Origin of the sequence: Enterobacter sp. BWH52 (genome assembly GCF_001037565.1) — a bacterium.
Classification (GTDB): Bacteria; Pseudomonadota; Gammaproteobacteria; order Enterobacterales; family Enterobacteriaceae; genus Enterobacter; species Enterobacter hormaechei_C.
In genome coordinates, this window is sequence record NZ_KQ089857.1 from 1 (window position 1) to 57,671 (window position 57,671).

The window sequence follows — 57,671 nt, forward strand, 5'->3', positions numbered from 1 at the left end:
TTAAGTCCGGTGTGTGGAATCGATATTCCCGGTGGGGTTGACGGGCGAGTTCTGCCACGCAAGTAGGAGGTGGGACCGTGGTCCCAGTTAAATCCGGTGTGTGGCATCGACATTCTGAGCGGGGTTGTCGGTGGGTTCTGACACGCAAGTAAGAGGTGGGACCATGGTCCCACTTAAGTCCGGTGTGTGGAATCGATATTCCCGGTGGGGTTGACGGGCGAGTTCTGCCACGCAAGTAGGAGGTGGGACCGTGGTCCCAGTTAATCTTGTGTGTGGAATCAGTATTCCGGGATGGGTTACCGTCTGAGTTCTGATATGCAGGTTGAGGGGTGAACCTTGGAACTAGTTAAGAAAAAGTAGCAGAAACTATATCTTAGATTGTGGTAACAATCAGGTTGGGAGAAGAAATCAGATCTTTTTAACGACCAGGGCTATAGTGCAGAGAATAACTGCTCCGGATGTATATATTCCGAAGCAGCATATAACGCATTAAGGATATTGGAAATTAATGATAACGCTCGCTTGTATCATTAAACAGTCTAAACTTTTTGTAAGTCGCGCAGTATGTTTTCTATCTTCTCAATACACCCGGCAGGCAAACGAGATTTATCAAGATTAAAAATCACCTTATCGCCTTTGTATAGGGCTGTCGCACCAGGTACAAATTGATGACGGGTATTAAGGTTAACTTTTTTCCCTGATGGCTCTTTCAGAACATCCATCAGTAAACCAATAACTTCCTCGGATTCAAAGATAACTCCCGCTTTCTTTTGCTCATGAAGCTGTTGTGTCCGTTGCAACAATAAAGCTTCTTTTCCCGAAAATGTTTTGTATAGCAACTCCCCAGAGCGGGCGGAAAGTTCACCAGGATGAGTAAACAGGGCAACCACTGATTTTGGCAAATGGGCCGTGTTGATGCAACGCGTAATGATTTTACGGGAAATATTCTCAGCTTCAGCCAGAGCAGAGATATTGCCGTTAAAATCATTTTCCAACCGCTGTGCATAGCGCTTGCCCCGTTCATAAGCACTGACTGGGCGGTAATCATTACCTAACCTAGATAACGACACCATCTGTTCGTCATCGAGATCGCCCACGAGAACGCGATAATCCGATGATGTCATTATGGCGGCCTTACGCCTACGACTGCCATCTGCAATCTCAATTACACCTTCTACCCGTCGTCCGAACGCAGGCGTCTGCTGACCACTCAGGAGAAAAGAGGGGATCAGATCATCAAGCGCGTCTTCGGTCAGTAGTTCCTGGTCACGTTCATTACCTGACCAGACTCTTGATGCCGTTTCAACACTCTCGCCCGGGATGGCTTCTAGAACAAATTTCACTTCCCGGCCACAAACCGGAAGCAGAATGGTATTCCCGCGGGCCATAGCTCCCACCCGTGCAATTAATGAATCAACCATCGGTGCCGCGGGTGCCGCTGACGGTTCAGTTTCGGGGCGGATATCTTTTACGGTATGTTTTGGAATGACTGGTGCACGTTTCATTATCTGATCTCCCAGCGAGGTTTAATCAGACGATCAAAAATTTCATTACAGACAGGCTCCCAGATAGAAAGTGCATTTCGCCAGGCTCCTGTAGATGAGCGCTGATCGATAGCCTGCTCAAACACCGTTCTCATACGGATCTGACCTTTACCGACTTCGTCGGTCTCGCGAACAACGTTTTTCAGTACCATGCTTCCCCAGGCATCGCGGATCTGTTCTTCCATCCAGGGTGACTGTGAGCCATTGTTATTGCTGTACTTGGTCAGAAGAATTCTGACGTCTGGTTCAAAACCCTGCAGGTCCACGTTTTTTAACAGATCGCGCAGCATGTCAAAAAACTGAAGTGCAGAGGTGTAATCAAATAACTCTGCTGGCGTTGGCACGATGAGTACATCAGCAGCACAGACGACATTGATGGTACCAATACCGAGGTTCGGTGCACTGTCGATAACAATGACATCATAATCATGAGCCACCGTTTCGATGGCCAGACGAAGCATCATATGAGGTTCTGTCGGCAGTTTCCCGTTGTCAAACCTTCCCATGAGCTCTGTCTCAATACGATGCAGGGCCAAGCATGACGGAATGATGTCGAGACCCGGCCAGCAGGTGGGTTTGACAGCATAGGCTGCATCATCGCGCTCACCAAGATAAAATGGTAGCAGTGTGTCTTCGGCATGGATATGCAAATCAGGGACCCAGCCGTGGTACATGGAGGCTGTGCCCTGTGGATCGTTCCCTTCGACAAGCAGTACCCGCAGCCCTTTCAGCGCCAGATCCTGTGCCAGGTGGACAGATACCGATGTCTTATAGACACCCCCTTTATGTGCTGCTACCGCGATGACGGGCGGAACGCTGTCATCAGGACGGCGCAGACGGGTGCCAAATACATCCCGCATATGGTTAATTTGTTCAATGGTGTAGCCCACCCGCTGCTCCACACGTCCACGCATTTCCATATCAGGATGGGGAAGGCGTCCTGCTTTTTCTGCATCACGGATTGCCTGAGAAGAAACGCCAATTAGATCGGCGGCTTCACCCACACGCCAGCGACGGGTAATTTTCCTGGCTTCCGGACTATCATCGTTAAACTGTGCAATCGCGATAGCTTTCGTCATTTCATGACCGGCCGTAATGCACTGGTCAAGCGTTTCCATCAGTCCCATTCTCTGTTCCTTGTTATCATCTTTGCATTAATCTATTAAATCTTGGTGAAAGGCGCAAAGCAACATTAAAATTGCAAACCATCTTAAAAATTGCAAAGCTGATCAAAATGTAACCGCAATCAGTTTAGCATCCACCTGAAGGTTACCGCATGCTTCAGTCAATATCATCCGCTCGCCGCAGAAAGCATGCGCACGCAGGCGCAAGCGTCGAGGAAGCGGAATTACTGCGTACTAACAGGATATGGCTGACGCTCTGAAGCTAACGAAGATCCACCGGATGGATCTGAATGATGAGGAATTGACTAAAGTATGCAGATTATTGACTGCGGTATGAAGCAGAACAGGAATAGAGAAGGGCAATGAAATGTATTTTTCTGCATATCACAGTCAAGATAATTGACTTTAAGGGTGTTGTATTACCGGGTTGTTGTACCAGGATTCATATTGTGTCATGTCAGTCGTCCATATGTACGGGATGATGGCAGTTATTCCATATTTCGATCCAGTAATTGATCCTTAAGGAGATCATGGTGAGATCAAAAAGAGATCCCCGGATCGTGCAGCGCCCCGCTACGCCTGAGCCCGGAGGCTGTCTTCATTAACTGTGGTGTGTGGTATGTTGACTGTTGTGTGCAGGATCACCTATTGCGGTATGCAATTGTATTAACTGGGGTATGTATTTCCGTTGACTGTGATATGCGTATATACTTTCCTTTGTGGATAACCGCGGGTTAATAAAATGGCTATGGAAAATAATGAGTTACCCCTGAATCTTCAGGAGGTCAACAAGACAACGGGCGAAGTTGTTAAGCTGGATGTCAACAGCGCCAGTACTGTTCAGCCTGTTGCACTCATGAGGCTTGGTCTGTTCGTTCCTACACTGAAATCGACCTCCAGGAGTAAGACGAACCGCAAAAACGTCACGGATGCGACTGAGGAGCTCGTACAGCTGTCTATTGCCCGGAGTGAAGGGTATACCGATGTCAGGATCACCGGATCGCGACTCGATATGGATACGGACTTCAAAGTCTGGCTTGGGATCATCCGTTCAATGTATGATTTTGGCGTCAAGGATGACACGCTCAAGCTGTCTTTTGTTGAGTTCGTTAAAATGTGTGGCTTTGACTCCCGGCGCTCTAACAAGAAAATGCGCGACAGGATCAGCAACTCCCTGTTCAAGCTGGCATCCGTAACCCTCAAGTTTCAGAGTGAAACGAAAGGGTGGACTACGCACCTAGTTCAGTCTGCCTATTACGACATCACTGCTGATGTCGTGGAGATCAGGGCAGAGCCCAAGCTATTTGAGCTTTATCAGATGGATAGACGGGTCCTGTTGCGTCTGAAGGCCATCGATGCCCTGCAGCGTAAGGAGTCCGCTCAGGCACTCTATACCTACATCGAAAGCCTGCCGCAGAATCCGGCCCCAATCTCCATGAAGCGTATGCGAGACAGACTCAACCTGACGTCTAACATCTACACGCAGAACCACACGGTGCGCAAAGCTATGGTGCAGTTGAAGGATATCGGCTATCTCGATTACACCGAATTCAAACGCGGCCGGGCCACCTACTTCAGCGTGCATTACCGTAATCCGAAACTGATCAGTAGCAAAGTCGTTGTTCCTCGTGAGCCGGAAGAGGAAGTACCTGAGCAGAACTATGACGAAGTGATTAAAGCCCTGAAGGCTGCAGGTATTGATCCTCAGAAACTGGCAAAAGCGCTCGGCAGCGTGAAACCGGAAAATGACTGAGGTATGCCGTTTTAGGGTTTGTTGACTGTGGTATGCGTTCTGCATACCACAGTCAATTTATACTGATTCATCATCCCATTTAGTTTTTGCCTGCCTTGACTGCGATATGCGGATACGCCTACCGGGGTATTGATATTGACTGCGGTGTGTGGAAGAGCGGGCAGTCTGCTGAACATCTTCACTGCGATATGTGTCCCTTCATCACTCAGTCAACATTGTGCGTCAGGCCGGATGCCCTGTGCCCAGTACTTTCACAAAGGGTCTTAACCCGTCGAGATCAAAGGTGAATCGCCACGGGTTTAACAGACACCTCAGAGTCATTTAAGATGACTTAAAGAGAGGTGCCCAATGAGCGGGGTAATGCTGCCAACTTACTGATTTAGTGTATGATGGTGATTTTAAGGTGCTTGCGTGGCTTCCATTTCCATCAGATGTCCCACTTGTTCAGCTACCGAAGGCGTCGTGCGTAACGGTAAAAGCACTGCCGGACATCAGCGCTATCTCTGCTCTCACTGCCGTAAAACATGGCAAATCAGCTTCACTTACACCGCCTCTCAACCCGGTACACATCAGAAAATCATTGATATGGCTATGAATGGGGTTGGGTGCCGTGCCAGTGCCCGCATTATGGGCGTTGGCCTCAACACGATTTTACGGCACTTAAAAAACTCAGGCCGGAGCCGGTAACATCGCGCATACAACCGGGCAGTGACGTCATTGTCTGCGCGGAAATGGACGAACAGTGGGGCTACGTCGGGGCTAAATCACGTCAGCGCTGGTTATTTTACGCCTATGACAGGATGCGCAGGACGGTGGTGGCACACGTCTTTGGTGAGCGTACTCTGGCCACACTGGAGCGTCTTCTGGAGCTGCTGTCGGTCTTTGATGTGGTGGTATGGATGACGGATGGCTGGCCGCTTTATGAATCACGCCTGAAGGGAAAGCTGCACGTTATCAGCAAGCGTTACACTCAGCGCATTGAGCGACATAACCTGAATCTGAGACAACATCTGGCAAGGCTGGGACGGAAGTCACTGTCGTTCTCAAAATCGCTGGAGCTGCATGACAAGGTCATCGGGCATTATCTGAACATAAAACACTATCAGTAAGTTGGAGTCATTACCGCATTCATGATATGAAAACCACAATGATGTTATTTAAAAATCCGGTTAAAATACAGACTCACATAGCGTAGAAGAACATGGTATTCCCGATACGCTTTCGTAAATAGTGTCCGTATCTTTTAAGGATAAATATGATATTTGCACGGCAATCAAATGAACCCGCTCATAACGAACCCTCTTTTATCAGAGATTTCCACTATCTGACAGCTTTAATACAGCATCTGGGGGCGCATGAACGCTGGAACAGCAGAACTCCCAGAAATATAGCTGATAGTCTCGGCATGGATATGCAGGAGGTAGAGCGGGTGCTTGCTTCTTACCCGGCGTTTTTCAGACGCTCTTCCAACCTCAGTTCTCAGGGCGAGCCTCTGTATATGATCCATCTCCGCTATGCCAGAAGAAGGAAGAATAATGAAACTGACGCCCGTGAATCTCCTCCTGTCAGTGCGGCTGAGATGGGTATTATGCTGGATCTCGTGACAAAGATGATTGCCGTGGAAGAACAGAACAAAAGGCTCAGCTTCGAGATTAAAACCAATAATCTTAAAATATGGTCTGCACTGGGGCTGGCCTTTCTTTCTTCCGCCACGGCGATTGCCACAGCATTACTGAAATAGGAGAATATGGATGAAACTGGAATCTTTTCGTGTTCGAAACTTCCGCTCTGTGTTTGACAGTGGGGTGATAACCACTGAGAAACTGACAGCAATTCTGGGGCGGAATGAAAGCGGCAAAACAAATTTGTTACTTGCTCTTAAAAGCCTTAATCCGGCAGAAGGTTTCGACAAACTCAATGATATAAAAGATTTCCCAAGGAATAGAAAACTGAGTGAATGTACTCCTGACACACCCGTTGTAGATACCACCTGGAAATTAACCGAGACAGAACTGGCGGAACTCAGTGCATTTTATCCACGTGCACGAAATATTACTTATGTTGACATCAGTAGACGATACAATGGAAAACTCAGGTACATCAGTTTTAGTGGACTTGAAAAATTCGCATATGATGTACAAAAAATAAAAAAAGAAGTCCGTAAAATAACGGCTCAAATTGATTTGTTTTTCGATAACCCCGAAAATAAAACAGAACAAACCCAGCCTGATATACAGGCTATCAGAGATATATGCAATGCCTTACTTCCAATTCCGGACGATCCAATTGGCTGGTCAGAACAGGCCAAGGGTAAACCTCAGGAGCTGAGAAAATTTCTGGTTAAGTATGACATCGAGCTTAAGTCGGAATCAGATGATGCTCTAGATGAACTGGAGGATACTCTTAACGAGATAAGCAATGATTCTACCCGAGCTCAACGGGCACGAGAATGGATCCTTACAAAAATCCCTGTCTTTGTGATGGTAGATGAATATCCTGAACTGAACGGTCACCATCAAATGGCTGAATATAATAATCGTAAACAGCAGGGTAAATTAACTAATGCCGATATCAATTTTGAGAAACTTTGCAAGGTGGCAGGGATTGACCCTGCCGAGCTGACGGCAAACAGAAATAATTCAGAGGTTCGAAATCAGCTTGTAAACAGAGCGGGAGCTGTCGTTACGACAGAAATCCGAAGGCTATGGCAGGATAAACCTCTTAAAATCCGTTTTAATGTTGACAGTGATTATTTTGATACATATGTTTCGGATTCAAATAATGCCTACGATGTTGAGGTGAACCTGGACGAAAGAAGCCGGGGATTTAAGTGGTTCTTCTCATTCTATATAACATTTTTTGCTGATACCAAGGGCGGCTCAGCAGAAAATGCTATTATTTTACTGGATGAGCCAGGGCTTTACTTGCATGCTAAATCTCAAGCTGATCTTCTTAATCACCTGACCAATGATTTTGATAACCAGATTATCTATACCACTCACTCTCCATTCCTTGTACCAATTAAAAACATTTCCGATATAAAAACTGTGTCAATTGCAGAGGATAAGGGTACGACGGTGACCAACGATCCCAGCGGGGATTCCACAACTTTATTCCCGTTGCAGGCCGCGCTGGGTTATGACATCGCACAGTCGTTATTTATTGGTTCCCATAATTTGATTGTTGAGGGCGTTACTGATTTCTGGTACCTCAGTACAATTTCAGATGTGCTGACGTCTGTCGGCAGAAAAGGCTTGAACAGCAAAATCACCATAACCCCTGCCGGCGGGGCACAGCGCGTATCCTACATGGTTTCTCTTCTGTCCTCTCAGAATCTTAATGTTGTTGTGCTTCTGGATGATGAGAAGCAAAGCCGGGAGACTTCAACTGAGCTTCAGCAGCAGGGCATGCTTACTAGAAAGAACGTAATATTTGTTTCTGATGCGTTGGAGTCTAAGCGTGACGAGTGCGATATCGAAGATCTCTTCAATCGTGAGACTTTCCTTCAGATGGTTGATGAAAGCTATGATCTGAAACCAGCTACTCTCAAACTGAATGATAAAATACCGCGGATTGTCAAACAGATTGAAAGTGCCTTCTCGGCAGACAAGAAACATTTTGTGAAAGCCAAACCCGCCCGCGCATTCATGAATCGTATGAAAGATGGCGATAATCAGATATTGTCCAAAGAAGAACTGGACCGTTTTGAAAAGCTGTTTGATCTGATAAACAAAAGAATGAATGCCCGCAATTAAATTTTAATCCTTAAGCAGTAAGTAAAAGGCCCGGTAAATCGGGCCTATATATTTTCAACTCTTGAATGAATTCATTAAGGTAGTTATCGTGATAAATCTGAATGTTTATGTATTGCGCCTAAGATGTAATTTTTACTTCTATCTTTCATAGTTGTTTAAATTTCTGTTCCTACGTCATCAGGAACTAACAACCCATTATGGTCTTTGTACCGCTTAATCTCAGAGAAAGTTGCATCGGAAATTGATTTATCAGGTAAACAGTACCCGTTATGGTAATCTTCGATATAGTCATAGTAGTCATCAATATCGCGTTGATCTATACCTAAAAACTCAGGGCCTTTTATCCGATCTTCAAGAAACTCACGTTGTAGTGAAGTGATACTTCCATCTCGCACGCCAAAATTAATCCAGCGCAAACAAACTGTTCGTGTAGGTGTTCCATAGTAATCCCTCAGAAGTGTTATGACGTGAGAATATTGCCCACGTAATAAAGGATCAATAATTTGGCTTTTTAAGTTTCCTTTTATAGCCTTAACCTGAATTCCAGCAATGTTGTGTGTGCCATGTATTAATGCTGTTTCTATTACCCCACTTTGGGGGTTTTTTCTAACAAAACGGATATCAGAACTACTGTGAGGTGCATATAAATGGGGATGCAGTTGATGAGTGCTAATAAATCCAGTCCCTATGGCTTTGTATTGATCGTATACACTCGATAAAGCCAACCTTGACCTTTGTGTACACCATGTAAATGCGGCTTGCCCCATTTTTTTATTATCATTGAGTTTACTTACCAAGTAAGCTTCAAAGACAAAACCAGCAAAGGATGGTAGTGTTAACTTAGACCTGAAAGTAACTTTTCCATTTACCTCCTCAAGATGTCCAGTTTCGATGCCATCAGCATATAGCTGGTTTCTGAATCGTTGCGCTAAAATTTTTCTACGCATTTCTGGAGTAATACTCCGATGATTAGGATCAATTATATCAAGTGGTACTTCAACTAAGGTAACTAACTCTTTCTCATCAATAATTATATTATCTGCCACAAAAGAAATCCTTAATATTTATTTTTAAGATGACATTCAAGTTGTTGAAGAAAGCAATAGTGAAATTTTTTTTATTCTAGGTCACGTTCAGCATTAACACCCCTTAAGCTTGCAAAGCTAGATTCGAACGGAAGGGCTGCTTAACCAGCTTCTTATATAAGATATGATAATTAATCTAGGAATGCCACTTTCATGACCACCGGTAATCATATATTGTCTGCGTCGTTTTGGCTATGACGACTATTTCAGTCACTCTTACACCCAATATGAGTGTGAAGGTGGATATCAACTACTTCTGGCTTTATCTTTTTTCGGATCTCGGGAGAGGAAGAGAGGAATTTTTGCAGCATGGACACAAAAAACGAGTAATTGTTGCGATGAGAGGATTATTGCGCCATGCGCAAATATAAATGACTTTATGCGCCATGAGGTTAAATATATTGTACCTGCCGTCCGGCTGAACCCCGGGGCAGGGGAGCAGCCGGGAAGGAAAGCGTCACGGTTCTGCTTTCCGGGAGAGGGTCTTTCGTTTTTTCTTCAGGTACATCACTTCGTCACATTTGCCGATCATTTCCGCCAGCGTCGCGTACTGGTCTGCGTTATTGATCAGTTCGCCAAAGGAATAATTGATGTTGTAGGGCTTACCCGAGGTGTCATTGTAATGATCCAAACTGGCACTCAGCGCTTGCAGAAAAGAACTCGTGTTCCCGTTTCGCCGGATCAGGGCGGCAAACTCATCCCCGCCGAGGCGGCCTGCTATTTCGCCCGGTTCGAGGTGCTGATGTAAAAAGCCGGCAAAAACCTTCAGCACCTCGTCTCCCTCTGCGTGTCCCCAGAGATCGTTCACCGGTTTGAACCTGTCCAGATCGAAATAGATGAGGCTGAACGACGCATCCTGCCGGTTCATCGCGCGGAAGAGTTTTTCGCCGGCGCGGTAAAACCCGCGCCGGTTGGGAATGCCCGTCAGGCTGTCCGTCATGGCCATACTGATGGCCTCGAATTCGTCTTCCACGATACAGGCCAGATCCCGGAGGGACGCAATGTCATCATCCGTGAAGGCGCGGGGAACGGTGTGGATCAGGCACAGCGTGCCGGCCACCGTGCCGTCGGGCAGGCTCACCGGCTGGCCGGCGTAGAACCGGATGTGGGGCTCACCGGTGACCAGGGGATTGTCACGGAACCGCTCATCAGCAGCTGCGTCGTGAACAATGAAGGGCCCCTCCTGCAGAATGGCATGCCCGCAGAACGAGATGTTACGCGGGGTTTCGCGCACGCCGACGCCCTGGCAGGCGAGGAGCCACTGGCGCTCGCGATCCAGCAGGCTTATCAGGGCCACCGGGACCTGAAAGGCTTTGCGGGCCAGCCGCGTCAGGCGTTCAAAACGCTCATCATCACGGGTATCAAGAAGGCCGGTAATATACAGGGACTTCAGCCCCTGTTCTTCATTCTCCGGTATACCGGGTGCCTGCATGTAATCTCCTGGTATGTACAAAGTATATATGCAGATGAAAAGGTGTTTGGATCTGACTGAGTGTAATTATAGTTCACGACTTATCTGCCAGCGGCTGAACTTCAGGTACAGGAATTCACGTTTATCACTCGTACTAGACTCTCCGGAGGACCAGGGGGAATGACCGGGTCTGTTACGGTGAGGGAATCTGTAAACCTCAGGATTTTTGCCGGGACAGTACGTATAACTGCTATCTTGATTAGTAAATGTTAAAATTTGTAGGTGTCCACCCGTTAAACAAAATGATTAATATTTAAAAATACTCTTTGAACACCCGTGCCGTAATAATGAAGTACATTAAAAACGTTATCCGGTCATGTGAAACTGAGACCGTCTCTTCGTCATGTAAAATGCCGTACTTTCTTTGTCGTGAAGAATGACCGGGTTAAGTCCATAAGGTTGAGAGGAAGTCTGCTGATGTGATACGCTCAAGGCGAGATTTATCTCAGTGAGAACTCACTGCAACAAAAAGTTTTTGGACAACAAAACACAAAGTTGTTTTGGACTGTAGGAGTCCAAGAGACAATGACATTACATACAACGCCGTGTAACGGATTTTACATTATTACAAAGCCTGTGTTACAAGAGAGTTATGGACATGATTGAAAAAATATGTGAAGTAATTGATGGTGAATACGTCTGTGATATAGATATTAGCGTTGAAGAATGGAAGATTTTATTAATGGATAAAAAAGTTTTTGATGACAAAAGTATTGCAGCGTTAAAAAAATGGTTCATTGAGCCAGACCATTCCTGTACATGTTTCGATATCGGCAAGAAGTACGACCTGCACAGTATGAGTGCTAATGGTGTAATCAATGGGTTGGGTGGAAGAGTTCAGAAGCAGCTTGGCCGATTCGAGGTTAAAGGAGTCGGAAAGATTGCTTCCGGGACAAAATTCATTACAGTTATGAAAAGTAGAGAAATTAAAGGAAACCCAAAGCGAAATTTATGGACTATCCGTGAAGAACTTGTTCAGGCAATAAAAGAACTAGATTTTTTTAGTACGAACGAAAGCTCAAGCATTGATTTTTACTCAGATAATGATTTGATCACTGCTCTAGAAGAAAGTAATCACTTTGACGTTACTCAGACATTTGAGTATAGCGAAAAAGCGAAGCCTAAGAAAGCTGCAATAGAAGTCAAAAATGGACTCTCATACCCAAGAAGTAAATCTGTTTCAAAAAATGCGCTTAACAAAGCTGATTATAAATGTGAAATTAATTGCGACCATCCAACGTTCAGAAGGCGAAACTCTCCCCTAAATTACACAGAACCTCATCACATTGTCCCGATGTCAAAGCAAGACTATTTTGAGAATTCACTGGATGTGGAAGAGAATATCATATCACTATGTTGCAACTGCCATAAACAAATTCATCTTGGCAAGGGGTTTGAAGATATGTTGAGGAAAATATATGCCGAGCGGAAAGATGTATTAAAAAAAGCGGGAATCGAGATATTATTAGAGGATTTGATTCTTTTTTACAAGATGGAAGGTAATTAAGCTTCGAGAAGATGCATGCTTATTTTTATTTTTATTTTTAGCAATGAATGTGAAATACTGCTTGACTATCAATCCTGTCATGTGGTTCAGATTTATGGGGGAGGATTTTAATATTTTACCAGCATGGCATGTCGATCAATCGGTTAAGTATAGCGCCAGGTGACCAGACGGATTTTCCCTCTCAGGCGGGAGTCGTTATCCATCGTCCAGTACCTGATTAAAAGTAGGAATAATTACAAAAAATTAAATTGTATGACTATTATTCCGTTCAGAAAAGAAAGCCACATTAAAAACCCGAAATTATTCGGGTTTTTAATTAGTTAAGTACTATATGTTTTCGTGTCCGGGGGTACCCTAAGAGGGTGCGCAAGACAACACTCCAGTGTTCATTATTTATGACTGTCAAGCCATTTATTCATCTGCTCAATTTCACCTTTTTGAGCTTTAATAATGTCCTGTGCAAGTTTTCTCATTTCGGGATCTTTTCCATACTTCAGCTCGGTTTCAGCCATTGCTATTGCCCCTTCATGGTGTGCAACCATGCCTTTTGCAAAGGCCTTGTCGGGATCTGGCTCATTAACGGCGGCCATCATTTTGTCATGCATATCTTTCATCCCCGCCATGTATTCCTGTGACGATGCTGATGAGGTCATATCTGACATGTTCATTTCAGAATGTTCAGCAGAAATTGCAGGCAGGGATAACATCAGTATTACAAATAGGGAATTTTTGATTTTCATACAATAGTTCCTTGTAAGGTAGTTACCGGTTAATTGTAGCTGAGTCAGATAAAAAAGCCCCCTGATGGGGGCCAAAATGTAGCCACATATACGGTCAAGGAATAATCTATCAAGGAAAGGTTAAAAGCACGGATACTACAGTCGCATTCAGCCTGCATTGCTCATACGGCGGTGCGCTTCGGCCATGGCCTGATGTGGGCCGGACTGACCGTTAGTCATGAATTCGTGGGCAACCGCTGCTCTTTCATGCTCATCCATCGCAGCGTAAGACGTTGACGAAACGGGCGTGGATACAGTGTTATTTCTCGTCATCTTCTGATGACTTTCCACCATTTTCTGGTGCGCATCCGCCGATCCGTTCGTCATGGTTTCATGAGCAATAATGGCCTGTTCATGCTGGTCCATACCGGCCATACGAGGAGCAGTCCCCTGGATCCCGACAGGAGCCGCAGCAGACAACATCTGGTGAGCAGGAGCCTGTGCATTGTTGACGCGTTCATGAATATTCACGGTTGCAGTGGCCCAGGCCGACGAAATTAAACCAAAGCCCAGCAAGGATGCTAATACGATATTTTTCATGATAAATCTCCATTTCTGAATTAGTGATGTCCGGGGAAGTACAACCGGTGTTTTCAGTTCCATAATTGAAACAGGTTCGGCAGTGTTTATTTCTCCGGGAGAGGACTGGATATTCATTTCCTGGCGTACTCTGACGACGGGTATTGATGAAGCAATCCAGCCTTCCTGATAAGTTGCACTAATTATATCGAATGGCTTCTGTTTGCTGCATGACAGGCTAATGACATCTTTGTCATTTAAATCTTTATTCTCAGTATTGGGTTTCCGGAAGCATTTTCTCAAGTCTGGGCACGGATAAGATAAAACGAGTTGAGCGTACGTCCGATTCCACCTGCACTCTTCCGTGATGTGCTTCCACGATGGACTTCACAATCGCAAGGCCGATGCCGCTGCCTTCTCCTTTTCGTTGTCTGGACGGATCCACCCGATAAAAACGGTCAAACAGCCTTGATAAATGCTCTTCAGGGATTGGTTTCCCCGGATTTTCAATCACAAGGTCAAAAAAGCTCTCCTGCTCTCTTATTGAGACGGTGATTGCCTGTCCCTCTGGGGTATAACGCAGGGCATTGGATAACAGATTATTGATCGCTCTTCTGAACATTTGTGGCTCTCCCTCAACCAGGCAGGGCATCCCGTTAAATTTGAGCGTGATATTTCGTTCTTCGGCCCAGGCTTCGAAAAACTCGAAGACTTTCATGACTTCTGCTCTGAGGTCAAACCGAACCCTGTCAGGTATCAGCTGATTATTGTCCGCCTGCGCCAGGAACAGCATGTCGCTGACCATTTTTGTCATCCGGTTATACTCTTCAAGGCTGGAATAGAGGACATCCTCAAGTTCCTTCTGGGTTCGATCCTGACTCAGAGCGATTTCAGTCTGCGTCACCAGATTGGTGATGGGGGTTCTGATCTCGTGCGCGATATCGGCAGAGAAATTGGCCTGGCGGGTAAAAACATCCTCAATCTTTCCAATCATATGATTGAACGAGATAACCAGCTGCTCCAGCTCAATGGGAACGCGTGTCGGTTCCAGCCGCGCATCAAGATTCTCGGAGGTGATGTTTTTAATGGCATTGCTGACATTACGAAGTGGCAGGTGCCCCTGACGGACAGCAATGCGAATGATCAGAACAATTAGCAGACTTATCACGACAGCGATCGCAATCAGATTTTTTTTCAGCGCATCGAGGTAATGGAGATGGAAATTAATGGAGAGGCCAGTCAGCATGACATAGTTCTGCTGTTTGCCCTGAAATATCGCCTGACCAGAGGAGGCAATAATTCTGTATGTTTCCATCTTCATTCCGGACCCGGTATCCATCGGTCTCGCAGGATCCTCCACCGTCCAGAGAAAGACATCACGTGCACGGCTATGCTCGCTAAAATCGGCTGAACTCACAGCAGAGCGTAAAGCAGCCCCCTGCACAGAGCTGTACAGCACCTCTCCCCGGGGATTAAGTAGCAAAAGAGCAACGTTACGGTAGCTGGCGATCGATTCCTTTATTTTGCTTATTTTCTTTTCATCCGGATCAACCGGAGACTGCAGGATACGGTTTAGTGTGGTGCTGATTTGGTGCAGATCGCTGACATCCTGCTCGGCAAAATGCTTATCAACAGAATGCAGCATAAACCAGGTGAAGGCGATAAACGCCAGTATTGTGGACAGGCTGATAAAAAAGGTCAGCCGCAGAGCGAGTGAGAAAGGTCGTCTGGACGGTTTGCTATGCATCCGGGATCTCCAGCATGTAGCCCACGCCCCGCACTGTCTGGATCAGTTTTGTCTCGTAATCGTTGTCTATTTTAGCGCGGAGTCGCTTTACTGCGACATCAATCGCGTTAGTGTCGCTGTCAAAATTCATGTCCCAGACCTGAGAGGCAATCAGGGAGCGGGGAAGAACTTCTCCCTGATGGCGAATGAAGAATTCCAGCAGGCTGAACTCTTTACTGGTGAGCACAATGCGGTTCCCGGCGCGGCTGACTTTTCTGGATACGAGATCAATAGAGAGGTCAGCCACCTTAAACTGGCTTTCCGTGATCATCGTGTTTCCCCGCCTCAGAAGAGTTCTCACCCGGGCGAGCAGTTCGGCAAACGCAAAGGGTTTAACCAGATAATCGTCCGCACCCAGCTCCAGTCCTTTGACCCTGTGTTCGATCGTGCCCAGGGCCGTCAGCAGTAAGACCGGCATACCCTTTCCGGCAGTGCGCAGCATACGGATGATATCCCAGCCGTTCACATCAGGTAGCATGATATCCAGAATGACTAAATCATACTCGGCGGTCATGGCGAGATGATATCCGGTAAGACCATTATCAGCGTGATCCACTACGAACCCTGCTTCTGTAAGCCCTTTGCTGAGATATTCACCTGTTTTAATTTCGTCTTCGACGATCAATATTTTCATCTTGCTCCCCGGCTGGCTGCTAATGTCATTCTATTGCGCCCACGATCGTTATCAACGGATTACAGCAAAAATGACAACATTGTCATTATCCTGTCACCCGGCAAACAGAGAGCGTTCGGTAAAGTATCCCTATCAATACTCTGGACTTCGATTGAACCATTTACCAGGTCTGCCTGTACGAGAAGCGTTATGTTCAAATTAAAATTACTTAGCATCAGTACCATATTCATCCTGGCAGGTTGTGTTTCTCTGGCACCTGAATATCAGCGTCCGCCAGCTCCGGTTCCCCAGCAGTTTTCATTGTCTAAAAACAGTCTGACGCCTGCGGTAAACAGCTATCAGGATACGGGCTGGCGAAACTTTTTTGTCGATCCCCAGGTCAGCAGGCTGATCGGTGAAGCCCTGAATAATAACCGTGATTTGAGAATGGCTGCCCTGAAGGTTGAAGAGGCCCGGGCCCAGTTCAACGTCACGGATGCAGATCGTTATCCCCAACTGAATGCCTCATCCGGGATTACATACAGCGGTGGTCTGAAAGGTGACAAGCCGACCACGCAGGAGTACGACGCGGGTCTGGAGCTCAGCTATGAGCTCGATTTTTTTGGCAAACTTAAGAACATGAGTGAGGCTGATCGCCAGAACTACTTTGCCAGCGAAGAAGCCCGTCGTGCCGTACACATCCTGCTGGTCTCCAACGTTTCACAGAGCTATTTCAGCCAGCAACTGGCGTACGAACAACTCCGTATTGCGCGGGAAACGCTGAAAAATTATGAACAGTCTTATGCATTCGTTGAGCAACAACTGGTGACCGGGAGTACGAACGTTCTGGCGCTTGAACAAGCCAGGGGGCAAATCGAAAGTACCCGCGCCGAAATAGCCAAACGAGAAGGCGATCTGGCTCAGGCAAACAATGCCCTGCAACTGGTGCTTGGAACGTACCGCGCAGTTCCGTCAGAAAAAGGGATGAAAGGTGGGGAGATCGCACCAGTAAAATTGCCACCAGATCTGTCGTCACAAATATTGCTGCAGCGTCCGGATATTATGGAAGCGGAATACCAGTTGAAAGCGGCTGATGCCAATATTGGCGCAGCGCGAGCGGCTTTTTTCCCGTCCATTACCCTGACCAGTGGTCTCTCCTCAAGCAGTACGGAGCTGTCCAGCCTCTTTACGTCAGGAAGTGGAATGTGGAATTTTATTCCTAAAATTGAAATTCCTATATTTAATGCTGGCAGGAACAAAGCCAATCTGAAGCTGGCTGAAATTCGCCAGCAACAGTCGGTGGTTAATTACGAACAAAAAATTCAGTCAGCCTTTAAGGATGTTTCCGACACGCTTGCGCTGCGCGACAGCCTTAGCCAGCAACTTGAGTCACAGCAGCGTTATCTTGATTCACTACAGATAACTCTACAGCGTGCCAGAGGATTGTATGCAAGTGGTGCTGTCAGTTACATCGAAGTGCTGGATGCAGAACGTTCCCTCTTCGCGACGCAGCAAACCATTCTCGATCTTACCTATTCCCGACAGGTTAACGAAATTAATCTGTTTACCGCGCTGGGTGGCGGTTGGGTAGAGTAAATTTATTCAATTAATCAGGAAATTAAAAATGCGTAATTCACTTAAAGCCGTTTTATTTGGTGCCTTCTCTGTCATGTTTTCTGCCGGTCTTCATGCTGAAACACATCAGCATGGCGATATGAATGCTGCCAGTGATGCTTCGGTACAGCAGGTTATCAAGGGCACCGGTATCGTTAAAGAAATTGATATGAATAGTAAAAAGATCACCATTTCGCACGAAGCAATCCCGGCGGTGGGCTGGCCTGCAATGACCATGCGCTTCACTTTTGTTAATGCAGACGACGCTATCAATGCCCTGAAAACCGGCAACCATGTCGATTTCTCGTTTATTCAGCAGGGCAATATCTCCTTACTCAAAAGCATTAACGTTACGCAATCCTGATTGACACTCCGGAGCGAATACATCCAGTGCGCCTGAACATTCATTATGGGATTACTGTGAATGAATGATCGGGCGCATATGCCAGGTGTTTTGATTTTTCAGCGAGAAATTGTATGGCTTCTTTAAAGATAAAATATGCTGCAATAATTATCAGCAGCCTCATAGCAGGAGGGCTGATATCGGTTACTGCCTGGCAGTATTTAAACTCATCACAAAAAACAGTACAAACAGAACAAAAGGCACAGGAGAAAAAGGTACTTTTCTGGTATGACCCGATGAAACCGGATACTAAATTTGATAAACCCGGAAAATCTCCCTTTATGGATATGGATCTGGTGCCGAAATATGCTGATGAAAGTGGCGATAAAAGCAGTGGCGGGATCCGTATCGATCCAACTCAGGTTCAGAATCTGGGTTTAAAAACGCAAAAAGTCACGCGAGGAATGCTGAATTATTCTCAGACAATCCCGGCTAATGTCAGTTACAACGAATATCAGTTTGTCATTGTGCAGGCGCGTTCTGATGGTTTCGTTGAAAAAGTGTATCCCCTGACGATTGGCGATCATGTGAAGAAAGGCACTCCGCTTATCGATATCACCATTCCTGAATGGGTTGAGGCACAAAGTGAGTTTCTGCTGTTATCCGGTACAGGCGGTACGCCAACCCAGATAAAAGGGGTTCTGGAGCGACTTCGTCTGGCTGGTATGCCGGAAGAAGATATTCAAAGGCTGCGTTCAACCCGCACAATCCAGACCCGTTTTACCATTAAAGCACCTATTGATGGTGTCATTACTGCATTTGACCTGCGCACCGGCATGAATATTTCCAAAGATAAGGTGGTGGCTCAGATTCAGGGGATGGACCCGGTCTGGATCAGCGCTGCAGTGCCAGAATCTATCGCCTATCTGCTGAAAGATACGTCGCAGTTTGAAATTTCGGTACCGGCTTATCCGGATAAAACATTCCATGTCGAAAAATGGAACATTCTTCCCAGCGTGGATCAGACAACCCGCACGCTTCAGGTCCGCCTCCAGGTTTCTAACAAGGATGAGTTTCTCAAGCCAGGCATGAATGCCTATCTCAAACTGAATACCCAAAGCCAGGAGATGCTGCTGATACCAAGCCAGGCCGTTATCGATACCGGCAAAGAACAGCGCGTGATTACTGTTGATGATGAAGGCAAGTTTGTGCCGAAACAGATCCACGTTCTGCATGAATCACAGCAACAGTCCGGCATTGGCTCCGGCCTGAATGAAGGCGATACCGTGGTGGTCAGTGGCCTGTTCCTCATTGACTCCGAAGCCAATATTACGGGCGCGCTGGAACGTATGCGCCACCCTGAAAAAACAGAAAACAGTATGCCAGCAATGTCTGAGCAGCCTGTAAATATGCATTCAGGGCACTGAGGAGACGACGATGATTGAATGGATTATCCGGCGCTCTGTCGCCAACCGTTTCCTGGTCATGATGGGCGCACTGTTTCTCAGCATCTGGGGCACATGGACGATAATTAACACGCCGGTCGATGCGCTGCCTGACCTGTCAGATGTGCAGGTCATTATTAAAACCAGCTATCCCGGACAGGCCCCGCAGATTGTAGAAAACCAGGTCACCTATCCGCTTACCACCACCATGCTGTCCGTACCTGGCGCAAAAACCGTGCGTGGCTTTTCACAGTTCGGTGATTCGTATGTGTATGTCATTTTTGAAGACGGCACCGATCTGTACTGGGCCCGTTCGCGCGTGCTGGAATACCTGAATCAGGTTCAGGGCAAACTGCCTGCGGGTGTGAGCTCTGAAATCGGCCCGGACGCCACGGGAGTGGGCTGGATATTTGAATATGCCCTGGTCGATCGCAGCGGAAAACACGACCTTTCAGAACTGCGTTCTTTGCAGGACTGGTTTCTGAAATTTGAACTGAAGACCATCCCGAACGTGGCTGAGGTAGCCTCGGTCGGTGGCGTGGTGAAGCAGTACCAGATTCAGGTCAATCCGGTAAAACTGTCCCAGTATGGGATCAGCCTGCCCGAAGTGAAACAGGCTCTTGAATCATCTAACCAGGAAGCCGGTGGTTCATCCGTTGAAATAGCCGAAGCGGAGTATATGGTACGCGCCAGCGGCTATCTGCAGAGCATTGATGATTTTAATAACATCGTCCTGAAAACAGGCGAGAACGGCGTGCCGGTTTATTTGCGGGATGTTGCCCGCGTGCAGACCGGGCCTGAAATGCGGCGTGGTATTGCCGAACTGAACGGCCAGGGGGAAGTTGCTGGCGGCGTGGTGATCCTGCGGTCGGGTAAAAATGCGCGCGACGTTATCACAGCAGTCAAGGATAAACTGGACACGCTGAAGGCCAGTCTGCCGGAAGGCGTTGAAATCGTGACCACCTACGATCGCAGCCAGTTAATCGACCGGGCGATTGATAACCTCAGTTCCAAACTTCTGGAAGAGTTTTTCGTGGTGGCCATCGTCTGTGCCCTGTTCCTGTGGCACGTACGTTCTGCCCTGGTGGCGATTATCTCTCTGCCGCTTGGCCTGTGTATCGCCTTTATCGTCATGCACTTCCAGGGACTAAACGCCAATATCATGTCGCTGGGAGGGATAGCTATTGCCGTCGGTGCGATGGTGGATGCCGCCATTGTGATGATTGAGAATGCGCATAAACGGCTTGAGGAGTGGGATCACCAGCATCCGGGTGAGCAGATTGACAACGGCACCCGCTGGAAGGTGATTACCGACGCCTCCGTGGAAGTGGGACCCGCACTGTTTATCAGCCTGCTGATCATCACCCTGTCCTTTATTCCTATCTTTACCCTGGAAGGTCAGGAAGGACGTCTGTTTGGCCCGCTGGCATTCACGAAAACGTACTCCATGGCGGGAGCGGCCGCGCTGGCCATCATTGTCATTCCGATCCTGATGGGATTCTGGATCCGGGGAAAAATTCCTGCCGAGACCAGTAACCCCCTGAACCGGGTGCTGATCAAAGCGTATCATCCATTGCTGCTGCGGGTCCTCCATTGGCCAAAAACAACCCTGCTGGTTGCTGCCTTGTCCATTTTCACCGTTATATGGCCATTGAGTCAGGTGGGGGGAGAGTTTCTGCCGAAGATCAATGAGGGCGACCTGCTGTATATGCCATCAACATTGCCTGGCGTCTCTCCGGCAGAAGCTGCAGCACTCCTGCAGACGACGGACAAGTTAATCAAAAGCGTTCCTGAAGTGGCCTCTGTATTTGGCAAGACCGGTAAAGCAGAGACCGCAACGGATTCTGCACCGCTTGAAATGGTGGAAACCACGATCCAGCTCAAACCTGAGGATCAGTGGCGTCCGGGTATGACGATTGACAAGATTATTGAAGAACTCGACAAGACAGTCCGTTTACCGGGTCTGGCAAACCTCTGGGTTCCGCCAATCCGTAACCGTATTGATATGCTCTCAACCGGGATCAAAAGCCCGATAGGTATCAAGGTCTCAGGGACTGTCCTGGCCGATATTGATGCGACTGCGCAGAGTATCGAGGCGGTAGCCAAAACCGTGCCGGGCGTGGTGTCTGCCCTGGCTGAGCGACTTGAAGGCGGGCGTTACATCGATATCGATATCAACCGGGAAAAAGCGTCCCGTTACGGTATGACTGTCGGTGATGTACAGCTGTTTGTCTCATCAGCCATCGGCGGCGCAACGGTAGGGGAAACGGTTGAAGGCGTGGCCCGCTACCCGATTAATATTCGCTATCCGCAGGATTATCGGAACAGTCCAAATGCATTGAAACAGATGCCGATCCTGACCCCGATGAAGCAGCAGATCACGCTGGGCGATGTCGCGGATATTAAGGTCGTTTCAGGGCCGACTATGCTGAAAACGGAAAATGCCCGTCCAGCCAGCTGGATTTACATTGACGCGCGCGGCAGGGATATGGTGTCGGTGGTTAATGATATTAAAACGGCTATCAGTCAGAAAGTGAAACTGAGACCGGGTACCAGCGTGTCATTCTCCGGACAATTTGAACTGCTTGAGCACGCCAACAAGAAACTTAAATTGATGGTGCCGATGACGGTGATGATCATTTTCATCCTGTTGTATCTGGCGTTCCGCCGGGTTGATGAAGCGTTGTTGATCCTGATGAGTCTGCCGTTCGCCCTGGTTGGCGGGATATGGTTCCTGTACTGGCAGGGCTTCCATATGTCAGTCGCAACCGGAACCGGGTTTATCGCCCTGGCCGGTGTGGCAGCAGAGTTTGGCGTGGTCATGCTGATGTATCTGCGTCATGCCATTGAAGCGCATCCGGAACTGTCAAACAAAGAAACGTTCACACCGGAAGGTCTTGATGAAGCCCTTTATCATGGTGCCGTGCTGCGTGTCCGGCCGAAAGCCATGACCGTGGCGGTGATCATCGCGGGTCTGCTGCCGATACTCTGGGGTACCGGCGCAGGTTCAGAAGTCATGAGCCGTATCGCGGCCCCCATGATTGGCGGGATGATCACAGCTCCGCTGCTGTCCCTGTTCATTATTCCTGCCGCCTATAAACTCATCTGGCTGCGCAGACATAAAAAGAGCGTGTCATAACCCTGAAAGGGCACTCCTGCGGGTGTCCTTTTGCATAAATTCACCCTGACGTCAGGGTTTATATCGATAACATACAGAGGTGAGTATGAAAAAAATAATTTTAATGACCCTGGCTTTTGGCCTTTCACTTCCGGCAATGGCAGGTGAAAAAGTAATAGACATGTACAAGTCTGAAAACTGTGGTTGCTGTTCCCTGTGGGGCAAGGCGATGGAAAAGGACGGGTTTGAGGTGCGGACCCACGTCATGAACGATCAGGCCCTGTCAGACCTGAAAGAAAAATATGCTGTTCCTGCTGAGCTGAGAAGCTGTCATACCGCAGTTACTGGTAATTTGATCATTGAAGGCCATGTGCCTGCAGCCACGATACATAAGGCAATGCAGTCTGGTTCAGGGATTTATGGTCTTGCCACCCCGGGCATGCCTGCGGGGAGCCCGGGAATGGAGATGGGGGCCCGTAAAGAGGCTTACGATGTTATTGCATTCTCTCCGGAGGGCAGTAAAAAAGTCTTCCAGCGAATCGAATAGTCAGCGGAACGGCTGATAACGGGACGTCGGCAGCAGGCACTCCTGTGCCGGCGACATTCGTGGTAATCGCATCCATGACATACCCTGAAGACAGAAAATGCTTCAGGCATGCATAAGGAGAGTTACTGTGAAAAATGACAATGTAGTGCAACACAACAACCAGACTGCTTCTGAACAGACATTATCCCCGGACGAGAGCCACGTATTGCATAAGGTGAGAGATCCCGTGTGCGGGATGGCATTCCTGCCCGACAAGGCGCACAGCAGCATTCGATACCAGGACCATCAGCTTTATTTCTGCTCTGCCAGCTGTGAGAGTAAATTTACAGCCCATCCCGACCGTTATCTTACCGAAGATGCCAGTGAACATTCCCACCACCACCACCACGATCACCACGAAGTCAGCCCAGACCAGATAAAACAGCCTCACCATCAGGCGGAGAAAGATATTTCTGAAGGTGTGTGGACATGTCCGATGCACCCGGAGATACGCCGCAGTGGTCCCGGAAGCTGTCCTGTCTGTGGAATGGCACTGGAACCGCTCGTAGCCACGGCATCGACGGGGCCGAGTGATGAACTTCGCGACATGACAAGACGCTTCTGGCTGGGGTTGTTGCTGGCGTTTCCGGTTCTGATACTCGAAATGGGATCTCATCTGTTTCCCGCCTTGAGGAATACAGTACCGCCACAATACAACACATGGCTGCAACTGCTTCTGGCCTCTCCAGTCGTGTTGTACTGCGGCTGGCCATTCTTCGCCCGGGCCGGAATGTCGTTGCGTAACCGCTCCCTGAATATGTTTACCCTTGTTGCAATGGGGACCGGCGTAGCCTGGGTTTACAGCGTCATTGCAACCGTCTTCCCCTCCTGGTTTCCTGCATCGTTCAGAAACATGGATGGCCTGGTGGCCGTTTATTTTGAAGCCGCAGCAGTAATTACGGTGCTTGTTCTGCTGGGACAGGTTCTTGAACTGCGGGCACGGGAACAAACCTCAGGTGCCATTACTGCGCTTCTGAACCTTGCCCCCAAAACAGCCAGGCGGCTGGATCATGACGGTCATGAAACGGATATTAATGCAGAAGATGTCCTGCCTGGCGATAAGCTCCGCATCAGACCTGGAGAGAGTATTCCGGTCGACGGTATCGTGGTCGAAGGCAAAACAACTGTTGATGAATCGATGGTGACCGGGGAGTCTATGCCGGTTACCAAAAAAGAGGGTGAACCTGTCATTGGGGGGACGATTAATCAGACAGGTAGTCTTATCATCCGAGCAGAGAAAGTCGGTGATGAAACGATGCTCTCACGAATTGTTCAGATGGTCGCTGATGCACAGCGTTCGCGTGCCCCCATCCAGAGAATGGCAGACAGCGTTTCAGGCTGGTTTGTTCCTCTGGTGATACTTATCGCGGTTGTTGCTTTCTTGATCTGGTCTGTCTGGGGGCCCGAGCCCAGGATGGCGCACGGTCTCATTGCGGCTGTGTCGGTCCTGATTATTGCCTGTCCCTGCGCGCTGGGACTGGCCACGCCGATGTCGATAATGGTGGGGGTGGGCAAAGGCGCCCAGGCCGGGGTGTTAATCAAGAATGCCGAAGCCCTTGAGCGTCTTGAAAAAGTGGACACGCTGGTTGTCGACAAAACAGGCACGCTCACGGAAGGTTCGCCTACGGTGACAGGGATTATCAGTCTCAGTCCGGGTGGGGAAATATCTCTTTTACGTGTAACAGCTGCAGTGGAAAAAGGTTCGCAGCATCCGTTGGGTATGGCTGTTGTCAGAGCCGCGCAGGAAAAGGGGATCGTGATACCTGCCGTCAGTAATTTCAATGCCCCGTCGGGGAAAGGTGTGTCAGGCGATGTCGAAGGTCAACGGGTTGTTATTGGTAATGAACTGGCTATGCAGGAAAACAGTATCGTTATTGATAATCAAAAGGCCGTTGCGGATACGTTGCGGATGGAAGGCGCTACCGTTATCTATGTGGCCACAGACGGGAACCTTGCAGGCCTGATAGCTATCTCGGATCCCGTGAAAGCAACCACGCCGGATGCGCTTAAAGCTTTGCGTCAGGCGGGGATCCGCATTGTTATGCTCACCGGGGATAACCAGCTTACTGCTGAAGCAGTCGCACGGAAACTGGGAATAGATGAGGTTGAAGCCGGGATTCTGCCGGATGGCAAAAAAGCAGTGATAACCCGACTGAAAGAGTCTGGCCATGTGGTTGCGATGGCCGGAGACGGTGTGAATGATGCCCCGGCGCTGGCAGCGGCTGACGTGGGTATAGCCATGGGAACGGGTACAGATGTGGCAATAGAAAGTGCTGGCGTTACCCTTCTCAAAGGCGATTTGATGATACTCAACAGGGCCCGTCATCTGTCAGAGATCACCATGAAAAATATCCGGCAGAATCTGTTTTTTGCGTTTATCTACAATGCTCTTGGGGTGCCTGTAGCTGCAGGTCTGCTTTATCCTGTGTATGGAATACTGCTGTCGCCAGTTATTGCGGCGGCGGCTATGGCCCTTTCCTCCGTTAGCGTCATTGCAAATGCGTTGCGTCTGAAAAGTGTCAGGCTCGGGAAATAACCCTGAATGAAGGGTCTGTTACTAACAGAAGGAGTCCGGTATGAAAAGTACAACCTATGCGCTTATTGCTGTCGCCGCGATTGCGGCATTTGCTCTCCTGCGCGAACACTGGTCACATGTGGCAGGCTACTGGCCATATCTGTTACTGCTGCTTTGTCCGCTCATGCATCTTTTCCACGGTCACGGGGGGCATGGAGATCATCAACATCACGGAAGTGAAAACGATAAAAAAAATTAATCCGGCAGACGGGACCGCGTCGCGGTCCCGTTATCAGTCCAGGTATCGTTCGTAGTCTCTGGCATGCGCAAAGGCATGCTGTTCGAGTTTGTTATCAGCGGGTGCCGCCGTCCGGAACGCCAGTGAGTTAACAGGATTGTTATTGATGACCAGCTCGTAATGCAGATGAGGACCGGATGAACGTCCGCTGTTACCGGATAACGCAATAGCGTCTCCCCGGGTAACCCTGGCCCCTTTAGTAACGAGTATTTTATTGAGGTGGAGATAGCGAGTTTTAACACCGGCTTTTCCCGTTACTTCAACAAAATATCCCATGGTACTGTTGTATTCGGTCCGGGTGATTTTTCCGTCGATGACGCTGACTATTTTCGTGTTCATGGGCATGGAATAATCAATGCCATTATGGGGACTCACTTTTCCCGATACCGGGTTAAGTCTTGCAGGATTGAAAGGCGAACTGAGTCTTGCTGTGGCCGGTAACGGATAATCGAGACTGCCTTTCCCGGAAGTATCGGAAAGGTTATAGAACTTTTTATCTGATATACGATACGCCGTGTAATTAAATGAACCGGACGTAAATTTATAGGCCACGACACGTGATTTTCCCGCTTTCTTTTGCAGTACGAGTTTTAATGATTCATTTTTTTTCAAATGCCGCAGATTAAACCGGGAAGGCAAGGAGCGCTGAAGAGTAGCGATCTCGTTCGATTCCAGCCCCGAGCGGGTGGCTGAAAGGTAGGCATTTTCTTTTACGACATCGGTAGAATACATTTACTGGAATTCGCCGTTAGCATGAACACTGCGGCGTATGCTAGGGGTTTTCAGGAGGCGTGTCATCTGTCAGTTAATCGGGAGCACCGTTGATGGTCGTCATTTTTGTAACATATCTTGTTTCCCGTTTGCTCCTGAAGCTCTGGGAACTGTATGACCAGCCCGACGGTGATGATTAACGGGACTGAAACAGGTTACGGCAGAGCAATATGGGGCTCATGTCCTGCTACGTAACCCGTCAGTAAAGCCCTGCTGCGCACCTGACGCTAAGCACTAACCCGCCTGCAGTTACCTGGTCGAATACAGCCCGCGAAGCTTTCTTGCCTGCGTCTGATGTGCTTCCGCACCGGCATTATTGACCTGCTCATGCACGAGAGCGGCTTTTTCTCCGGCATTCAGTTCGTTAAAAGAAGAAGACGAGGTCTTTGAATTTGCATCACTGCCGGACAGCATTTTTTTATGTTCCTCAATCATTTTCTGATGCGCATAGGACGCGCTGTTGTTCATAAATGAATGAGCAACAATGGCCCTTTCATGTTCATTCATTTCAGAGAATGAGGGCGTGTTGTTTTTATTAACCCTGTCCGGTAAGTTTTCATGCGTCGAGGAATTCACATGACTGACGGCTGAGGCATTATTAACAAATCGATGTGCTTCATGGGCAATATCACTGGACTGAGCAAAAGCTGCCCCACAAAATAAAGCTGTAAACGCAGTGGTCGTGATTAATATATTCATGTGTAATTACCTTCTGAGGTACATAAAAGATGTCCTTATGATCATATATAAAAATAATCAACCTGTGGGGAAGATGACGTAAATGTAATACAGCTATGTACATTACACGATTGTAATGAATTTGTTTCTTAAGGTGTGCTAGATTCATTTCATTGTAAGTGGATGAACCAGTAATTTAATTTAAATCGGTTCTCGAATTCTGTCAGTAACCATACTTTAAATAAGGGAATGCGCATGCTGTTGAAAACGTCTCGACGAACTTTCCTGAAGGGGTTAACCCTCTCTGGCGTAGCCGGAAGTCTTGGCGTATGGAGTTTCAATGCGCGTTCCAGTCTGAGCCTGCCAGTTGCCGCATCCCTGCAGGGTACTCAGTTTGACCTGACCATTGGTGAAACGGCCGTCAATATCACGGGCAGTGAGCGTCAGGCCAAAACAATCAATGGAGGCCTGCCGGGGCCCGTTCTTCGCTGGAAAGAAGGTGACACCATTACCCTGAAGGTCAAAAACCGTCTTAATGAACAGACGTCCATTCACTGGCACGGCATTATTCTTCCGGCCAATATGGATGGTGTTCCGGGGCTGAGTTTTATGGGCATAGAGCCTGATGATACCTACGTTTACACCTTTAAGGTTAAGCAGAACGGGACTTACTGGTACCACAGCCATTCCGGTCTGCAGGAACAGGAGGGGGTATACGGTGCCATTATCATCGATGCCAGGGAGCCAGAACCGTTTGCTTACGATCGTGAGCATGTGGTCATGTTGTCTGACTGGACCGATGAAAATCCTCACAGCCTGCTGAAAAAATTAAAAAAACAGTCGGATTACTACAATTTCAATAAACCAACCGTTGGCTCTTTTTTCCGCGACGTGAATACCAGGGGGCTGTCAGCCACCATTGCCGATCGGAAAATGTGGGCTGAAATGAAAATGAATCCGACTGACCTCGCGGATGTCAGTGGCTACACCTACACCTATCTCATGAACGGGCAGGCCCCGCTGAAAAACTGGACCGGACTGTTCCGTCCCGGTGAAAAGATACGCTTACGGTTTATCAACGGCTCGGCAATGACCTATTTCGATATCCGTATCCCCGGGTTGAAAATGACGGTCGTGGCTGCAGATGGCCAGTATGTAAACCCGGTTACCGTTGACGAATTCAGGATTGCCGTTGCCGAAACCTATGATGTCATTGTGGAGCCTCAGGGTGAGGCCTATACCATCTTCGCACAATCCATGGACAGGACCGGTTACGCTCGAGGGACACTGGCCACGAGAGAGGGGTTAAGTGCTGCCGTTCCCCCCCTCGCTCCCCGTCCTCTGTTGACCATGGAAGATATGGGTATGGGGGGAATGGGACATGATATGGCAGGAATGGACCACAGCCAGATGGGAGGCATGGATAACAGCGGAGAGATGATGTCTATGGACGGTGCTGACCTTCCGGATAGCGGGACATCCTCCGCGCCCATGGATCACAGCAGCATGGCCGGTATGGATCATTCCCGGATGGCCGGAATGCCGGGTATGCAAAGTCATCCTGCGTCAGAAACGGATAACCCACTGGTTGATATGCAGGCGATGAGCGTCTCTCCGAAATTAAATGATCCGGGTATTGGTCTTCGAAATAACGGAAGAAAGGTTCTCACGTACGCGGATTTGAAAAGCCGCTTTGAGGATCCTGACGGACGTGAACCTGGCCGTACCATAGAACTGCATTTAACCGGCCACATGGAAAAGTTTGCCTGGTCATTTAACGGAATCAAGTTTTCAGATGCCGCACCGGTGCTGCTGAAATACGGTGAGCGGCTCAGGATCACGCTGATCAACGATACCATGATGACTCACCCCATTCACCTGCATGGTATGTGGAGCGATCTGGAAGATGAAAACGGTAATTTCATGGTTCGTAAACACACAATAGATGTTCCCCCTGGTACAAAACGCAGTTACAGAGTGACAGCAGATGCGCTTGGCCGCTGGGCGTATCACTGCCATTTGCTCTATCACATGGAAATGGGAATGTTTCGTGAAGTCCGGGTGGAGGAATGATGCGAATGAAGAGAAATTTGAAGGCCATACCTGTTCTGGTCGCCGGTTTGTTTACCTCACAGCTTTCTATTGCGGCGGGCTCCGTCTCTGCAGATCCCCACGCCGGGCACGACATGTCTGCCATGCAGATGCCAGCAGATGAGAATTTCACTGAGATGACGTCAATGGAGCCCATTGTAACTGAGAGCAGAACGCCAATTCCGCCTGTTACCGATGCCGACCGGAAGGCTGCATTCGGCAATTTACAGGGGCATGCGATTCACGACAGTGCGATTAATTATCTGGTTCTGCTGGATCAACTGGAATGGCAACGGTCGGATAACACCAACAATTTCAGCTGGAGTGTTAACAGCTGGATTGGAGGCGACACAGATCGGATTTGGCTAAAGAGTGAAGGTGAACGAAGCAATGGGGAAACGGAGGCGGCTGAAGCGCAGTTACTCTGGGGACATGCGGTTGGCCCATGGTGGGATTTGGTTGCGGGTGTCAGGCAGGATTTCAGACCTGCTTCTGCCCGGACCTGGGCTGCTGTCGGTTTTCAGGGGCTGGCACTCTATAATTTTGAGTCTGAAATTACGGGTTTTGTCAGTAATGGCGGAAAAGCAGCCCTTCGTCTGGGAGGAGAATACGACGTTTTACTGACTAACCGGCTCATACTCCAGCCATCCTATGAGGTGAATTTCTACAGTCAGGATGATGAATCGCGGGGTCGCGGCAGGGGACTGACTGACACAGAGCTGGGGCTCCGGCTGCGCTATGAAATACGCCGTGAGTTTGCACCCTATATAGGCGTTTCCTGGAATCAACTTTACGGGAAAACATCCGATATGGCGAAAAGAGAAGGTGAGAAAGACCATCAGGTAGTATTCCTGGCGGGAGCCAGAATCTGGTTTTAACGCACTGATATAAAACACTCAACTAAACAGGTAAATAAAATGTCGATTTTAAATAAAGCCATTCTTACAGGTGGCCTCGTTATGGGCGTTGCTTTCTCTGCTATGGCCCATCCGGAATTAAAAAGCTCTGTGCCACAGGCTGATTCAGCCGTAGCGGCCCCGGAAAAGATTCAGCTTAATTTCTCGGAAAATCTGACCGTGAAATTCTCAGGTGCAAAATTAACGATGACGGGTATGAAAGGCATGTCATCACATTCTCCGATGCCGGTCGCGGCAAAAGTGGCGCCAGGCGCTGACCCTAAATCGATGGTCATTATTCCGCGAGAGCCTTTACCCGCTGGCACTTATCGTGTTGACTGGCGCGCGGTTTCTTCAGATACGCACCCTATTACCGGTAATTACACCTTTACAGTGAAGTAATATTATGAACGACCTGATTATGATTATTATTCGTTTTCTTCTTTATCTGGATTTGATGGTAATATTTGGATTGCCATTTTTTCAGATATATGGAATAAGCGGTGTCAGACATGAAACCTATAACCTGACTAATTTCAGGTCGTTTATAACCTTTGCTGTTGTTACAGGCATCATTCTTACTGGCATTAATATGCTCCTGGTATCTAATGCCATGAGTGGAGTAACTGACCTCAGAGAATTATCCATCCATGTTATCGAGATGGTGATAGAAGAAACTGATGTGGGTATTAGCTGGATTGTCAGGCTCTGTGCCCTGTTTACCACACTCGGTGCTTTGTTCCTTTACACTAATAAGAGAGTATTGTCCTGCCTGCTGATGACGATGAGTGGGGGCGTGGCGCTGGCTACACTTGCCTGGGGAGGACACGCCGTTATGCATGACGGTCTGCATTACTATCTCCATTTACTGAGCGATCTGACCCATCTCGGCGCTGCAGGTGCCTGGACAGGTGCTCTGGTTGCATTTGCTATCCTGCTGATGCGCAGAAACGAGCATAATGCACAGAGCGTCATTGTGATATCTGACTCCCTGGCAAAATTTGCCACGGCAGGAACGGTGATTGTTGTAGCCCTGATCCTGAGTGCGCTGGTCAACTATCTGTATATTGCTGAGGGTAACTTAACTCCCTTATTCAACAGTTCCTGGGGGAGGATATTGCTTGCCAAGACGGCTCTGTTTGTTCTGATGCTTCTTCTGGCTGCAGCAAACCGGTTTCACCTGGGTCCCCGGCTTGAAGTTATGGTCAGGGAAGGGAATTATGATCGCAGCGTTGCCCTGATGCGAAACAGCATCCTGACAGAATTCGTTGTTGCGATTATCATTCTGGGCGCCGTAGCGTGGCTCGGAATGCTTGCTCCGTCTCAGGTCAGCTAGGGGACAGCCAAAGCTCATGCGTGAGATTTTTACTTTCATATCAGCGAGTTGACCATGCAGCGTATTTTAATCGTTGAAGACGAACAAAAAACAGGTCGTTACCTGCAGCAGGGACTGGTTGAGGAAGGCTATCAGGCCGATCTCTTTAATAATGGCCGCGATGGTCTCGGGGCCGCGTCGAAGGGACAGTATGATTTGATAATACTGGACGTGATGCTGCCTTTCCTCGACGGGTGGCAAATCATCAGCGCACTGAGGGAGTCCGGGCACGAAGAACCGGTCCTGTTTTTAACCGCAAAGGACAACGTGCGGGACAAAGTGAAAGGACTGGAGCTTGGCGCAGATGACTACCTGATTAAGCCCTTTGATTTTACGGAGCTGGTTGCACGTGTAAGAACCCTACTGCGCCGGGCACGCTCGCAGGCCGCAACAGTCTGCACCATCGCCGATATGACCGTTGATATGGTGCGCCGGACCGTGATCCGTTCGGGGAAGAAGATCCATCTCACCGGTAAAGAATACGTTCTGCTTGAGTTGCTGCTGCAACGCACCGGAGAAGTGTTACCCAGGAGTCTTATCTCGTCCCTGGTCTGGAACATGAATTTTGACAGTGATACGAATGTGATTGATGTCGCCGTGAGACGTCTGAGAAGTAAAATTGATGATGACTTTGAGCCAAAACTGATCCATACCGTTCGCGGTGCCGGATATGTCCTGGAGATCAGAGAAGAGTGAGGTTCAAAATTTCCCTGACCACACGCCTGAGCCTGATTTTTTCTGCGGTGATGCTTACGGTATGGTGGTTATCAAGTTTTATCCTGATTAGCACCCTTAATGGCTATTTCGATAATCAGGACCGCGATTTTCTGACAGGTAAACTTCAGCTCACCGAAGAGTTTCTTAAAACAGAGACGTTCCGGAACAAAACGGATATTAAGTCATTATCAGAAAAAATAAACGATGCGATGGTAGGGCACAATGGTTTATTCATTTCTATAAAAAACATGGAAAATGAAAAAATTGTTGAACTCTATGCCAAAAATTCTGTTGTTCCAGCGGTCCTGCTTAATAAGTCGGGTGATATTCTCGACTATATGATCCAGACGGAAGAAAATAACACCGTGTACCGCAGTATCTCGCGGCGGGTTGCCGTGACGCCGGAACAGGGTAAAAGCAAACATGTCATCATTACGGTTGCCACGGATACTGGGTATCACACCCTGTTTATGGACAAACTCAGTACCTGGCTGTTCTGGTTCAATATCGGTCTGGTCTTTATTTCTGTTTTTCTGGGCTGGCTGACCACACGTATTGGTCTGAAACCGTTACGGGAAATGACCAGTCTGGCTTCCTCCATGACTGTACACAGCCTGGATCAGCGTCTAAATCCCGATCTGGCTCCGCCGGAAATCTCTGAGACCATGCAGGAGTTCAATAATATGTTTGATCGCCTGGAGGGGGCATTCCGGAAACTGTCAGATTTCTCGTCTGACATCGCGCATGAGCTGCGCACACCAGTCAGTAATCTGATGATGCAGACGCAGTTTGCACTGGCTAAGGAAAGGGATGTTTCGCATTACCGCGAAATTTTATTCGCTAACCTGGAAGAACTGAAAAGGTTGTCACGAATGACCAGTGACATGCTTTTTCTGGCACGTTCAGAGCATGGTCTGCTGCGGCTGGATAAACATGATGTGGATCTGGCAGCCGAACTGAATGAATTACGTGAGTTGTTCGAGCCCCTGGCAGACGAAACAGGAAAGACAATCACGGTTGAAGGAGAGGGCGTTGTTGCCGGAGACAGCGATATGCTCCGACGTGCTTTCAGTAACCTGCTTTCCAATGCAATCAAGTATTCTCCCGATAACACCTGTACAGCGATACACCTTGAGCGTGACAGTGACTGTGTGAACGTGATGATTACGAATACGATGTCCGGCCAGGTTCCCGCTAATCTGGAACGTTTGTTTGACCGGTTCTATCGCGCAGACTCATCAAGGTTCTACAACACGGAAGGCGCGGGGCTGGGATTATCAATTACAAGGTCGATCATTCATGCTCACGGCGGCGAGCTGTCAGCAGAACAGCAGGGGCGGGAAATTGTGTTCAGTGTGCGTCTGTTAATGGATTAATACCGTTATTCAGGAGAAACCCGGAAGGTGACAAAAATGTCATCGTTCAGTCACGCGATAAACAGAGGCGGTTTTTTATAATCAGCCATAAATCAGGACAGCGTGATAATTCAATCGCCCGGTTCCTGGCGTGATGATCAACCAGCCCTGAGATCAAATGCTTTCTCTGTTATAAGCATTGATTGTTCGGGTATGAAAACACCGGAGACCCAACCATGAAAAAGATCCTTGTATCCTTTATTGCCATGATGGCTGTCGCTTCATCTGCCTGGGCTGCAGAGACAATGAACATGCATGACCAGGTAAATAATGCCCAGGCGCCTGCCCATCAGATGCAATCATCCGCTGAAAAAAGTGCAGTTCAGGGGGAGAGCATGAAAATGATGGATATGAGCGGTCACGATCAGGCCGCAATGTCCCATGAAATGATGCAAAACGGCAATTCTGCTGCCCATCAGGACATGGCTGAAATGCATAAAAAAATGATGAAATCCAAGCCAGCAGCTTCTAACGAAACAGCAAAATCATTTTCCGAAATGAACGAGCATGAGAAAGCCGCTGTTGTGCATGAGAAGGCGAATAATGGTCAATCTTCCGTTATTCATCAGCAGCAGGCTGAAAAGCATCGCAGCCAGATCACCCAGAATTAACCCGCAGCTCCACTTGTTAGACCCTCATTTGACGCCGAAGTCACTGGCTTACGCTCCCGTCCGGGAGCGTTTTTTTAAACCAAATGAAAGATTATGTCTGTGTATGATTAATCGTAGTCTGCGGCCTGTTATGAACTAAATGAACGACGGACTAAATTTAACATAAGATAGATTAAACGAACTAACTACTTGATTTTATTATTATTTGCCTATTCAGTTATCTCCAGCGTTCATGCCGCGCCGTATCTTGAGACTGGCTGAGAATACGTATGATCGTAACCACCGAATGTGATGACACAAAATAGATCATGTGCTGTTCCACCGGCAGCGAGCAGATATCTTCTCCCAGCTCTGCGCGATGCGTGCCGATGTCATGCATGGCCAGAACATCAAACACTGCGGCTATACGCCCAATATACGCATCCGCCTGAACAATCCCGAACTGTCGGAAGCTGTAGTCCCAGATTGCTTCCAGATCTTCTTCAGCTTTCGGTGTCAGCTCAATCTCTTTCATTTGCCACCCTGGCCCTGACATTATTCAGGAATACATCCTTGTTCCATGGTTTCGCCTCGCCGCTGCTGAGTCCTTCGGCCAGCAGATCGCGCAGTTCCTGAAGGCGGGATTCAGCCTGCTTCTCGCGCAAAAGACGCAGTGCGTCTCGCATGACTTCGCTCTGGGTACGGTAATCACCAGCCTTAACCAGGGAATCGATAAATTCGCGCAGCTCATCACCCACGTCCACCGTCATCGTACGGGCCATAACCCCTCCGTTTCATTATGTAAGATTTGTTCTTACATCAGTATACCATTTTACCATCAGGCTTCCATGCTCAGTGATCGAGACTATGGACTGCATTTATGAGATCAACAGGGATGCGAAATCAGATAGATATCTAATAGAATGCTGAGTTGTAGCCTTAAGCGAGAACTGGAAATGAAATTAACAGAAAATCGGGTAGATACACTCATCGATACCCTGAACGACCTAATCTGCGATGAGCAAAGTATTACTCGCGAACAGCGAGAAAATTTAATTAAAACGGTTGCCACACTGGGTGGGCTTAAGGAGCGACTACGACTCATTTCTGCGGAGAAAGAAGCCAGACAGATCGCTAAAAACGAGAAGGTAAAGAAACCGCGCGAACCGGACCTGGTGTTTCCCCGTACTGGAAAGCCGTGGCTGCCAGAGGACCTCGATGTTATCCATTCCATTATCGACGACATACCTGATGACAGAATTGATGATCACATCCTGTGGCTTTCAAAACAGCAAGGGCGCACCCCCTATGCTGTCGCACTGAAGATTGTTGGTGTAGGAAGAATGGATGATGAGTGGGCGAAAGCCTGGAAACCCGCAGCAAAATCGCTTCGAGAAGATTATGCAAAGCTTCATCCTGCTCCCTCTTCGGATATCAGCCAGGAATAATCGGTTTTAGGTTGAGATGTATATTAAGTTATTTTGCAGCAGCCTGTTTTATAATTATAAAAATCTGCCCCTGCAAAATATGGTAAAATAATAAGCAATTGCACTCCTTAATCTAAATATATCAATATATTTGCCGATATATGTAGTAAGGAAGGGAGTGTTATGAACGATTTTCATATTTTAAATATCTGTATTCAGAATAAGGATGTGGCAGGTGCAATGCGCGTGCTGTGTGATAAATCAGAATTTGCGGTGCGCAAGATTCTGGAGAAACTAAAGATCAGGGTCACAACGCAAACCGGCAGGGCATTCTGGCATTATGTTCAGGGTTGGCTGTTAACCGCGTGTCGCCAGGGGTATATACAACATGAATCATTCAGTACCCAACGTTCTTCCCAGTATCCGGAACGCGTGCCAGCTCAGTCCCGCAGCTCTCGATATGGTCAAGCTCCTCGCACTTCTGGCCATGATTATCGACCACACGAATACGGTGTTTCTGTCGCCAGCCTGGCCGATGATGTATGCGCTTGGCCGGATGGCCTTCCCCCTGTTCACGCTTATATGGGCGATGAACGTACAGCGCACCCCGGAACGACTTCAGAAGAGAGCCAATCGGTTGTGGATCTGGGCAATCATTACGCAGCCGGTGTTCAGCCTGGCCTTCCTGCATCACCAGCCCTGGTGGGCCCTGAACATTCTGTTCGTATTTGCCGGCGTCACGCAGCTGCTTGCCCTGCAGTACCGGCACGGCCGGAAAGGAATGCTTGCGGGATATCTGATCCTGGCCCTAATGATTTGGCCACTGGAGCCGGCAAGCTACGGGCTGGCAGGAATTACGCTGGCCATCAGTATGGCAACCTTATCAGGCAGTGGCATGCCCGGAGTGCAGCGGCTGGCGGCCATTACTGCCGTGCTGTCACTGATTTGTTTAAACGGGTTATCGCATCTTCTGGATCTACCCGCAGAAACATTATTACTGGCCACGCTGCCTACTCTGGCATTCCCCCTGGCAGTAGTTTCTTTCAGCAGGCAAATCTGTCCGGATGGCCGCAGGCGTTTCATGCCGCGTAATTTCTTTTATTTTGCTTACGCCGGTCACCTGGGGATTATTGGTCTGATACAGTATACTTTCGCCTGATTAGGGAGGACGTGATGGCTATCAGTGAGAAAGAGCTGCTTGAGGCAGGTTTCAGCAAGAGCGAAGTGGATAACTTACAGGGCCGGCTTGCAGCAGGCGGAGGCACCATGCAGCATCTCATAGAAGCGCTCTCACGGCGCTTCCGGGTGTCGGCATGGATCACGGTCGCGCTGGTTCTGGTTATGCTGGTCACCCTCATCGCCGGCAGCCGGACACACATTCTTTCCGGGGGCATGAGTTCCCTTGTCGTCCTGATCATTGCCTGGGTGACCTTTCCACCTGCGCTGGGCTGGAAAGCTTTCCGCCTGCAGAAAACTATTTCCCGGAAGGCTCAATAGTCAGCAAATCAAGCGCCACTTTGGCTTTAACCCCCCATCCCGCAATTTTAAGCGCCATCGCGGGACGTGGCGTGCTGGATACTTTCCTGAAAAAATCGGGCCTGGTCCAGTACCACAGCCGTTGTGCTTCGGGTTTCAGCCTCAGGCCATATGCACCGTAGACTTCACTGAAAAGTGTGACCGTCTTATAGGTTCCCAGACCCTGCTGCCGGCTGAATCCCAGAAATTCAGCGATCTCCATCGAGCCGTCAGCGAAAATACCTTCCGTCTGCTTATCACCGAGGAAGTTGTGCGCGGCTTCCCGTGAAATCGTATTGAATCCATTTACGACAATCACCGCGCCGGCCACCACGCCCACCGGCGTCATCGAGGACATCATGACGATCCCACCAAAGATGGCCGCACCGGCCACCACGACGTCGACCGCAGAAATGATGTAGCCCACAATTTTGTTCTCGTCCCGGACAACCTTCACCTCGGCATAGAGTTTTGCATAGCTGGTTTTGAGCGATCGGGACTGCTCCAGCAGGCTGGTGTTTTCAGCCCGTAAGGCCCGCAGACAGGCCATACAGTCATCATCCGTTTTTGCCCGGCGCGCGGCTTCAAACTGGGTCATAATGAATGCTCTGATCTCATCCACAAACTGAATCCGGATAAAACCATCCTGAAGGTGCATGGCTGCCACCGTGTTGGCCGTATTCACCAGCTTCCGGGCCTCCAGGTTGATCATGGTTTCCGCCCATGCACGCGGATTCTGGCCGGGTAAAAGCAACGTGTCCATTTTATCGCCTCGCTTATCTGTTTCTGAAAGCATATTCCCGAAACGATTTTTGACAACAAAAAATGGGTACGATTCCCTGCAGAATTCACCGATGCCGCATCGCGGCATGGAGGCGCCAGCTGAGGTCAGACAGGGCGAGAATGTTGACGGGCGCCGTGACCGGCGTAAGCCGCTGCGCTTTGAAAGGTTCTGCCTATCCCATCCCTTACCCTGGAAAGCTATATCCGTTAACCGCCACGCCGAATGATGATGTGCGCGGTCGGAGTGAGCTCGTCGAGGCCAGAGGCCGCTGACGGGCTGTATCTCCGCGTTAGCGCCGTGAGGCGCTTACGAGCGTGTACAACGAGCTTATCGCGACTCAAACTGCAGCAGCTCTGACGTCTAGTTACAACATCCCTCTTAAAGCGAGGGTGTTCCGGCCCTTCGGGCCGGGGCGGCGTCGGTTTAGCAGGGGTCAGGTAAGTATGTGGTGCCGGGTTCTGGCGAGAACGGGGTCCGGCGCTTGCGACGGGAGGTACTTTTGATTTCCTTCTGAGCGCGCGGCCGTGAAGCCGCTGCATGCGAAGGCATTTTACGTTATCCACAGAGTGGCTGAAGACAAAGATCTACTCTGGAATGTAATGAACAGAGAGATAAAAAAGGTGAAGTAAGACTGTTTTGCGGAATGTCTTTTATTCATTTCCGTGTTACTTCACTTATTCGTTTGCGGATTTCTGTGTAAAAAAAAGAGACAGTAGCCACTGCGGGCCATCACGACACGCAGAACGTCATGGTGAACTGAAAGAGAAAGGAGTGAAGGGTGAAATATGAGCAGAATGGCCGAGAAAAACCAGCACGAAAAGCCCCGGTCAGGGGCCTGTAAACAGCAACACTGTTGTGTCGTTTGTGACTAGTCCGGTGGATAAAGTGCCAGATCCAGCTGGTAAAGATGCTGGATGGCCAGCGCCTTCAGGCGCTCTGATGTGCACCAGTACGCTTCGTCAGGCGGCAGGGTGCGGTAAATCCATTCAGACATTGCATGGAGTCGTTCATCTGCCGGCAGCTTAATCAGGTTGTTGGCACGTTTACGCTCCGCGCCTTTTTTTCGGCGGTAAACGAGTGCCTCCCGGCGCTTACGGCCAGACCAGTATTTCCGCGCAGAGTGGGGCTGAACATCATCATGTTCGCTCATCACCCCTTCCCGGATCAGCTGCTCACGCTCGGCGCTCTGGCGGAGCTTCTTCTCCTGCTCTTTAAACAGCTTGTCCATATCGACGCCCAGCATCTGGAATCCAACGGGGGTGATATAAACATACGTTGGCAGCCAGGAGCGGGATTCACGATCCCAGGTGCGTTCTTCCGCAAGGCCCAGAACGCCAAACCGTATCTGTTCCTCAATAAGCCGTGAAAGGCGTGACACCGTCACCTCCGTTTCAGGAATGACATTGCCTTTTGCGTCCTTTGCACTGAGCTCTTTTGCAAGACGGGTGATACACATGCCAACGGTATGCTTGCCAGCATCACAGAAGCTGATGAGCACTGGCCAGAGCGCATCGAGCAGGCGCTGACGTTCCGGACGGAAGTCATATTTACGTCCTGCTTTACGGCGGCCGGCGACATAGAGAGGGTGACGAGAAACATGCATGCGCAGGCTGACCTGCCCGGTTTCTTTGTCTTTTTTCACCAGGCGATTGTAGGCATGACCGAGCTGTCCGGGGAGCTTTTTATAATGCTCCGGGCGATACCAGGCCGGGTTCTCACATTTGGCTTTTGTGGAATGCTCACCGCGTTTGCGGCGGGTCAGTTTTTTGACCGGTGCAATGAGGAAATTACCTTGAGTGCCGGCATCGACATCCTGCCAGAAACGGGTTAGCTCATCTTTGGATAGATCTGACCAATGAACAGAAATCTGATTTTCATTCACGGCGGCCTGTACTTATGGCGGCCGGGTGTTGTTTTCTATGGTGCATGCGTTATAATCCTTCACAGGCAATCAGCCTGCTTTTGGACCCCCTGATACCTGTGTCTTCCGCCAAGATGATGACAGTTATCGGGGGGTTTGTGCATTCAGGCTCCGGGAAATCCCGTCACCTGCTCCTGAACGTTTTACCGGACACGTCCTGTCCCTGTTAGTTTCCGGAAGTCCGCATTTCTTCCGAAAAACCATCTTCTGTCACCCGCCTGCCTCACCACAAAGCAGCCAAACCGTCAGTTTGAGTTAGGTCACAAAAGTAAACTGAATCAACAATCTGTCCCACCACAAGACGATCGCTGACGATCCGAATACTACCTTCTCGTCAGTAATTTTTCCACACCTAAGATCTAGTGCCTGTATATTTTGCATACGATGGCATGGCGAACCACTACATCTAGCAAAGTGGTGCTAATTGAAGCATTGGAGGTTCCCGAGGAAAAGAATGCCACCATGCTAGTAGTTAGGAGAAAAACTCATCAAGTACAGTTTTTGTTATTGCACTATTAGCTGCTGGTTTTGAAAGTAATCAGTGAACTAAATAGCTGATCCTAATACCGCTACACTTTTGCCAGACCATGCCCCCCTCCGGGGAACGGACTGGCGGTTTCCATAAAATGGCGAACTTTTTTCAACAGTTGCCACATTGAGCGGCACTGATGATTTCGCGTTATCGTGTCGTGTAGCGCCTGCCATAACCGTTCAACATGATTCACCCACGGCGAGTACACCGGTTGATAAATCACTCTGAACTTCGGATTGTCTTTCAGCCAGCGCAGCGTCTCCCGGCTCTTGTGGATGATGTAGTTATCCACTATCAACGTGAGCTGTTTTGCCCGTCGGTATGTCGCTCTCAGGTGCTCTAACAGACTGATAAACAGAGACGAGCTTTTACTGCTTCCGCCAACATAGCTGACTTCTCCCGTCCCGCAGTGTAACGCCCCCGCCAGATAATATTTCTCGTTCTGGCCCGGCGTAACGATGCGTTTCTGCTCTCCACGAACCTGCCAGTCCGCGCCGATTTTCGGATTCAGATGGATATCCACTTCGTCCTCGTAGAACACGGGATGCTCAGCGCTGCGCTGTTCCAGCGCCTCACGGATGGCTGCCATTTTTTCTTCTTTATGGAGGTCGCGAATACGCAGCGTAGGGGCTGCACGTCGCCACACCAGACCGGCCGAAGGCAACCAGCGCCGCATCGTGGAAGCATGCAATCTACAGCCGGTTATCTCATTGATTTTTATCGTCAGCAGTTCCGTGCTCCAGCGTGAGCGCTGGTAACCAAAGTCACCCGGAGAACGTTTTGCGAGTTGATGTAACAGCACGCAGATCTGCTCAAACGGCCAGCGGCGTCCACGGCGGCAGAGATTTCAGTCCCTCAATGCCGTAAAGAGTGAGCCAGTTAATCCAGCGACCGATTGACGAACGGGCGCAGCAAAGCGTTCTGGCGACATCACTGACGCGAGAGCCCCGGTGCAGCATCAGGATAGCGGTCAACCTGCGGGCGTGATTCTTGTCGCGCGTTTTATGGATAGTTTTCTTCATCAGGCGTCGTTCGTTACGGGGTATGGGTGCTATGCTCGACATCGCTCAGTCCGGTTGGTGATTTGGGATATTTAGCGGTTGATCAGATCGCTCAACCCGGACTGAGTTCCCTTCAGGTGATCTACTATTTGGAACAGCTATTTAGAAAGCTTTTTGGCCACCTTGTAAAAGGCGACCAAAAACTAACTATTTTGATGCCTTCTCACCAGAGAGATACCCAAACACCCCACTAATAATTGCAGTTATTACAGGCATAAGCGAGGATGTGAACTCCTTGCCTGTTTGTGAATCAATAATATAAATAGCCCCGATGTATATAACAATTATTGCCAATATTATCACTAAAGCTGAAATTACTATCGTTTTATTTCGACTATCCCCGCTCGCTTTAATTTGCGAAGGACTTTTTGGTTTAAGTTCTTCAAGCCTTTTCTCAAGCATTTTTTCAAATGCCATCCATGCTGCATCAATCTGTAGTACAGATGAACTACCTGTGTTAATTTGAGAACTTCCAAAAATCGTGCTTGAGGAAGAAGGTTTCTGCTGAGCCGCCATCAATAGATCCCCTCTAAACTATCAGGTGTTAACTCCTTAATTTTCTTCATTAAAACATCAATAATTAGCTCTTTCTTGAAAATATCATCAGTTGGGTTATTATTGATATCCTTCTGAATAAAAACACCTTCAGCATCTACACCTTTTGTATTTATTAAGGCGCTACTAAATGAAAGTATATGATTGAAATTAAAACCAAATTCTTGACTTATTTTATTGAACCTGTAATTGAATTCATTTACTAAACCCAGGTCTTTACGAGAAAGTTTTTTTGCAAGAACTGTTGCAGGATTTTTTTCTAATTCAAAATAATTTCCAACCATACCAATTCTATTGACATCATAATTATTTGGCAGGTTTTTAATAATTAACTTTAATTTTACAATGAAGTCGCTCATTGCTTCGTCTTCTCTAAATTTAGAATCAGCCACATTTACTGTAAAATCAAATCTGTTTAGTGAAACATTCATTAGATATGTATCACTAGAGTTGGTAGCACTTACTCTAGGGATTTCAGGTGGAACCTCAGCAGGCATGGGTATTATTTGGGGCATACGATCAAATAAATTTCCAATTCCTTCATTAAGGGTATTGAAAAAAGTATCCGGTCTAATAATATGTTGCTTAAAGAAAACAACAAACTGATAATTCATAACATGTATCATTTTCATCCCTTTTTCTGCATTGCTATGTATAAATGGTCATATGTGAATTTTATAGCGAAAACATACTCTTTTATAGCAGGAAGACGATAGAAAATCATGCAATAATCTACTTATTAAAATGTACGTTTGAAAAAGTAGACTCTCTGGGGTACGCTCTGACTGTACCGTTGACCCCGATTTTTCACACAGCGCGCCGGACGATTTCCGGCACAGACGGAGCCCTGATGACACAGATGCCTGATGATGAACCGGACCTGATCCTGTCGCTGGCGCTTCTTCCGCCCGGAGAGGATTTTCTGCCGGTGCAGTCCGGTGGTGAAGGCCCGGTCAGCCCCGCCCGGGCCTACCTGCTTTCCCTCAATTCACCCCGCAGCCGGCAGACCATGGCCTCGTTCCTGGGCATTGTCGCCGGCATGCTCGGCGCCACTTCCCTGGAGTCCTGCAGCTGGGGCAGCCTGCGGCGCCATCACGTGATGGCCGTGACCGAGCTGCTGCGCGACACCGGCCGGGCCACGGCCACCGTCAACACCTACCTTTCTGCGCTCAAGGGGGTGGCGAAGGAAGCCTGGATGCTCAGGCTGATGGACGTCGAGAGCTTCCAGCACATCCGTGCGGTGCGCAACCTGCGCGGCAGTCGTCTCCCGCGCGGCCGGGCCCTCCCGCCGGAAGAGATCCGGGCGCTGTTCGAAGCCTGTGAGACGGATAAATCTAGTCTCGGCGTCCGTGATGCGGCGATGCTGGCGGTCATTCTCGGCTGCGGCCTGCGCCGTTCGGAGGCCGTGGGGCTGGATTTTCGTGACGTTGTCACAAGTGAACGTGCACTGCGGGTGCTGGGGAAAGGCAACAAGGAAAGGCTGTCCTACATGCCGGCCGGGAGCTGGCAGCGTCTGCTGTTATGGATTGACCAGGTCCGGGGCGAGCAGCCGGGTCCGCTGTTCACCCGTATCCGCCGGTTTGACACCCTGACGAACGACCGGCTGACCGACCAGGCGGTGTACCATATTCTGCAGGTCCGGCAGAAGCAGGCGGGTATTGGAAAATGCGCGCCTCATGATCTCCGGCGAACCTTTGCCACGGCCATGCTGGACAACGGGGAAGATTTGATTACCGTGAAGGATGCAATGGGCCACGCCAGCGTCACCACCACCCAGCAGTACGACCGCCGCGGGGAAACACGTCTGCGAACGGCCCGCGATCGTCTCAATCTGACCTGACATAATTATCTTATTAAATTAATAAATTGATAAGATAGTTAGTGGCTATCGTTTCAGTAACATAACGTGAATAGTGCCGGGCCGTATCTTCCTGTACAGTGGAGCTGGCCGGTCATCCTGCTTCCTTCTGAACCGGGGTGGTTTTGTACAGCGGGATGACCGGCCTTTCTGCGTTCTGTCGGGCCGGATGGAGCTTTTCATGAGGCATGAAAATTCTCAGCAACTTCAGAGAAGTTGCTAAGTAACCGGGTATCTCTCGCAGGCATACATTCATGAGCCGGTGTAATCAGCCCTGTCAGCTGAAAGCGACCGCTGTCCCACATATGTACTGTGTAAATGAGGTAATAATCTGAAGTACGGTTGTAATTCTCAGGCCTTGATAAGACGTCTGAACAAGAGTTGCTTTACGTCCTGTCGTTGCGCAAGAATCGCGTGTGTCGTGACGACTGAATCCTCTACGCTATACAAAACACGATAACCGTTTGCTGTATTACACTCACGGTATTTCGAGACGCCTATTTTAAGTAATTCCGGAGAACTTTGACATCCGTAGGGGTAAATGCTTACGCGATTCTCGTATTGATCCAGTATTTCAGCCAGAACAGGCCCTGGGTCGATTTCTGTCTGTCTCAGGTGAGATGTGATCTCAGACAGACAGGTTCTCACTGTTTCGGTATATTCAATTTTAACGACGTTTTTTTCCATTTTTGTGCCTTAAGCAGAAAGCGTCCTTACAATCCTTCAAGCAACTGTTCTCTGGTTAGCACTCTCCCTTCAGCTTTATCCTGTTCAGATAGCGTCAAAAGTTTAAGAAGTGCTATGGCATTTTCCCGTTCCTGTTGCTGGTCATATGACTCAATAACATAAGCAGGTACACCGTTTTGGGTAACCAGAATAGGCTCAGAAAGATCCAGGGATGCTGCGTTCTTTTTTACGAAAGAGATTGTTTCAACTTTCATAGTGGAGGCCTTGTCGTTAAATCAGAACTTAATATAGTCTAAATTTAGTTCCGTTACAATTCCAAATTACTGTGATTAGATGGCTGTTCCCGTCAGAAGACTACGGCAGCAGGCCTGATCGTAAATGAACAAAAGTCTCTGCTGGTCATTTCACCTGGGTGGCTTTCCGGATAGCGGCCTGGAGTCTGTCAGCGGTGACGGCTTCCGGGAAGACCGTGATGGTGTCAGGAGTGGCTCCGCTAACGGGCATGACGATGATCCCCGGTGTGCCGGTGAGTCCCAGCGCCTCTGCCAGGTTACTGTTTTTCTCCAGAGACGATGTATGGTCACCCGGAACCGGGGTGGCCAGTCCCGCTTTCGACGCTGCCCCTTGAATATCTTGTGCCGTCAGTTTGCCTTCATTATGGCCGCTGGCATAGATCGCATTGTGATAGGTGATATAGGCCTGCGGCCCTTTCTTTTGCCAGACCGTCAGCCCCTGCTGCGCGGCCTGACGTGAAGCTTCCCAGCGACCACCAAAAATTGGCCACTCCTTAAAGAGGTAGCGGACGTCAGGCTGCGCTTTCATAACTTTCTCCAGTTCCGGAGCGAAGCGGCTACAGAACATGCACTGGTAATCAAAGAATTCAATCACCGCGACCTCTGCATTTTCAGGTCCGACAGCAGGTGTGTCCGGATCATGAAGAAGGCTCGCCTGATTCTACATCACGCTGAGTGCAAACATCTTCTGCTTACGCGCCTGCTGCTGTTCCTGTAGGTTTTTACTGACCGTCACCAGTGTCTCCGGGTGGGACACCAGATAGTCTGCTGCGATTTCCCCGATACGGGCCTCTTGTTCCGGGCTGAATATCGGCTGCGGGGCCGAAGCGTGTGCCGTTGAAATAAAGCCGATGTATGTTGTAACTATAAATGCTGCTAATTTGTTTGCTTTCATTGCCTGATTCTCATGGTTTAAAAGGGGATTAGCGTTCTTTCTGAATGGTACGGGTTAGGGTCTGTTCTTCACGCTCCGGCATGCGGCCGCGTTCAGCATTTTCTGCCGCCCTGAGCATGTCGCGTTCAGCGTTTGCCAGATCTGCAATCACCCGCGATGCCCGCGACAGTTCACCGGATGTCTTGTCAGCACCTTCCAGCTCATTTCTGACTTCTGCTGCGGCTTTCATTTCCTGTCCACCGGTGTTTTCCTCACCTCTCGCCCTGGCGATCACATCAGCATCAGGGTTGATTGGTTCCGGTTTACGCGGGTTAATATCTTCCGGTTTCAGTCTGATCACCTCTTCCTGCGGAATTTCCGTCAGCAACGACGCCGGCTGCCTGTTCCGTCCGGCGTCTTCATTGCGAACCTGGTCTGCCAGCATCTGCTCACGCAGCTGCTGTACGTTCTGCTCGTCCGTCAGCGTGGAGACAATACCCGGTGACACATCCTGTTTTGTCCCGCCGCTCACCTTAAGCAGCCATGCAGAAGGCGGCTCATCGCCGGTCTGCCAGACCACGCCGTCCTTCGGGTGATGTCGTACTGCATCGAGTGCGGCCGACAGATCGCTGACCACAATCGTGTTTCCGGACTGACTCCGCTGCAGCACGGCACCACGGGCACGCTCTGTCATAACCATCCGGGTCTCCCCCTGCGTCATCCGGCCTTCCGGGCTGGCAACCAGAGAAACCAGGGCCAGGCCCGCACTCCGGCCATTGTTGTCATACACCGGCAGCGCCAGCGCCGGTTCGGGAAAGCGCCGGGTGGCCGGGATAATTTTTGCCGTCAGTGACGCGTCCTGCATGCCCTGATGGCGCACCCAGGCGCGGCCAATGGCCGTTTTATTCACCGGCTGCCCCATGGCCCAGATGGCTTTCGCCTGTTTTCGCTGCGTTTCGGGTGCCAGCGCATCGTGCGCCGTTTTGATATCCCGCTCCGGCGTTTTTACCGCCTTAACCCAGTCCGCTTTCCCGTCGGTATAAATCTGGACGTGCTCCTTCACGCGCGATGCCGTGATGTAGAAGGCACGACGGGAGGCAAGCGCCTTACGCCCGCCTTCCGTGCCCTCAAGCGCAATGACATAATCGGTACTGGCCCCCTGCGCACCGTAGCCGGTGACGGCCCAGCCGTAGTCGATATGCTGCTGCGCCCGGACGTTCTCCGGATTGATGGTAACGCGACCGTTCTCCCCCTTCAGACGAATATTCCCCGTCTCGCTGACCGACTCCACCGTATAGCGCTGGTTGGCCATCTGCCCCTGTTCGCGATCGGTCGCCGTGAACTTAAGCAGATCGCCGGCGCGGACTTCCATCTCACTGCGTCGAAACAGCTGCACGTCGCCAGTGATCAGCTCCTTCGGGGAATACAGGCCAATTTTCCCCTCCTCATCACGTACCGTCACCGTTCTGCCGTTACGGTCAACGGCCAGCACATCCTGGTAGCGTTCGCCGCGTTTAACCACCATTCCCGGCTGCCAGGCCTCTGTTTTATTGAACTCATGGCGGGTATGGGTGATTTTATCGAGCACGGGCACCCTAATGGCTTTCTCTCCCAGTTCACCCCGCGTAGCCAGCGCGGCATGAATACCGGCATTTATCGCCTTACGGTCGGCGTTCAGCTGCGCAATGATTAGCGTGCGGGACCGTGCCTCCAGTGTGCGGCCTGTCCAGTCGGACACGATGTCTGTAACGGGCGTCTCCGTTTCCTGAATGGCACTCCCGGGGAGCGTGGCCGAAGCGCCTCGCGCCACACGGTCAGCCGGCTGGGTTTCAATACGCTGAAGGGCCGCATCGATCCGGTTATCAATGATGTCGTGAACGGCACCGCGCAGCTGCATGTCCTTCTGGCGGACGATTTGCTTCATGATGGCCACATCCATCGGGCTGCGCTCCTGCATCAGCTTAAAGGGTGCGCCCACGTCGACCGCTTCAAACTGATCGATATCCCCCATCGAGACCGCGCGACCGCCGCCGCTGGCAATGGCCTGGAACAGTGCCGCCGTATCCTGGTTGCCTGCCATTGAGGACTCATCGATAAGAAACACCTGCCCTTTATAGTCAGGCTTCCTGCCTGTGGCCGTGGCCTGATCATGCTCAACGATAAAGGATTTGATGGTCTGCGCCCGAACACCGACGTCGCTCATCTCTTTCACCGCCTGGTGGGTTGGAGCAAGCCCCGTCATAACCGGACGAACGTCCGCCGGTATGGTCTCCAGTGCAGATATCACCGCCTTCAGCTGCGTGGTTTTCCCCACGCCGGCATAGCCCTGAATCCCGATAAACTGATCCGTGGAGCCCAGCACCAGGGTGGTCGCCTTTTTCTGCCCCTCAGTCAGGCCGTTCAGCACGGCCTCGGGTACCTGTTCCAGCAACGGCTGCTGCGTACCTTTCCCTTCATCCACTACGCGCAGAATGGCTTTTTCCATCTCCCAGGTCGCCCGGGAAACCAGCATCGGCTCTCCGCCTGCTGACACGCAGAGCAACTCGCCGTTTTTGACCATCGCCCCGATTTCATTCCCGATGGCCTCAAGGTCGGGATGATATTTCTGCGCTTCTGTCGCAAGCTTAAGTTCGCTGAACACCACGGTGCGCTGGTCATTGATGGCACGCCAGACGGCCAGCCCGGCGTCCGTCCGGACGCTGTCATGCAGTGAATCAACCGCCTGACTGACGTCATCATGGCCACTCAGGTTTCTGACCAGCTGCACGGGAGAGACACTGGTCTTCATACGCTGCATCCGGGCTTCAGCCCGGTCCTGCACTTCGGCGGTGAACACTTCCGCCCGGTGGCCACTCTGTGCCAGTGAGTTCATGGTCCGGGATGAGATGTCGCGGCTGTTCAGCGCGGCCAGCACCACACCGGTGTCGTTATCCCGCCCACCCGGCGCGGTCACGTAAGCATGTGACAGATAGAGCGGCTGGTCTTTTGGCAGCGTCAGGGTGTCTTCCCCCCGTTTAACCTCAATCCCCTTTTCACTTATCCCGGTCACCTCAAGACGGTCTTTTGCCTTCAGGCTGTGCTCACGATCCCCCGCCACGGCCAGCAGTTTTTCGCCGGTGGCCACGCTGAGGGTTTCACGGCTGAAGAGACGCCAGTCAGCGCTGATATCCCCGATTTTCATCCGTGTCAGCACGCCGTCACCGTCGATTAGCGAGAGAACCCGCGTGTCCTCATGCACCCGGTCAATCACATACGATTTACGCTCTTTTGCGTCCGTGCGATCTTCAAGCACCATGCCGGGACGGTATGAACCGGGCATCCGGCGTGTTTTGCTGTCAAGCCAGACCGGCTGCCGGGCCTCTATCTCCACGCCGTCGCGCCCCAGCTGTCCTGCGTTCTGCAACGCCTCACGCACCAGGCCCGTCAGCTGCGCCTGTTCACGCCTGCCGACCACGACGGCGGTGACGTTTTCATGGCCGCCGCTCAGCTCGGCAAACCGGCTGGCCAGCGCCTCGTAACGGTCGCGTTTGTCCGGAATACTGACCACTTCGGCCTCAAGCCCCGGAGACGGCTCCGTGCGGCGGGAGCGGGCCACACCGGCTGACTCCAGGACGGACATGGCGTTACCGTTCGCCTGACGCCCGGCACTGTCGAGAAAGACCAGCTGCGCATCCTGCGCGCGCGCTTCGCCCAGCAGAACCAGCGTCTCCTTTAGCCCCAGACGCTCCGCCCCCTCGATGATCAGCGTGCTCTGAGGTTTCAGGTGGAAATCACCGCTCAGAACATGCTGCCGGCTGATAATCCGCTCCCGCAAATCATCGGATTTTGCCAGCGAAATGGCGCGTTCGGCAGAGCTGGCCAGCACCTGCACGTCACGACCGTTCGCGGTGGAAATACCGGCCAGCTGTGCGGTCAGGTCACGGATGCCCGCCACGCCTGACGGGGCATTCATCAGAGCCAAGGCGTTTTTCTCCACAACTTCCAGCGCCGCCGGCGCGTACTGCGCCGGGCGGGTGAAGCTGACGACCTTTGTGGATTTGAGATGCTCCTGACTCAGTGCCTGGATCGAGAGTTCATCCAGCAGGTGAATACGGGAGGTGAAGACCCCTTTCTCACTGTCCAGCGGCACAATCATGCCGTCCTTCAGCGCCGCATCGATGGCCACACGAATATCCTGAATCTCCGGCAGCCGTTCGCTCAGCTCCGCCGTGGTCAGCATAAGTTCACCAAACGTAAAACGTGTTTTACTGTCGCTTAACTGCGAGATGGCCAGCCGGACTGCCTCAGCCAGTTCCGGGCGGGCCATTTCCGTGTTCGGCTGCGCTGCGGGCAAGCTCCTGGCCAGCGGCGTTTTTCCGGGTCCGGCCTGTGCCGGCTGACGCAGTGAGTCAGCCGGCTGTACTATAGGCTGACGGGACAGGCTCTCCCGTTCTGCGGACTGAGCAGGTGTGTCGTGACTTTTTTCGGCCCTCAACGACGCCTGCGGGGTAACCTGTTCAGGCCCGGTATGAACCGGCGTTGCCTGAAGACCTCGCTCCGGCTGAGGCGGTGTGTCACGAAGACCTGCATCACGCGGCACCACGCTCTCCTGATACGCTTTCAGGTCAAATCCCTTCTCCTTCATTTGTCCCAGCCAGCGCTCCATCAGGCGCATACGAGAAGGGTCAACTTTCGCTCTGCGGGTGTCTTTCGCGGCCACATCCCGGCTGCGCAGCGTGGCTTCAGCCCCCACGGCCCCCTGAATTTCCCGGCCCCGGGAGGAATATTCGTCCCTGACGTCTTCCGGAACGCCCTTGATCTCCCACATGCCATGTTTACCGACTTCTTCAACTTCATGACCGAGCGCTTCAACCCGTTCACGCAGGGCGCTGCGGTAAATTTTACCGAGCGTGACCTGGTGCTTCATGACGGTCTCAATAAACCCGGCATTATGAATGTAATCAGTGGCCAGGGCTTTCCATTTGCCCGCATACTCCGTCATGTTGGCGATGAGCAGGTGGGTGTGCAGCTGCGGATCAAGGTTGCGGGATGTGTCATGCGTATAGGCGGCGGCCACCATCCTGCCGGTGTGCACGATGGACGTGACGCCGTCTTTCGTGTCGCGCGCAGAAATAAGCTTCTCCACATAGCCGGCTGCCACACGGACGGCATGGTTGTGCGCTTCCACCATTTCTTTATCGTTGCCGATCAGGGCCAGTATCGAGACACTTTTGGGGGCAGAAAAGGTCAGGTCATGGCCGGGACGGTGAATGTGCTTACCGTTAACCTCCTTGCCAAGCCGTGAGCCGTCCGGCAGACGGCCCTCAAGCACGGCCGTCAGGTCATCGCCACGGACATTGCCCTCAAGGCCCAGCGCTTTTGCACCTTCTCCCATCCACAGACTCTGAAGACTGCCCAGAAAATAGTAGTTATCGGAATTACTGTAGTAGCCTGCTGCCTCGCCGGCTGACGCTACGGGTGCGACTGACATCATATATCATGTTCTCTGTCGTAATAATGCTGATCGTTTTCGTCGTAACCCGGGTCGTCCGCGTCACGGTGAAGTAAAATGTTCTCTTCTTCCTGCGCCAGCTGCCGGTTCGCCCGGTACGCTTCTTCCGTTTTTACCGGCGCGACCGGCTTACCCGCTGTCGTCACGCTCAGGCCGCCGTCAGGCAGTTCTGTTACCTTCATTTCGAGATTCATGGACTCACCACCACCGTTATCTTCCGTCTGCTGCTCGCTTTCCGAAGCGGCCGGTCGCTGGCGTGCCCTGTGCAGCATGCTCAGGGGCGAGGCAACGGGCTGTTCTGGTAAGTTGTGACGATTGCGCAGAGCTTTGATGGCCTCGGGTACTGCTGGAGCTGAGCCGGTGGCAGACTCATGAGCGACCACCTGTGTGGAGGGGTGTGGCCTTTCGGATACGTCATCTGTTTTCTGCACCGGCGCGGAAGGTCGGATCGAAACGACGTTATCTTTTTTCTCTTCAGTGACGGGGGGTTTCACCGTGCTGTGCTTTTCAGGGGCGGGTTCAGTATCCGGCACCTTAGACTGGGTGGGGACGGGAGCCACGGCCGGCCGTACAGCAGGTACAACCAACCCGGTACTGACAGGGGACTTTCCTTCCACCGGCTTGTCCTGACGCGGTACAGCGATTTGCGTCGCAGCCGTGGTGCCGGCAGACGCTGCTGATGCGGCGGCGCCAGTCACAAATATGGACTCCCTCCCCTTCTCCAGCGCTTCATCACCGCTCGGGAATGTAAGTCCTGCGGCAGCAGCAGCGCGTTCGTTCTCCTGAATGATTTTTTCCAGCTCCGGGCTGAGCGCATCACGAATGTTGCGTTCTATCAGGCCTGCATGGCGTTTTTTCATGGCGCGGTACTTCAGCTTCAGGCGAACAACCGGGTATTCACCCGGGAGACGCACGTAGAAGTTGAGGTTTGGCAGACGCATGATTTGCTCGTAGTCGACGATGGGATTATTGACCTCATCCTTGCCGAGGGACACACCGTCACGCACCTGGTCCAGACCGTAGCTGTTCTGCTCGCGGATTTTTCGCTTACGCTGGTTGCCCAGCTCTTCTTCCACCACCTTGGCCATCTCAGCACTCGGTGAACGACCGTACATGCGGGTGTTCATCAGGTCGAAGATGCTTTTGGCCAGCTCACGGCCGTAGACGTGAACCAGCTGCGCCATGTTCTGCATGCCCAGCACAAAACATCCCCCGAACTTACGCGCTTCAGCCAGTGTTTCGGCCAGCTCCGGGATTCGCTGAAGGCTCGGGGCTTCGTCGATAATGAACCACACCCGGCGATCACTGTTCTCACCCATGCTCTGGAGCATCAGCGTGGCCAGCGATACCCACAAGGAGATTAACGGCCTCACGCTCTTACGATGACGGGCCTGAGTGGAGATAAACAACCAGCTGTTGTCATAGCGCGCCTGCGTCATCCAATCGCGGATAGTAAAAGGGGGCCGGGTTCCGTCATCCAGTCCCTGTAGATAGCGAAGGGCTTTGGCGTAGTTAGTCACTACCGAGCGAATGGAAATGGCTGTTTTCTCGATCTTCTCTTCAACCAGGTTGGCTGAGGGCGTGTTGGCCAGATAGGTACGCAGATTTTTCATGCTGAGTGAGAGAAGTGTTTTGAGAAACTTCTCAATGCTGCGTTCCGGGTCTACAGACATACGTATGGCCAGGTCAGCGTAGATAGTGCGCGAGCTGGATACCCAGAATGGGTCTGAATCCCCTTCGACCGGGATAAGGCTGGCGGCCAGGTTGTCATAGTCGACTGCATCAACACACTCTCCCCACATCTGCCAGTTGGCACAGCGTTCATCGTGAGCGTTTAGAATGAAATCGGTGTCGGGGTTGTAATGGGTTTCGGTAAAGGTACAGCCGGAGTCGTAAATAATGGCTCTGTCACCGCGCTTACGGATGTGATCCAGAAGCCAGCGTATCAGCGTCGACTTCCCCACCCCGATGGTGCCATGCATCAGGAAGTTCAGCACTTCTGCCATCCTGACCATATGCAGATCACCCACCCGAAGGTCGGACAGTTCACCGTTTTTACGCAGCAGTTTATTGACTTCTGCCGGCTTGTCCGTCAGCTCCATGCCGGAAATGTATTCATCTTCGCTTTCTTTCCGCCCGATATCCGCGATAAACCAGGTCACCGCCAGGAACACCACCAGGCTGAAGATGCCACTGGCACCGGCCGCCCATTGCAATTCACGCAGACACTGATCGCCCATTGCCTGCATGTACGGGTCGGTATAAATCTGTGGTAACGTCATTTTCAGCACCATTGCCGTCGCGGTCGGAGCATACCAGTAGTGAACGTCGTATATCTTTGGCGTCCCCGTTGCCGGCATTAGATCGATAAAACTGCTGTTGATACTGGCGAACCACCACAGGGAGCCGTTATCCAGGGCTTCCTGGGGAATTCGCCAGAGAAAGATGGCGGTAGTCAGCACGGCGAACAGGATGAAGATCCAGAATCCTATCCAGTTGTTCACCTGAATGAACATGCGCCAGCGGTAGGCGGTCATCTGCCCGCCCTGGGTAAGGTTTTTTCCTGCGAAGCTCATAGAGTGTTGTCCGGCCGTTATCGCATCACCTGTCTGGTGATGTGTGTTATCAGGGAAGAAAAGTTAAAAAGGGGTGATGAAAAAATGTGGTATCGCGTGGGGTAAATCGTCGGGTTATTACATCTGACTCAGTTCATACCTGGCCTGCTGACATCCGTCCTCCCAGTCCTGGTTATTAATGTATGCAGCCACAGAACGGACTGACGAGGCCACATCCTTATAAACCGCTGAATGCCACTCCCGGGGTTCCAGATCATAAAGGGTAAATTCATAGCCAGCCCAGAAAGCAACAATGGTCATACCCTGCCCCTCAGGAAGTGAACCAAATACATTCATCCAGGCCCTTGCTGCCATCAGCTCGCTTTCCAGATGGATAAGCGACCAAAATTCAGCTGAGTAATCTGCACGTTCATTTATCTGATGCATCATGATGGACGAACTCCTTTGAAATTAAGGACGCAACGCTCGCCGCAGACAGGGCTGTGCCTGGCGCAGCCATGCGAGGAAGCGTCATTTCAGGGGGCTAACAGAAAGCACCGACGCACTCTGCTCGAAGTGAACTCGGTCTGGTGTCAGTTAGAAAGGAGAGGTACTAATTACCGCACTGAGGTGTGGGATATCTTTTCAGTGCGGTTTGAATGATAACGAGCTGTTAGCTCACTATTGTTGCAGGCGACTCAACCACCAACCGTAAACCCTTTCACCTTCATGCAACTGCGCCATGCTGACCCGGGTTTATCATTATCAAGTGAGGTAGACTCAACATAAGGGAAACCTTTAAGCTGATGTGTCTCCTGTGAGGAATCACCTACTCGCACAATAGTGGCTTCGTCTTTAAGGATTGAAGTTAATTTTGTCGTACCAGTTTTATTTTTGGAAGTGACAATTACTTGATCAGAACACTGACGTGCTGCTGCCATTTCTGGTTCTTCCTGGGATGATTGAGAAGAACAGCCCACGAGAGCAGCCATAATCAATGTCAAACATACAATTCCAACTTTTTTCATATCTATTCCTAACCTTAGGTGTAAGAGCGTTTTTTCAGCTCAATAATTACATGATGCCAGCGATGGATTTCGCCAGCTGTGCTTCCAGGACAGGTTTCGCCTCTTCGAACTTGAGGTTTACCTTGTTGGCATTAGATACCACACGGGTCTGGTATTTGGCGCGGTTGCCCTGCTCTGAGCTGGTCTGAACCTTCACGCCTGAAGTACCCTGTTTCAGGGCAGCAATGTTGTCGGTAGTAACGGTCGCTTTGCTACGCTCGGAGATTTGCAGGTCGGTTACCATCGTATAGTTGACGTCTTCAACCATTGCATCGGCAGCCATACCAATCAGTCCCGTGGCCAGCCCTACACCCAGTGTCGCACCTGCTGAACTGGAGTTGTACGCGGTGATGCCTGCTCCCAGAGCTGCGCCCATGGCTGCTCCTTCATAACCTGTTTTGAGGAAGCCCTGAGCATCACGCAAATCCATTTTTTCGGCTTTCAGCACGTTTGCCTGAATCCAGTAGTAGGCGGTGTCCGGAGAGCTGGAGACGCGGTAGCCTTTCGCGGCCAGTTCATTTGTAATTTGTGCCTGTAGCCCAGACATGTCCTTGTCGGAAGTATTACGGATCTGCAAATAAACAGTCTTCTCGGATGATGGCTCCAGCCAGATGGTCTCACTCATCTGAGTTTTGACATCTAGATTACGCTTCTTCACCGCGGTGGACATGGCACCACAACCTGACAGTGCAAGAGTAGAAGCGATCAGACCTACAACGGCTAATTGTTTTAATTTCATGAATTCTTCCTGTGCATAGAAAAACGTCCCCGTTAGCGTGATATAGCTAACAGAGACGTTATCGGCTGATTTGAAAGGTAATTTAGTTTAAAAAGATGATTTAGCTTTGATTACTACAATAATTAAGGGGGCCATTGCCCCCTTACTTTCAGTATCCCCGGTTAGGGTCATACGTATTTGAAGGTTCGTTGAAGTTTGTTCCCCAACTGTTTCCGTGTATATCCAGGCCAGAGATGCCACCAACCATTGGCATTCCTGACGCAGGGTTCACAGGTATTCCGTTGCTAAACGAATCGTTGAAGGAAGTATTCAAAGGAATATTGGTTATGCCACCATCCTGGATACCTATTTGACTGCCTGAAAAACTGATAATTTTGTTGTCAGTAGTGCTTATGAGCTGAGCTTCATTATCTGTCAACACATGAGCTCTCCCATTCCGGATAACATATACCCGGCCATCATCTTCATCCTTAAGAAGGGTATTATCCTTGTAAGTAATAGGCCGTAAGACTACCCCTACAAAGATGAAAGCTATCAGCGAGTGAACAGCTATGCCTGCTATTAAAGCACTTTCGGTATCATTTCCTACAAATTCCACCAAGAAAGTTAGTAAGACTGCAAGCAGCGTGTTAAACAGGAGAGTCGCTTTTAGATTCATCCCTCTTTTGCTGCTTCGTAACGACCAAAAGCAGAAAATATAGATGGCGCTGGGGATTACTGATAAGAGCATGCTCTTAGCCATAAATGGCACGTCAAAAAGTAATTGCAGGCTTAAAGAATAAGCTGCATAAATGCCGATTGGAATGAAACAACAATAAGCACTTACCTTTTTGGTCATTTTATCCTCCAGTTTTCTTCCTTAATTCTGCCACTCTCTGTTGCAGCTCATCTGGTTGGAGATCATTAAACGGATTGAGTTTACTTGATTGATCCAGTTCAGCTTCAGCACGACCAAGCTTGAATCGCCCTTGACCGATTAAGTTTTCTCCTTTCAGGATATCACTGGATGCCTGAACAGTGGATTGTTTTTTATCAATTACCCCAGCAGATTCGTTGATTTTATGCTCATTTTCAGATCTTTGTTCCGCTACACGTCGCTGGATATCATTTTGTGGACCAAAACCCTGACCTGACTGTTCATGCAGTTTTGCCTGGTTTTCTTTGAAAGACGCCTGCATAGCATTACCCTGAACCCGCTGCTCCTCAACATTCATGGTTGCAGGGCTATGGCTCATTTCGTTCCTGTGGCCTGCTGCTCCCCCTTGTTCCCGTAAGGTCCCGGATTGGCGTAATTCCTGCTGCATCCCAGCGCTGGAGTCAGAGCGTTGCCTTTCAGTCGAATGTCTTCCGGTATCATGATCACTGGATTTAATGGAGAGGCTATCCTGTTCGCTTCTGTGAGTGCCTGACTGGATTTGGGAGCTTTGTTCCTGTCTGCCGTAGCCAGAATGTACTTCGTTATGGCTGATTTCCCGTTGACCGGCTAAGTTCTCACTGTCTGTTTGATTTTGCGCTAACAATGATGACTCATGGCTACCCGAAACAGAACCGCCTGTTCTCACAGACACGCTCCCCCCCCCAGATGAAACCTGTCCACCGTAAGTGCCCGCATATTCCGTCACCTGAGACGCTCCGTCTGTATGGTGGTTCCCCGTGTCGTTCGAATTATAAGAGCCACTCTCGACAGGGCTGTAACGTATACCTCCATCATTACTTGCCGGGCCTGATCCTTGCTGACTGCCGAGGGCTGGCTGAACCACGTGCTCACCACTGAATGCTGCATGCTCCTGACCGCTGGTAAGATCTGAACGGCCCTGCTGATAATCCCCCATGATTTCAGGTTTGAGACGCTCATTAACGAACTCCATCGCTGCTTCGCGCGCCGATGGCGCACTTGTCAGCATGGACTGAGCCTTATCACCGT

Annotated in this window: 48 protein-coding genes and 3 pseudogenes (1 of these 51 running past the window's edge); 23 read left to right on the forward strand and 28 right to left on the reverse strand. The window is 50.0% G+C overall.

Annotated features, from left to right (window positions below; genetic code table 11):
• Positions 1 to 539: 539 nt before the first annotated feature.
• Positions 540 to 1,505: a ParB/RepB/Spo0J family plasmid partition protein gene (locus SK47_RS21830; protein ID WP_045325856.1), complete on the reverse strand. Its 966-nt coding sequence runs from the start codon at positions 1,503 to 1,505 to the stop codon at positions 540 to 542.
• On the reverse strand, positions 1,505 to 2,671 hold the full coding sequence (gene sopA, locus SK47_RS21835) for a plasmid-partitioning protein SopA (protein ID WP_045325857.1): 1,167 nt from the start codon (positions 2,669 to 2,671) through the stop codon (positions 1,505 to 1,507). Before sopA ends, SK47_RS21830 begins: the two co-directional genes overlap by 1 nt.
• A gap of 739 nt (positions 2,672 to 3,410) precedes the next feature.
• Between sopA and SK47_RS21840 the strand changes: the two genes are divergently transcribed.
• From SK47_RS21840 to SK47_RS21860, 4 genes are all read left to right on the forward strand, one after another.
• On the forward strand, positions 3,411 to 4,421 hold the full coding sequence (locus SK47_RS21840) for a RepB family plasmid replication initiator protein (RefSeq protein ID WP_045325859.1): 1,011 nt from the start codon (positions 3,411 to 3,413) through the stop codon (positions 4,419 to 4,421).
• Between the two features lie 411 nt (positions 4,422 to 4,832).
• A protein-coding gene (locus tag SK47_RS21850; RefSeq protein WP_176691070.1) for an IS1 family transposase occupies positions 4,833 to 5,530 on the forward strand; the annotation gives its coding sequence in 2 pieces (ribosomal slippage) (positions 4,833 to 5,082 and positions 5,082 to 5,530; 699 coding nt in all).
• A 146-nt stretch (positions 5,531 to 5,676) separates the two neighbouring features.
• Positions 5,677 to 6,162, forward strand: a complete 486-nt coding sequence (locus SK47_RS21855; RefSeq protein WP_045325870.1) for a hypothetical protein — start codon at positions 5,677 to 5,679, stop codon at positions 6,160 to 6,162.
• 10 nt (positions 6,163 to 6,172) lie between these two features.
• Positions 6,173 to 8,176 carry an AAA family ATPase gene (locus SK47_RS21860; RefSeq protein ID WP_045325872.1) on the forward strand — a complete coding sequence of 668 codons (2,004 nt, stop codon included), beginning with the start codon at positions 6,173 to 6,175 and terminating at the stop codon, positions 8,174 to 8,176.
• A gap of 155 nt (positions 8,177 to 8,331) precedes the next feature.
• On the opposite strand, the gene SK47_RS21865 is transcribed toward SK47_RS21860, so the two are convergent.
• Entirely contained in the window at positions 8,332 to 9,222 is an 891-nt protein-coding gene (locus SK47_RS21865; RefSeq protein WP_045325874.1) for a hypothetical protein, read from the reverse strand.
• Between the two features lie 496 nt (positions 9,223 to 9,718).
• Positions 9,719 to 10,693 (reverse strand): GGDEF domain-containing protein, encoded by a 975-nt coding sequence (locus SK47_RS21870; protein ID WP_045325876.1) that lies wholly within the window; start codon positions 10,691 to 10,693, stop codon positions 9,719 to 9,721.
• A 637-nt stretch (positions 10,694 to 11,330) separates the two neighbouring features.
• Here SK47_RS21870 and SK47_RS21875 point away from each other — a divergent pair.
• Positions 11,331 to 12,239, forward strand: coding sequence for an HNH endonuclease (locus SK47_RS21875; protein ID WP_048245173.1), 909 nt, complete (start codon positions 11,331 to 11,333; stop codon positions 12,237 to 12,239).
• A gap of 389 nt (positions 12,240 to 12,628) precedes the next feature.
• Here the strand turns inward: SK47_RS21875 and SK47_RS21880 are convergent, their stop codons facing one another.
• From SK47_RS21880 to silR, 4 genes are all read right to left on the reverse strand, one after another.
• Positions 12,629 to 12,979, reverse strand: coding sequence for a CopM family metallochaperone (locus SK47_RS21880; protein WP_015387186.1), 351 nt, complete (start codon positions 12,977 to 12,979; stop codon positions 12,629 to 12,631).
• Between the two features lie 147 nt (positions 12,980 to 13,126).
• Positions 13,127 to 13,558: a silver-binding protein SilE gene (gene silE, locus SK47_RS21885; protein ID WP_045325911.1), complete on the reverse strand. Its 432-nt coding sequence runs from the start codon at positions 13,556 to 13,558 to the stop codon at positions 13,127 to 13,129.
• A 250-nt stretch (positions 13,559 to 13,808) separates the two neighbouring features.
• Complete coding sequence (silS, locus tag SK47_RS21890) at positions 13,809 to 15,284, reverse strand: copper/silver sensor histidine kinase SilS (protein ID WP_045325878.1); 1,476 nt, start codon at positions 15,282 to 15,284, stop codon at positions 13,809 to 13,811.
• A complete protein-coding gene (gene silR / locus SK47_RS21895; protein WP_004118020.1) occupies positions 15,277 to 15,957 on the reverse strand; it encodes a copper/silver response regulator transcription factor SilR in 681 nt (226 codons plus the stop codon). Before silR ends, silS begins: the two co-directional genes overlap by 8 nt.
• A gap of 189 nt (positions 15,958 to 16,146) precedes the next feature.
• On the opposite strand from silR, the gene silC reads away from it, so the two are divergent.
• The 7 genes from silC to SK47_RS21935 all read left to right on the forward strand — a co-directional run bounded on the left by silC (position 16,147) and on the right by SK47_RS21935 (position 25,816).
• Positions 16,147 to 17,532: a Cu(+)/Ag(+) efflux RND transporter outer membrane channel SilC gene (silC, locus tag SK47_RS21905; protein WP_045325881.1), complete on the forward strand. Its 1,386-nt coding sequence runs from the start codon at positions 16,147 to 16,149 to the stop codon at positions 17,530 to 17,532.
• A gap of 28 nt (positions 17,533 to 17,560) precedes the next feature.
• Positions 17,561 to 17,914 (forward strand): cation efflux system protein CusF, encoded by a 354-nt coding sequence (cusF, locus tag SK47_RS21910; protein ID WP_004098961.1) that lies wholly within the window; start codon positions 17,561 to 17,563, stop codon positions 17,912 to 17,914.
• Positions 17,915 to 18,027: 113 nt separating this feature from the next.
• A complete protein-coding gene (gene silB, locus SK47_RS21915; protein ID WP_045325883.1) occupies positions 18,028 to 19,320 on the forward strand; it encodes a Cu(+)/Ag(+) efflux RND transporter periplasmic adaptor subunit SilB in 1,293 nt (430 codons plus the stop codon).
• Between the two features lie 10 nt (positions 19,321 to 19,330).
• Positions 19,331 to 22,477 (forward strand): Cu(+)/Ag(+) efflux RND transporter permease subunit SilA, encoded by a 3,147-nt coding sequence (silA, locus tag SK47_RS21920; RefSeq protein WP_045325885.1) that lies wholly within the window; start codon positions 19,331 to 19,333, stop codon positions 22,475 to 22,477.
• A gap of 85 nt (positions 22,478 to 22,562) precedes the next feature.
• Positions 22,563 to 23,003, forward strand: a complete 441-nt coding sequence (locus SK47_RS21925; protein WP_045325888.1) for a DUF411 domain-containing protein — start codon at positions 22,563 to 22,565, stop codon at positions 23,001 to 23,003.
• Between the two features lie 97 nt (positions 23,004 to 23,100).
• Positions 23,101 to 25,578 (forward strand): Ag(+)-translocating P-type ATPase SilP, encoded by a 2,478-nt coding sequence (gene silP, locus SK47_RS21930; RefSeq protein WP_131613894.1) that lies wholly within the window; start codon positions 23,101 to 23,103, stop codon positions 25,576 to 25,578.
• Positions 25,579 to 25,618: 40 nt separating this feature from the next.
• A complete protein-coding gene (locus SK47_RS21935; RefSeq protein WP_004388331.1) occupies positions 25,619 to 25,816 on the forward strand; it encodes a DUF2933 domain-containing protein in 198 nt (65 codons plus the stop codon).
• Positions 25,817 to 25,849: 33 nt separating this feature from the next.
• Here the strand turns inward: SK47_RS21935 and SK47_RS21940 are convergent, their stop codons facing one another.
• Together SK47_RS21940 and SK47_RS21945 are read right to left on the reverse strand one after the other, a co-directional pair.
• Positions 25,850 to 26,587: a peptidoglycan DD-metalloendopeptidase family protein gene (locus SK47_RS21940; RefSeq protein WP_045325892.1), complete on the reverse strand. Its 738-nt coding sequence runs from the start codon at positions 26,585 to 26,587 to the stop codon at positions 25,850 to 25,852.
• A 288-nt stretch (positions 26,588 to 26,875) separates the two neighbouring features.
• The gene (locus tag SK47_RS21945; protein WP_001023257.1) at positions 26,876 to 27,325 is read right to left on the reverse strand and encodes a copper resistance protein; all 450 of its coding nucleotides are present in this window, start codon (positions 27,323 to 27,325) and stop codon (positions 26,876 to 26,878) included.
• A gap of 234 nt (positions 27,326 to 27,559) precedes the next feature.
• Here SK47_RS21945 and pcoA point away from each other — a divergent pair, with 234 nt between their 5' ends.
• The 7 genes from pcoA to pcoE all read left to right on the forward strand — a co-directional run bounded on the left by pcoA (position 27,560) and on the right by pcoE (position 34,409).
• Positions 27,560 to 29,377 (forward strand): multicopper oxidase PcoA, encoded by a 1,818-nt coding sequence (gene pcoA / locus SK47_RS21950; protein ID WP_045325894.1) that lies wholly within the window; start codon positions 27,560 to 27,562, stop codon positions 29,375 to 29,377.
• Between the two features lie 5 nt (positions 29,378 to 29,382).
• The gene (pcoB, locus tag SK47_RS21955; protein WP_001378118.1) at positions 29,383 to 30,273 is read left to right on the forward strand and encodes a copper resistance outer membrane transporter PcoB; all 891 of its coding nucleotides are present in this window, start codon (positions 29,383 to 29,385) and stop codon (positions 30,271 to 30,273) included.
• A gap of 39 nt (positions 30,274 to 30,312) precedes the next feature.
• Positions 30,313 to 30,693, forward strand: coding sequence for a copper resistance system metallochaperone PcoC (gene pcoC, locus SK47_RS21960; protein ID WP_000025662.1), 381 nt, complete (start codon positions 30,313 to 30,315; stop codon positions 30,691 to 30,693).
• A 55-nt stretch (positions 30,694 to 30,748) separates the two neighbouring features.
• Complete coding sequence (gene pcoD, locus SK47_RS21965) at positions 30,749 to 31,627, forward strand: copper resistance inner membrane protein PcoD (RefSeq protein ID WP_229692861.1); 879 nt, start codon at positions 30,749 to 30,751, stop codon at positions 31,625 to 31,627.
• Positions 31,628 to 31,681: 54 nt separating this feature from the next.
• Positions 31,682 to 32,362 carry a copper response regulator transcription factor PcoR gene (gene pcoR, locus SK47_RS21970; protein WP_001188930.1) on the forward strand — a complete coding sequence of 227 codons (681 nt, stop codon included), beginning with the start codon at positions 31,682 to 31,684 and terminating at the stop codon, positions 32,360 to 32,362.
• Positions 32,359 to 33,759, forward strand: coding sequence for a copper resistance membrane spanning protein PcoS (gene pcoS / locus SK47_RS21975; RefSeq protein ID WP_002436614.1), 1,401 nt, complete (start codon positions 32,359 to 32,361; stop codon positions 33,757 to 33,759). Before pcoR ends, pcoS begins: the two co-directional genes overlap by 4 nt.
• Before the next feature lie 215 nt (positions 33,760 to 33,974).
• On the forward strand, positions 33,975 to 34,409 hold the full coding sequence (gene pcoE, locus SK47_RS21980; RefSeq protein WP_004388336.1) for a copper resistance system metallochaperone PcoE: 435 nt from the start codon (positions 33,975 to 33,977) through the stop codon (positions 34,407 to 34,409).
• A 217-nt stretch (positions 34,410 to 34,626) separates the two neighbouring features.
• Here the strand turns inward: pcoE and SK47_RS21985 are convergent, their stop codons facing one another.
• A complete protein-coding gene (locus tag SK47_RS21985) occupies positions 34,627 to 34,923 on the reverse strand; it encodes a type II toxin-antitoxin system RelE/ParE family toxin (RefSeq protein ID WP_045325806.1) in 297 nt (98 codons plus the stop codon).
• Positions 34,910 to 35,170 carry a type II toxin-antitoxin system ParD family antitoxin gene (locus SK47_RS21990; protein WP_032664825.1) on the reverse strand — a complete coding sequence of 87 codons (261 nt, stop codon included), beginning with the start codon at positions 35,168 to 35,170 and terminating at the stop codon, positions 34,910 to 34,912. Before SK47_RS21990 ends, SK47_RS21985 begins: the two co-directional genes overlap by 14 nt.
• A gap of 141 nt (positions 35,171 to 35,311) precedes the next feature.
• On the opposite strand from SK47_RS21990, the gene SK47_RS21995 reads away from it, so the two are divergent.
• From SK47_RS21995 to SK47_RS22005, 3 genes are all read left to right on the forward strand, one after another.
• Positions 35,312 to 35,836 (forward strand): hypothetical protein, encoded by a 525-nt coding sequence (locus tag SK47_RS21995; RefSeq protein WP_014172381.1) that lies wholly within the window; start codon positions 35,312 to 35,314, stop codon positions 35,834 to 35,836.
• A 367-nt stretch (positions 35,837 to 36,203) separates the two neighbouring features.
• Positions 36,204 to 36,974 carry a TraX family protein gene (locus SK47_RS22000; protein WP_045325811.1) on the forward strand — a complete coding sequence of 257 codons (771 nt, stop codon included), beginning with the start codon at positions 36,204 to 36,206 and terminating at the stop codon, positions 36,972 to 36,974.
• Between the two features lie 14 nt (positions 36,975 to 36,988).
• Positions 36,989 to 37,312 (forward strand): hypothetical protein, encoded by a 324-nt coding sequence (locus SK47_RS22005; protein ID WP_045325814.1) that lies wholly within the window; start codon positions 36,989 to 36,991, stop codon positions 37,310 to 37,312.
• Here the strand turns inward: SK47_RS22005 and SK47_RS22010 are convergent.
• From SK47_RS22010 to SK47_RS22030, 5 genes and pseudogenes are all read right to left on the reverse strand, one after another.
• The gene (locus tag SK47_RS22010; protein WP_045325899.1) at positions 37,290 to 38,093 is read right to left on the reverse strand and encodes a DUF4225 domain-containing protein; all 804 of its coding nucleotides are present in this window, start codon (positions 38,091 to 38,093) and stop codon (positions 37,290 to 37,292) included. The genes SK47_RS22005 and SK47_RS22010 overlap by 23 nt on opposite strands.
• A gap of 889 nt (positions 38,094 to 38,982) precedes the next feature.
• Complete coding sequence (gene repA / locus SK47_RS22015) at positions 38,983 to 39,996, reverse strand: plasmid replication initiator RepA (protein ID WP_045325816.1); 1,014 nt, start codon at positions 39,994 to 39,996, stop codon at positions 38,983 to 38,985.
• Between the two features lie 608 nt (positions 39,997 to 40,604).
• Positions 40,605 to 41,631 (reverse strand): annotated as a pseudogene (locus SK47_RS22020) (IS630 family transposase).
• A 144-nt stretch (positions 41,632 to 41,775) separates the two neighbouring features.
• Entirely contained in the window at positions 41,776 to 42,144 is a 369-nt protein-coding gene (locus SK47_RS24030) for a hypothetical protein (protein ID WP_045325818.1), read from the reverse strand.
• Entirely contained in the window at positions 42,144 to 42,815 is a 672-nt protein-coding gene (locus SK47_RS22030) for a hypothetical protein (RefSeq protein WP_045325821.1), read from the reverse strand. The genes SK47_RS24030 and SK47_RS22030 overlap by 1 nt, the downstream gene beginning before the upstream one ends.
• Positions 42,816 to 43,033: 218 nt before the next feature.
• On the opposite strand from SK47_RS22030, the gene SK47_RS22035 reads away from it, so the two are divergent.
• Complete coding sequence (locus tag SK47_RS22035) at positions 43,034 to 44,023, forward strand: tyrosine-type recombinase/integrase (RefSeq protein WP_045325823.1); 990 nt, start codon at positions 43,034 to 43,036, stop codon at positions 44,021 to 44,023.
• Positions 44,024 to 44,220: 197 nt separating this feature from the next.
• On the opposite strand, the pseudogene SK47_RS24035 reads toward SK47_RS22035, so the two are convergent.
• From SK47_RS24035 to traG, 11 genes and pseudogenes are all read right to left on the reverse strand, one after another.
• A pseudogene (locus SK47_RS24035) lies at positions 44,221 to 44,379 on the reverse strand (type II toxin-antitoxin system YafO family toxin); the annotation flags it as partial.
• Between the two features lie 13 nt (positions 44,380 to 44,392).
• Entirely contained in the window at positions 44,393 to 44,728 is a 336-nt protein-coding gene (locus SK47_RS24390; RefSeq protein WP_045325827.1) for a hypothetical protein, read from the reverse strand.
• 26 nt (positions 44,729 to 44,754) lie between these two features.
• On the reverse strand, positions 44,755 to 44,982 hold the full coding sequence (locus SK47_RS22050) for a type II toxin-antitoxin system Phd/YefM family antitoxin (RefSeq protein WP_045325829.1): 228 nt from the start codon (positions 44,980 to 44,982) through the stop codon (positions 44,755 to 44,757).
• A 145-nt stretch (positions 44,983 to 45,127) separates the two neighbouring features.
• Positions 45,128 to 45,916 (reverse strand): annotated as a pseudogene (locus SK47_RS22055) (DsbA family protein).
• Between the two features lie 28 nt (positions 45,917 to 45,944).
• Entirely contained in the window at positions 45,945 to 51,368 is a 5,424-nt protein-coding gene (traI, locus tag SK47_RS22060; RefSeq protein WP_048245150.1) for a conjugative transfer relaxase/helicase TraI, read from the reverse strand.
• Positions 51,365 to 53,962, reverse strand: a complete 2,598-nt coding sequence (gene traD, locus SK47_RS22065) for a type IV conjugative transfer system coupling protein TraD (protein WP_048245152.1) — start codon at positions 53,960 to 53,962, stop codon at positions 51,365 to 51,367. Before traD ends, traI begins: the two co-directional genes overlap by 4 nt.
• 117 nt (positions 53,963 to 54,079) lie before the next feature.
• On the reverse strand, positions 54,080 to 54,391 hold the full coding sequence (locus tag SK47_RS22070) for a hypothetical protein (RefSeq protein ID WP_045898064.1): 312 nt from the start codon (positions 54,389 to 54,391) through the stop codon (positions 54,080 to 54,082).
• A 248-nt stretch (positions 54,392 to 54,639) separates the two neighbouring features.
• Complete coding sequence (locus SK47_RS24040; protein ID WP_126530071.1) at positions 54,640 to 54,969, reverse strand: hypothetical protein; 330 nt, start codon at positions 54,967 to 54,969, stop codon at positions 54,640 to 54,642.
• A gap of 46 nt (positions 54,970 to 55,015) precedes the next feature.
• Positions 55,016 to 55,747 carry a conjugal transfer complement resistance protein TraT gene (gene traT / locus SK47_RS22075; protein ID WP_047353142.1) on the reverse strand — a complete coding sequence of 244 codons (732 nt, stop codon included), beginning with the start codon at positions 55,745 to 55,747 and terminating at the stop codon, positions 55,016 to 55,018.
• Positions 55,748 to 55,895: 148 nt separating this feature from the next.
• The gene (locus SK47_RS22080) at positions 55,896 to 56,585 is read right to left on the reverse strand and encodes a M48 family metalloprotease (protein ID WP_047716256.1); all 690 of its coding nucleotides are present in this window, start codon (positions 56,583 to 56,585) and stop codon (positions 55,896 to 55,898) included.
• A gap of 1 nt (position 56,586) precedes the next feature.
• Positions 56,587 to 57,671, reverse strand: the 3' portion of a protein-coding gene (gene traG / locus SK47_RS22085; protein WP_047353141.1) for a conjugal transfer mating-pair stabilization protein TraG. Its footprint extends 2,320 nt past the window's final position; only the last 1,085 of its 3,405 coding nucleotides appear in the window; its start codon lies off the right edge, out of view; the stop codon is at positions 56,587 to 56,589.

Bases quoted from the DNA above. Each gene is read 5' to 3' on its own strand.
- pcoR (WP_001188930.1), top strand. From the start codon at position 31,682: ATGCAGCGTATTTTAATCGTTGAAGACGAACAAAAAACAGGTCGTTAC.
- SK47_RS24030 (WP_045325818.1), bottom strand. From the start codon at position 42,144: ATGGCGGCTCAGCAGAAACCTTCTTCCTCAAGCACGATTTTTGGAAGT.
- silE (WP_045325911.1), bottom strand. From the start codon at position 13,558: ATGAAAAATATCGTATTAGCATCCTTGCTGGGCTTTGGTTTAATTTCG.
- SK47_RS22010 (WP_045325899.1), bottom strand. From the start codon at position 38,093: ATGGACACGTTGCTTTTACCCGGCCAGAATCCGCGTGCATGGGCGGAA.
- SK47_RS21880 (WP_015387186.1), bottom strand. From the start codon at position 12,979: ATGAAAATCAAAAATTCCCTATTTGTAATACTGATGTTATCCCTGCCT.
- SK47_RS21935 (WP_004388331.1), top strand. From the start codon at position 25,619: ATGAAAAGTACAACCTATGCGCTTATTGCTGTCGCCGCGATTGCGGCA.
- traI (WP_048245150.1), bottom strand. From the start codon at position 51,368: ATGATGTCAGTCGCACCCGTAGCGTCAGCCGGCGAGGCAGCAGGCTAC.
- traT (WP_047353142.1), bottom strand. From the start codon at position 55,747: ATGAAATTAAAACAATTAGCCGTTGTAGGTCTGATCGCTTCTACTCTT.
- silR (WP_004118020.1), bottom strand. From the start codon at position 15,957: ATGAAAATATTGATCGTCGAAGACGAAATTAAAACAGGTGAATATCTC.
- SK47_RS24040 (WP_126530071.1), bottom strand. From the start codon at position 54,969: ATGAAAAAAGTTGGAATTGTATGTTTGACATTGATTATGGCTGCTCTC.
- SK47_RS21855 (WP_045325870.1), top strand. From the start codon at position 5,677: ATGATATTTGCACGGCAATCAAATGAACCCGCTCATAACGAACCCTCT.
- SK47_RS22005 (WP_045325814.1), top strand. From the start codon at position 36,989: ATGGCTATCAGTGAGAAAGAGCTGCTTGAGGCAGGTTTCAGCAAGAGC.
- SK47_RS21875 (WP_048245173.1), top strand. From the start codon at position 11,331: ATGATTGAAAAAATATGTGAAGTAATTGATGGTGAATACGTCTGTGAT.
- SK47_RS21840 (WP_045325859.1), top strand. From the start codon at position 3,411: ATGGCTATGGAAAATAATGAGTTACCCCTGAATCTTCAGGAGGTCAAC.
- sopA (WP_045325857.1), bottom strand. From the start codon at position 2,671: ATGGGACTGATGGAAACGCTTGACCAGTGCATTACGGCCGGTCATGAA.
- SK47_RS21995 (WP_014172381.1), top strand. From the start codon at position 35,312: ATGCTGAGTTGTAGCCTTAAGCGAGAACTGGAAATGAAATTAACAGAA.
- SK47_RS24390 (WP_045325827.1), bottom strand. From the start codon at position 44,728: ATGGAAAAAAACGTCGTTAAAATTGAATATACCGAAACAGTGAGAACC.
- traD (WP_048245152.1), bottom strand. From the start codon at position 53,962: ATGAGCTTCGCAGGAAAAAACCTTACCCAGGGCGGGCAGATGACCGCC.
- pcoE (WP_004388336.1), top strand. From the start codon at position 33,975: ATGAAAAAGATCCTTGTATCCTTTATTGCCATGATGGCTGTCGCTTCA.
- SK47_RS22080 (WP_047716256.1), bottom strand. From the start codon at position 56,585: ATGACCAAAAAGGTAAGTGCTTATTGTTGTTTCATTCCAATCGGCATT.
- SK47_RS21870 (WP_045325876.1), bottom strand. From the start codon at position 10,693: ATGCAGGCACCCGGTATACCGGAGAATGAAGAACAGGGGCTGAAGTCC.
- silP (WP_131613894.1), top strand. From the start codon at position 23,101: ATGCTTCAGGCATGCATAAGGAGAGTTACTGTGAAAAATGACAATGTA.
- pcoA (WP_045325894.1), top strand. From the start codon at position 27,560: ATGCTGTTGAAAACGTCTCGACGAACTTTCCTGAAGGGGTTAACCCTC.
- SK47_RS21860 (WP_045325872.1), top strand. From the start codon at position 6,173: ATGAAACTGGAATCTTTTCGTGTTCGAAACTTCCGCTCTGTGTTTGAC.
- silB (WP_045325883.1), top strand. From the start codon at position 18,028: ATGGCTTCTTTAAAGATAAAATATGCTGCAATAATTATCAGCAGCCTC.
- SK47_RS21940 (WP_045325892.1), bottom strand. From the start codon at position 26,587: ATGTATTCTACCGATGTCGTAAAAGAAAATGCCTACCTTTCAGCCACC.
- pcoC (WP_000025662.1), top strand. From the start codon at position 30,313: ATGTCGATTTTAAATAAAGCCATTCTTACAGGTGGCCTCGTTATGGGC.
- SK47_RS22000 (WP_045325811.1), top strand. From the start codon at position 36,204: ATGAATCATTCAGTACCCAACGTTCTTCCCAGTATCCGGAACGCGTGC.
- SK47_RS22030 (WP_045325821.1), bottom strand. From the start codon at position 42,815: ATGAAAATGATACATGTTATGAATTATCAGTTTGTTGTTTTCTTTAAG.
- silC (WP_045325881.1), top strand. From the start codon at position 16,147: ATGTTCAAATTAAAATTACTTAGCATCAGTACCATATTCATCCTGGCA.
- SK47_RS22050 (WP_045325829.1), bottom strand. From the start codon at position 44,982: ATGAAAGTTGAAACAATCTCTTTCGTAAAAAAGAACGCAGCATCCCTG.
- SK47_RS22070 (WP_045898064.1), bottom strand. From the start codon at position 54,391: ATGATGCATCAGATAAATGAACGTGCAGATTACTCAGCTGAATTTTGG.
- pcoB (WP_001378118.1), top strand. From the start codon at position 29,383: ATGAAGAGAAATTTGAAGGCCATACCTGTTCTGGTCGCCGGTTTGTTT.
- SK47_RS21945 (WP_001023257.1), bottom strand. From the start codon at position 27,325: ATGAATATATTAATCACGACCACTGCGTTTACAGCTTTATTTTGTGGG.
- SK47_RS21990 (WP_032664825.1), bottom strand. From the start codon at position 35,170: ATGGCCCGTACGATGACGGTGGACGTGGGTGATGAGCTGCGCGAATTT.
- silA (WP_045325885.1), top strand. From the start codon at position 19,331: ATGATTGAATGGATTATCCGGCGCTCTGTCGCCAACCGTTTCCTGGTC.
- pcoD (WP_229692861.1), top strand. From the start codon at position 30,749: ATGGTAATATTTGGATTGCCATTTTTTCAGATATATGGAATAAGCGGT.
- cusF (WP_004098961.1), top strand. From the start codon at position 17,561: ATGCGTAATTCACTTAAAGCCGTTTTATTTGGTGCCTTCTCTGTCATG.
- SK47_RS21925 (WP_045325888.1), top strand. From the start codon at position 22,563: ATGAAAAAAATAATTTTAATGACCCTGGCTTTTGGCCTTTCACTTCCG.
- SK47_RS22035 (WP_045325823.1), top strand. From the start codon at position 43,034: ATGACACAGATGCCTGATGATGAACCGGACCTGATCCTGTCGCTGGCG.
- SK47_RS21985 (WP_045325806.1), bottom strand. From the start codon at position 34,923: ATGAAAGAGATTGAGCTGACACCGAAAGCTGAAGAAGATCTGGAAGCA.
- silS (WP_045325878.1), bottom strand. From the start codon at position 15,284: ATGCATAGCAAACCGTCCAGACGACCTTTCTCACTCGCTCTGCGGCTG.
- SK47_RS21830 (WP_045325856.1), bottom strand. From the start codon at position 1,505: ATGAAACGTGCACCAGTCATTCCAAAACATACCGTAAAAGATATCCGC.